Origin of the sequence: Kitasatospora sp. NPDC058243 (assembly GCF_042882025.1) — a bacterium.
Lineage (GTDB): Bacteria > Actinomycetota > Actinomycetes > Streptomycetales > Streptomycetaceae > Kitasatospora.
This window is the reverse complement of sequence record NZ_JBHVWW010000021.1, coordinates 3,386-61,056: the sequence shown is the minus strand read 5'-3', so window position 1 is coordinate 61,056 and position 57,671 is coordinate 3,386. Positions and strand designations below refer to the sequence as shown.

Annotated in this window: 45 protein-coding genes, 4 pseudogenes and 1 CRISPR repeat array; of the genes and pseudogenes, 26 read left to right on the top strand and 23 right to left on the bottom strand. The window is 69.8% G+C overall.

What is annotated here, in order from left to right; genetic code table 11:
• Positions 1-196 precede the first annotated feature (196 nt).
• Positions 197-485: direct repeats of the CRISPR family, unit length 28 nt; unit sequence GTTGGTACCCCTCGAAGGGGCGGTGAGG.
• A 313-nt stretch (positions 486-798) separates the two neighbouring features.
• From ACFVX9_RS16585 to ACFVX9_RS16560, 6 genes are all read left to right on the top strand, one after another.
• Positions 799-1,569 (top strand): hypothetical protein, encoded by a 771-nt coding sequence (locus ACFVX9_RS16585; protein WP_387982189.1) that lies wholly within the window; start codon positions 799-801, stop codon positions 1,567-1,569.
• Complete coding sequence (locus ACFVX9_RS16580; RefSeq protein ID WP_387982187.1) at positions 1,566-2,960, top strand: hypothetical protein; 1,395 nt, start codon at positions 1,566-1,568, stop codon at positions 2,958-2,960. The genes ACFVX9_RS16585 and ACFVX9_RS16580 overlap by 4 nt, the downstream gene beginning before the upstream one ends.
• Before the next feature lies 1 nt (position 2,961).
• Positions 2,962-3,999 carry a type I-B CRISPR-associated protein Cas7/Cst2/DevR gene (cas7i, locus tag ACFVX9_RS16575; protein WP_387982186.1) on the top strand — a complete coding sequence of 346 codons (1,038 nt, stop codon included), beginning with the start codon at positions 2,962-2,964 and terminating at the stop codon, positions 3,997-3,999.
• A gap of 79 nt (positions 4,000-4,078) precedes the next feature.
• Complete coding sequence (gene cas5, locus ACFVX9_RS16570; RefSeq protein ID WP_387982185.1) at positions 4,079-4,726, top strand: CRISPR-associated protein Cas5; 648 nt, start codon at positions 4,079-4,081, stop codon at positions 4,724-4,726.
• A 15-nt stretch (positions 4,727-4,741) separates the two neighbouring features.
• The gene (cas3, locus tag ACFVX9_RS16565) at positions 4,742-7,141 is read left to right on the top strand and encodes a CRISPR-associated helicase Cas3' (RefSeq protein WP_387982184.1); all 2,400 of its coding nucleotides are present in this window, start codon (positions 4,742-4,744) and stop codon (positions 7,139-7,141) included.
• 766 nt (positions 7,142-7,907) lie between these two features.
• Positions 7,908-8,402 (top strand): hypothetical protein, encoded by a 495-nt coding sequence (locus tag ACFVX9_RS16560; RefSeq protein WP_387982182.1) that lies wholly within the window; start codon positions 7,908-7,910, stop codon positions 8,400-8,402.
• A 213-nt stretch (positions 8,403-8,615) separates the two neighbouring features.
• Here ACFVX9_RS16560 and ACFVX9_RS16555 read toward each other — a convergent pair whose 3' ends face one another.
• Positions 8,616-9,047, bottom strand: coding sequence for an Imm1 family immunity protein (locus tag ACFVX9_RS16555; RefSeq protein WP_387982180.1), 432 nt, complete (start codon positions 9,045-9,047; stop codon positions 8,616-8,618).
• Positions 9,048-10,578: 1,531 nt separating this feature from the next.
• Between ACFVX9_RS16555 and ACFVX9_RS16550 the strand changes: the two genes are divergently transcribed.
• The 5 genes and pseudogenes from ACFVX9_RS16550 (at position 10,579) to ACFVX9_RS16530 (ending at position 14,362) form a co-directional block, all read left to right on the top strand.
• Positions 10,579-10,962 carry a hypothetical protein gene (locus tag ACFVX9_RS16550; RefSeq protein WP_380486867.1) on the top strand — a complete coding sequence of 128 codons (384 nt, stop codon included), beginning with the start codon at positions 10,579-10,581 and terminating at the stop codon, positions 10,960-10,962.
• A 642-nt stretch (positions 10,963-11,604) separates the two neighbouring features.
• On the top strand, positions 11,605-11,826 hold the full coding sequence (locus tag ACFVX9_RS16545) for a hypothetical protein (protein ID WP_387982179.1): 222 nt from the start codon (positions 11,605-11,607) through the stop codon (positions 11,824-11,826).
• A gap of 246 nt (positions 11,827-12,072) precedes the next feature.
• The gene (locus ACFVX9_RS16540) at positions 12,073-12,333 is read left to right on the top strand and encodes a hypothetical protein (RefSeq protein ID WP_380486871.1); all 261 of its coding nucleotides are present in this window, start codon (positions 12,073-12,075) and stop codon (positions 12,331-12,333) included.
• 594 nt (positions 12,334-12,927) lie between these two features.
• Positions 12,928-13,919, top strand: a pseudogene (locus ACFVX9_RS16535) (IS481 family transposase).
• A gap of 44 nt (positions 13,920-13,963) precedes the next feature.
• A complete protein-coding gene (locus ACFVX9_RS16530) occupies positions 13,964-14,362 on the top strand; it encodes a hypothetical protein (protein WP_380486876.1) in 399 nt (132 codons plus the stop codon).
• Between the two features lie 619 nt (positions 14,363-14,981).
• On the opposite strand, the pseudogene groEL reads toward ACFVX9_RS16530, so the two are convergent.
• Positions 14,982-15,401, bottom strand: a pseudogene (groEL, locus tag ACFVX9_RS16525) (chaperonin GroEL); the annotation flags it as partial.
• A gap of 574 nt (positions 15,402-15,975) precedes the next feature.
• A complete protein-coding gene (locus ACFVX9_RS16520; protein ID WP_380486878.1) occupies positions 15,976-16,566 on the bottom strand; it encodes an EF-Tu/IF-2/RF-3 family GTPase in 591 nt (196 codons plus the stop codon).
• Between the two features lie 398 nt (positions 16,567-16,964).
• Here ACFVX9_RS16520 and ACFVX9_RS16515 point away from each other — a divergent pair.
• Positions 16,965-17,498 (top strand): annotated as a pseudogene (locus ACFVX9_RS16515) (transposase); the annotation flags it as partial.
• Between the two features lie 75 nt (positions 17,499-17,573).
• Here ACFVX9_RS16515 and ACFVX9_RS16510 read toward each other — a convergent pair.
• The 10 genes from ACFVX9_RS16510 to ACFVX9_RS16465 form a co-directional block, all read right to left on the bottom strand.
• Positions 17,574-18,017 carry a DUF6262 family protein gene (locus ACFVX9_RS16510; protein ID WP_387982176.1) on the bottom strand — a complete coding sequence of 148 codons (444 nt, stop codon included), beginning with the start codon at positions 18,015-18,017 and terminating at the stop codon, positions 17,574-17,576.
• Positions 18,007-18,441 (bottom strand): hypothetical protein, encoded by a 435-nt coding sequence (locus ACFVX9_RS16505; protein ID WP_387982175.1) that lies wholly within the window; start codon positions 18,439-18,441, stop codon positions 18,007-18,009. Before ACFVX9_RS16505 ends, ACFVX9_RS16510 begins: the two co-directional genes overlap by 11 nt.
• A gap of 243 nt (positions 18,442-18,684) precedes the next feature.
• The gene (locus ACFVX9_RS16500) at positions 18,685-18,972 is read right to left on the bottom strand and encodes a hypothetical protein (protein WP_387982174.1); all 288 of its coding nucleotides are present in this window, start codon (positions 18,970-18,972) and stop codon (positions 18,685-18,687) included.
• A gap of 73 nt (positions 18,973-19,045) precedes the next feature.
• A complete protein-coding gene (locus tag ACFVX9_RS16495; protein ID WP_387982172.1) occupies positions 19,046-19,408 on the bottom strand; it encodes a hypothetical protein in 363 nt (120 codons plus the stop codon).
• 83 nt (positions 19,409-19,491) lie between these two features.
• The gene (locus tag ACFVX9_RS16490; protein ID WP_387982171.1) at positions 19,492-19,953 is read right to left on the bottom strand and encodes a hypothetical protein; all 462 of its coding nucleotides are present in this window, start codon (positions 19,951-19,953) and stop codon (positions 19,492-19,494) included.
• Entirely contained in the window at positions 19,950-22,151 is a 2,202-nt protein-coding gene (locus ACFVX9_RS16485; protein ID WP_387982169.1) for a site-specific integrase, read from the bottom strand. The genes ACFVX9_RS16490 and ACFVX9_RS16485 overlap by 4 nt, the downstream gene beginning before the upstream one ends.
• Entirely contained in the window at positions 22,148-23,866 is a 1,719-nt protein-coding gene (locus tag ACFVX9_RS16480; RefSeq protein WP_387982168.1) for a hypothetical protein, read from the bottom strand. Before ACFVX9_RS16480 ends, ACFVX9_RS16485 begins: the two co-directional genes overlap by 4 nt.
• Positions 23,866-25,338: a site-specific integrase gene (locus ACFVX9_RS16475; protein WP_387982166.1), complete on the bottom strand. Its 1,473-nt coding sequence runs from the start codon at positions 25,336-25,338 to the stop codon at positions 23,866-23,868. Before ACFVX9_RS16475 ends, ACFVX9_RS16480 begins: the two co-directional genes overlap by 1 nt.
• A 90-nt stretch (positions 25,339-25,428) precedes the next feature.
• Positions 25,429-27,183, bottom strand: a complete 1,755-nt coding sequence (locus ACFVX9_RS16470; protein ID WP_387982165.1) for a tyrosine-type recombinase/integrase — start codon at positions 27,181-27,183, stop codon at positions 25,429-25,431.
• Positions 27,180-28,298 (bottom strand): tyrosine-type recombinase/integrase, encoded by a 1,119-nt coding sequence (locus ACFVX9_RS16465; protein WP_387982164.1) that lies wholly within the window; start codon positions 28,296-28,298, stop codon positions 27,180-27,182. Before ACFVX9_RS16465 ends, ACFVX9_RS16470 begins: the two co-directional genes overlap by 4 nt.
• A gap of 137 nt (positions 28,299-28,435) precedes the next feature.
• Here ACFVX9_RS16465 and ACFVX9_RS16460 point away from each other — a divergent pair, with 137 nt between their 5' ends.
• The gene (locus ACFVX9_RS16460) at positions 28,436-28,624 is read left to right on the top strand and encodes a hypothetical protein (protein ID WP_387982247.1); all 189 of its coding nucleotides are present in this window, start codon (positions 28,436-28,438) and stop codon (positions 28,622-28,624) included.
• Here the strand turns inward: ACFVX9_RS16460 and ACFVX9_RS16455 are convergent.
• Positions 28,548-28,775, bottom strand: a complete 228-nt coding sequence (locus ACFVX9_RS16455) for a hypothetical protein (RefSeq protein WP_380486882.1) — start codon at positions 28,773-28,775, stop codon at positions 28,548-28,550. The genes ACFVX9_RS16460 and ACFVX9_RS16455 overlap by 77 nt on opposite strands.
• Here ACFVX9_RS16455 and ACFVX9_RS16450 point away from each other — a divergent pair.
• Positions 28,765-29,007: a hypothetical protein gene (locus ACFVX9_RS16450; protein WP_387982162.1), complete on the top strand. Its 243-nt coding sequence runs from the start codon at positions 28,765-28,767 to the stop codon at positions 29,005-29,007. The genes ACFVX9_RS16455 and ACFVX9_RS16450 overlap by 11 nt on opposite strands.
• A gap of 881 nt (positions 29,008-29,888) precedes the next feature.
• Here ACFVX9_RS16450 and ACFVX9_RS16445 read toward each other — a convergent pair.
• The 4 genes from ACFVX9_RS16445 to ACFVX9_RS16430 form a co-directional block, all read right to left on the bottom strand.
• A complete protein-coding gene (locus ACFVX9_RS16445) occupies positions 29,889-31,679 on the bottom strand; it encodes a trypsin-like serine protease (RefSeq protein ID WP_387982160.1) in 1,791 nt (596 codons plus the stop codon).
• A 151-nt stretch (positions 31,680-31,830) separates the two neighbouring features.
• Positions 31,831-32,349 (bottom strand): trypsin-like serine protease, encoded by a 519-nt coding sequence (locus tag ACFVX9_RS16440; RefSeq protein WP_387982158.1) that lies wholly within the window; start codon positions 32,347-32,349, stop codon positions 31,831-31,833.
• 414 nt (positions 32,350-32,763) lie between these two features.
• A complete protein-coding gene (locus ACFVX9_RS16435; RefSeq protein WP_387982156.1) occupies positions 32,764-34,518 on the bottom strand; it encodes a trypsin-like serine protease in 1,755 nt (584 codons plus the stop codon).
• Between the two features lie 58 nt (positions 34,519-34,576).
• Complete coding sequence (locus tag ACFVX9_RS16430) at positions 34,577-34,948, bottom strand: hypothetical protein (protein ID WP_380486892.1); 372 nt, start codon at positions 34,946-34,948, stop codon at positions 34,577-34,579.
• Between the two features lie 454 nt (positions 34,949-35,402).
• On the opposite strand from ACFVX9_RS16430, the gene ACFVX9_RS16425 reads away from it, so the two are divergent.
• The 4 genes from ACFVX9_RS16425 (at position 35,403) to ACFVX9_RS16410 (ending at position 40,688) form a co-directional block, all read left to right on the top strand.
• Positions 35,403-38,960 carry an ALF repeat-containing protein gene (locus tag ACFVX9_RS16425; RefSeq protein WP_380486894.1) on the top strand — a complete coding sequence of 1,186 codons (3,558 nt, stop codon included), beginning with the start codon at positions 35,403-35,405 and terminating at the stop codon, positions 38,958-38,960.
• Positions 38,961-39,001: 41 nt separating this feature from the next.
• Entirely contained in the window at positions 39,002-39,385 is a 384-nt protein-coding gene (locus tag ACFVX9_RS16420; protein ID WP_387982153.1) for a hypothetical protein, read from the top strand.
• Positions 39,386-40,251: 866 nt separating this feature from the next.
• Entirely contained in the window at positions 40,252-40,470 is a 219-nt protein-coding gene (locus tag ACFVX9_RS16415) for a hypothetical protein (RefSeq protein WP_380486898.1), read from the top strand.
• Between the two features lie 95 nt (positions 40,471-40,565).
• Complete coding sequence (locus ACFVX9_RS16410; RefSeq protein ID WP_380486900.1) at positions 40,566-40,688, top strand: hypothetical protein; 123 nt, start codon at positions 40,566-40,568, stop codon at positions 40,686-40,688.
• 433 nt (positions 40,689-41,121) lie between these two features.
• Here the strand turns inward: ACFVX9_RS16410 and ACFVX9_RS16405 are convergent, their stop codons facing one another.
• Entirely contained in the window at positions 41,122-41,913 is a 792-nt protein-coding gene (locus ACFVX9_RS16405) for a PIG-L deacetylase family protein (protein ID WP_387982246.1), read from the bottom strand.
• 474 nt (positions 41,914-42,387) lie between these two features.
• Here ACFVX9_RS16405 and ACFVX9_RS16400 point away from each other — a divergent pair.
• Positions 42,388-42,648 (top strand): annotated as a pseudogene (locus tag ACFVX9_RS16400) (RidA family protein); the annotation flags it as partial.
• A gap of 1,299 nt (positions 42,649-43,947) precedes the next feature.
• Positions 43,948-44,400 carry a hypothetical protein gene (locus ACFVX9_RS16395; protein WP_380380312.1) on the top strand — a complete coding sequence of 151 codons (453 nt, stop codon included), beginning with the start codon at positions 43,948-43,950 and terminating at the stop codon, positions 44,398-44,400.
• A 634-nt stretch (positions 44,401-45,034) separates the two neighbouring features.
• On the opposite strand, the gene ACFVX9_RS16390 is transcribed toward ACFVX9_RS16395, so the two are convergent.
• Complete coding sequence (locus tag ACFVX9_RS16390) at positions 45,035-45,457, bottom strand: hypothetical protein (protein ID WP_387982152.1); 423 nt, start codon at positions 45,455-45,457, stop codon at positions 45,035-45,037.
• A 499-nt stretch (positions 45,458-45,956) separates the two neighbouring features.
• On the opposite strand from ACFVX9_RS16390, the gene ACFVX9_RS16385 reads away from it, so the two are divergent.
• Together ACFVX9_RS16385 and ACFVX9_RS16380 are read left to right on the top strand one after the other, a co-directional pair.
• Entirely contained in the window at positions 45,957-46,868 is a 912-nt protein-coding gene (locus ACFVX9_RS16385) for an aminoglycoside phosphotransferase family protein (RefSeq protein ID WP_387982151.1), read from the top strand.
• A 221-nt stretch (positions 46,869-47,089) separates the two neighbouring features.
• Complete coding sequence (locus tag ACFVX9_RS16380; protein ID WP_387982150.1) at positions 47,090-47,386, top strand: DUF6980 family protein; 297 nt, start codon at positions 47,090-47,092, stop codon at positions 47,384-47,386.
• 248 nt (positions 47,387-47,634) lie between these two features.
• On the opposite strand, the gene ACFVX9_RS16375 is transcribed toward ACFVX9_RS16380, so the two are convergent.
• Entirely contained in the window at positions 47,635-48,252 is a 618-nt protein-coding gene (locus tag ACFVX9_RS16375; RefSeq protein ID WP_387982148.1) for a TetR/AcrR family transcriptional regulator C-terminal domain-containing protein, read from the bottom strand.
• Positions 48,253-48,318: 66 nt separating this feature from the next.
• Between ACFVX9_RS16375 and ACFVX9_RS16370 the strand changes: the two genes are divergently transcribed.
• The gene (locus ACFVX9_RS16370; RefSeq protein ID WP_387982146.1) at positions 48,319-49,581 is read left to right on the top strand and encodes a beta-ketoacyl-[acyl-carrier-protein] synthase family protein; all 1,263 of its coding nucleotides are present in this window, start codon (positions 48,319-48,321) and stop codon (positions 49,579-49,581) included.
• Between the two features lie 668 nt (positions 49,582-50,249).
• On the opposite strand, the gene ACFVX9_RS16365 is transcribed toward ACFVX9_RS16370, so the two are convergent.
• On the bottom strand, positions 50,250-50,828 hold the full coding sequence (locus ACFVX9_RS16365; protein ID WP_380342249.1) for a TetR/AcrR family transcriptional regulator: 579 nt from the start codon (positions 50,826-50,828) through the stop codon (positions 50,250-50,252).
• 1,339 nt (positions 50,829-52,167) lie between these two features.
• Between ACFVX9_RS16365 and ACFVX9_RS16360 the strand changes: the two genes are divergently transcribed.
• Positions 52,168-52,608, top strand: coding sequence for a hypothetical protein (locus ACFVX9_RS16360; RefSeq protein ID WP_380378929.1), 441 nt, complete (start codon positions 52,168-52,170; stop codon positions 52,606-52,608).
• Between the two features lie 315 nt (positions 52,609-52,923).
• Here ACFVX9_RS16360 and ACFVX9_RS16355 read toward each other — a convergent pair whose 3' ends face one another.
• Positions 52,924-53,118, bottom strand: coding sequence for a hypothetical protein (locus ACFVX9_RS16355; protein WP_387982145.1), 195 nt, complete (start codon positions 53,116-53,118; stop codon positions 52,924-52,926).
• Between the two features lie 321 nt (positions 53,119-53,439).
• On the opposite strand from ACFVX9_RS16355, the gene ACFVX9_RS16350 reads away from it, so the two are divergent.
• A complete protein-coding gene (locus tag ACFVX9_RS16350) occupies positions 53,440-53,922 on the top strand; it encodes a hypothetical protein (protein WP_387982143.1) in 483 nt (160 codons plus the stop codon).
• Between the two features lie 44 nt (positions 53,923-53,966).
• Positions 53,967-57,617, top strand: a complete 3,651-nt coding sequence (gene fxsT / locus ACFVX9_RS16345; protein WP_387982141.1) for an FxSxx-COOH system tetratricopeptide repeat protein — start codon at positions 53,967-53,969, stop codon at positions 57,615-57,617.
• Positions 57,618-57,671 lie beyond the last annotated feature (54 nt).

Genomic DNA, 57,671 nt, shown 5'->3' with positions numbered 1-57,671 from the left:
CGCTGAAACACCTCGGCGACTCCTGCCGACCAGGCCGAAGGACATCAACGAGGACAGGCTCCTCGGCACCCCGTCGGGGCGTGCTGTTCCAATGTCAAAGAGCGTACCCATCGTGCCACGCCCCACCGACAACACCGCCCCTCGAAGGAACGATGAGGACCCTGCTCGGCGCCCGCACAGGCGCGGTCGAACTGGCGTTGGTACCCCTCGAAGGGGCGGTGAGGACGCGGGCCGAGGCCGGGCCGGAGGCGTACATCCCGCTGTTGGTACCCCTCGAAGGGGCGGTGAGGACCTCGCGTCATGGTCTACCGCTACGAGCACGCCGTGTTGGTACCCCTCGAAGGGGCGGTGAGGACGCCTGTCGATGAACCTGCGCAACGCCGTCTCCCACATGTTGGTACCCCTCGAAGGGGCGATGAGGGGGCCCGCGGGCCGATGACATGGCCGATACGTTCAAGTTGCTACCCCTCGAAGGGGCGGTGGGAGTGGCGGTCTCAGCAGTGCTTAATCGGACCGCGACACAGTTGCGACCTCTCGCAGAGGCCGCCAACTGTACTTCAGTGGAAGCGCTTTGGGCATGCGCCATGGCCCGTCGTGTGTAGCGGTTCGATTTGCGCTCTGTCCGACGGGCTGGGTAGTGTCCCGGGCCATCAACCACTTCAAGTGATCGCTTGACTACCTGAAGTGGTGGACGGGGTGGTGGTGATCCGGGGGTCACGTTGCCATCCGCCACTGACAACGGCGCCGTTGAGTGCCGTGGAGACTGATCAAGGGGGGGCACCGTCCGTGCGCCTGCGTTTGACGATTCACACCGCCGCCCGCCGGATCCCGCGGGGTGAAGTCCTGGCCCCGGGACGCGGGCTGGTGTACGACCTGCTCGGCAGGGCGGCACCCGAGCTCGGCCAGGCCCTGCACACCGACGGCTGGGGCCGGTTCGGGATGGTGCCGTTCGGCTACTCGGGCCCGGCCTTCCCGGCCGCCGGCCGGCCCGGCCCCGCCGGGCTGCCGTCGACGGGCCCGGGCATCCTCGAGATCGGATCCCCGCTGCCCGCGGTCGCGGAGGGCATCCGGGCGGGCCTTGACCGGCTGCCCGTCATCGCCTGGGGGGCCACCGCGTTCCACGTGACCGGCGTGGAGGAAGTACCGGCACCGGACTTCGCGGACGGCGTCGCGCTGCTGCGGACCGTGACGCCGGCGGTCATGAAGGGCGGCGGGTTCAACGCCACGAAGAACCGCGCGGCCCGGGCCACCCCGGGGGAGCCGCGGCAGGGCTGGCTGCTGCCTGGCGAGGTCAGCTGGGACGCCTACACGGCGCAGAACCTGGTCCGTAAGGCGCGGACACTGGATCTGCCCGAGGGGGTGCGGCTCGAGGCGGTCACGTGGGTGGGGCCGCGGGCGTCGTTCGTCACCGGCGGGGGCGGGAACCGCGGTGGCAAGCCGGGGGCGCACGTGGAGGTGCGGGTCGCGGGTGATCCGGTGACGCTGCGGGCGCTGTGGGCGTGGGGGATCGGGCAGGCGAACTCCAGCGGGTTCGGCTGGGTCCGGGCTGTTGAGGAGGCCCGCGGATGACCGGTGTGGCCGTGCCCGACCTCGGACAGAAGAGCCTGGTTCTGACGCCGCATCCGTTGCAGCGCATCGGGGCGTTCGCGGTTGCCGCCCTGGCGGGGGCGCGTACCCCGGACCGGGTGACGCCGGCGGGCTTCGACGGGGTCGTCGACCGGATGGTCGAGGACCTGACCGCCGCGGCGCGGGTTCCGAAGGGCGAGCCGGGCTGGTACCTGCTGGGGGTCTCGTACCTGTTGTGGCCGAACTCGGCGGTCAACCACCCGTCGAACCGCAAGCGGGAGCCCGAGGAGATCCGGGAGCGGATCAGGGCGTGGCGCTCCCCGAAGCCCTTCGAGCAGCGGCCGCAGGCGCCGTGCAGCCTGTGCGGGCGTCCCTCGGCCGGCTGGTACGGCAAGCTGGACATCCCGCTGGGGGCGTCGGTCGACCAGCGCAACACCACGGTCGCCGGGCACCAGGGCACGCCGCTGTGCTTCCCGTGCGTCACGTGCTTCCACGCCCTGCCGTACGCGTGCGCGGCCGGCGGCGGCCTGCTGTCCGGTGTCTTCAGCTGGGACGACAACTTCCTGGCCCGGGCCACCGGCCGGGAGGTGCAGCGCAACCAGGGGGCCATCGCGAGCGCCGGCGGCCTCGCCCGCAGCGGCGGGTCGTTCGCCCCCGAGTTCGGGGCGCTGCGGGCGTTGCGGCACTGGCCGTACCGGGTGACGGACGGCGTCGAGGTGTTGGCGTTCAGCAACAACAACCAGGATCAGAAGATCCGTTCGGACAGGGCCGAGCAGCCGCTCGCGGAGTGGCTGCGTACGACGTTGCGCGACGGCGGGAGGCGTGCGGGGTTTCGGCACCTGTCGCGGGCGCAGGCGACGGCGAAGGTCGGCGGGCTGCGGATGCTGGCCTGGCGGGCTTTCAACCATCCCGAGCGTGTCGCGTCGGCGGGCGTGGCGTGGCTCAAGGACCGCAGTGAGGACGGGGTCCTGCCGGCCGCGACCCGTGAGCTGGTCCCGCTCATCCGTTCCTACATCACGGAGGTGCTCCTCACCATGCATGAGAAGGACGTCGGCCATGTCAGCAGCGTGGCCGGGCGCATCGCCACCGTTGTGGCCGATGGGGGGACTCTCAAGTCCTTCCAGGTGGCCACCCGCAAGCCCGGTGATCTGAGGGCGTGGCTGAAGAAGGAGGCGACCGCCTGGACGCTGGACAAGCAGCGGCAGGGCGCGTTCGTGTCCACCACGGAGTGGCGGGTGCTGTTCGACCAGGGCCAGACGAGCTGGTCGGCACGGGACCTGCTGTACATCTGCGTCCTCGAGTACCTCGCCGCGCGGGACACCGTGATCGCGGTGGGCGAGGACGAGGAGTTCGAAGACGCCGACTTCACCACTCTCGACCAGGAGGAGAACTGACATGACCTACCTCAGCGGCAGGATCGCCCTGGACATCCAGGCCGGTGCGCCGAACAACGGCCGTGCGACGGCGGACCAGGGGAACATCTCGCCGGTCAAGCAGATGCGGGGGCCTGGCGGTGTCTACCCGTACATTTCCGCGCAGGCCCTGCGGCGGTGGCAGCGGGACAGTCTGCCGTCCTCGGAGACCCCGTCGCCGGTGATCCGTACGGGTAAGGACAAGGGCGCCAACCAGCAGGCCTACACCTCGGGTCGGCCTGACCTGTACTTGGACGACGACGCGTTCGGTTACATGGCCGCGGTGAAGTCGGCGACGTTCATGCGCGAGACGGTGCTGGCGACCGGCACGCTGGTGTCCGTCCTGCCGACCCGGCCGACCCACGACTTCGGCACCATGAGCCGCGGGTTCGAGACCGGTGCGAATCCGCTCATTCACGAGCACGAGTTCTACACGGGTGTCCTGGCGGGCGACCTGAGTCTGGACCTTGCCCGGCTCGGATATTTCGAGCAGACCGGGGTTCGCCAGCGCTCCCTGCCCGAGGAGGCCGAAGCCGGGCTGGTGGCCGGCGGCGCGGTCCGGCACAGTCTGCGGGGCACCACCGGGATCCTGCTGGCCATCGAGGAGCGCCGCCGCCGGACCGCGGTGCTGCTGCGTACGATCGCGGCGACGCAGGGCGGTGCGAAGAACGCCTCCCACTACGGGGACCGCACCCCGGCGCTGATCCTGCTCGCTCCTCTCAGGGGCGGCAACCAGCCGTTCAGCCGGATCCTCGCCGCCGTCGACGGACAGGTCCGCTTCGACGCCGACACCATGCGGGAGGAACTCGGCGCCTGGGCCGACGAGATCGACGGCACGGTGACGCTCGGTTGGGCGCCGGGGTTCCTCGGGGACCAACGCGACCAGGCCGGCGACCAGCTGAAGGACCTCGTTGAGGCCGGCAAGCTGGTCATCGGGCACCCGCGCACCGTCATCGGCGCCCTCGCCGACGCGATCCAGGACGGCGGCCACGACGACTGGTTCGGCGACCCCCGCGGCTGAACCACCGCCGGCCCGGCCGGCCGGCTACCACCGCCCCTGGGAGGGGTACGAACAGCCCCACCGCATCCTTGAGGACACCATGGCCGTCGAAGCACTCGAGATCACCGTCACCGCGTCCGTCGCCAGCTTCCGCAACCCCCTCTACCACGGGGTCCAGGTCGGACTTCCCTGCCCGCCCCCGAGCACCGTCGGCGGCCTGCTGGCCTCCGCGGCGGGCGGCTGGGACCGCGTCCCCGTCCGCACCCGCTTCGCCATGGCCTTCCACGCCGCAGGGCACGGCACGGACCTCGAGACGTACCACCCCATCGTCCCCGGCACGGCCCAGCCGCCCGCCACCATCAAGGAGCGCGACTTCCTCGCGTTCACCACCCTCACCCTCTGGCTCACCGAGGACCTCGACCTGTGGGAGAACGCGATCCGCCGGCCCGTATGGCGCCTGCGCCTCGGGCGCAGCCAGGACCTGGCCGCCGCCCGCACCGAACGGACCGCCCTCTCCGAACGGCCCGGCACCCAAGGGCGTGCCGTCGTTCCCGCCGACCAGGCCGGATCCGGCGTACTCCTGCAACTGCCCACCGCCCTGTCCGCCGACCGGGAACGGACCGTCTGGGACACCTACCGCTACGCCGCCAACGGCAGCCCCGCCACCTTGGAGACCGGCCTGCGCAGCGACGACGGCCAGGCCGTCGTCCTGCTGCCCCCGGTCCACCCCGCGCAGTTCGCGGCCTGAAAGGAGCGCGGTCCCGTGAACAGAGCCCACGACCACGACGGCCCTGACCTGCCCCGGATCTGGGCCAAGAGCCCCCGCCGGTCAGGAGAGCCCGGCGAAGCCCTGACCACCCACTCGTCCAAGACCCTTGAGGGCGGTGCGGCCCTGGAGCAGCGGGTGGGTCGCATCCCCGGTACTTCCGACGCGTTCTGGTGGGCGGTCAAACTCGCCTGCCTGCTGCACGACGCCGGGAAGGTGTGCGGCGGAGCGCAGCGGATGTTCGGCAACGGGCCGGGCGGGGCGCGGCCCTGGGGTGAGCGGCACGAGGTCTACTCGCTCGGGTTCGTCGCCGCGCTTCTCGACGGCCTTCCGCGGGAGGATGTGCTGGCTGTCGCCGCGGGTGTCGCCACGCACCACCGCTCGATCACCGAGCCCGGTGGGGCGAAGCGGCCGTCGCTCATCGCCTTGTACGGGTTGGAGAAGGACTCTGCGCGTTTCGCCGCGCGTTTCGAGCCTGTCGATCCGGGCGACGTCCGGGACCTGCTGGCCTGGTACCACCGCACCGCCATCGCCGCAGGCCTCCTCAAGCCCGGTCCCGTACCGGAGGGGGACCCGGGGCGCCTGGCCGCGGGCGCGCACCGCTTGCTCGACGGCCTGTTCGAGCAGTGGGAGTGGCCGGAGGAGGACACCGGCCTGGGACGCTCCGCCGTCCTCCTCCAAGGTGCCGTCACCCTCGCCGACCACCTCTCCTCCGCCGGGCGTTTCCTGCACCGCAGGCACCCTCTCACCGCGGCGTTCCGTCACGACCTCGAGCAGCGGCTCGCCCAGCAGGGTTTTGAGCTGCGGCCCCATCAGATCGAGGCCGGGGCGACCAGTGGCCACATGCTGCTGCGCGCCTGGACCGGCGCCGGCAAGACGGAGGCGGCGCTGCTCTGGGCGCTGGAGCAGCTGCGCGAGATGACGGCCGCGGATCGGGGCATCCCCCGTGTCTTCTACACGCTGCCCTATCTGGCGTCGATCAACGCGATGGTCCAGCGCCTGCAGCGGGACCTGAAGGCCCCTGGCCGGATCGGCGTCGCCCACTCGAGGGCCGCTTCCTTCCACCTGGCCCAGGCTCTGCAGGACTCCTGCGCCACCGCCGGCGGCGGTACGGACACGGTTGCCGAGGCCCGCAAGGCGGTCAGCCGCTCCGAAGCCACCAAACTCTTCAGGGAGCTGTTGCGCGTCGGCACGCCTTACCAGTTGCTGCGCGGGGCCCTGGCGGGTCCGGCGAACGCCGGTGTGCTGGTCGACGCCTGCAACAGCGTGTTCATCCTCGACGAACTCCACGCGTACGACATCCGCCGCGTCGGGATGATCCTCGCCATGATGACGTGGTGGGAGCAGGCCGGCGGCCGGATCGCGATCCTGTCCGCCACCCTGCCCGCCGCTCTCGAACAGGCCGTCACCAACGCGCTGCGGCAACCGGTGAAACCCGTCCAACCGCCCGCCGGCACGGTGTTCCCCGTGCGGCACCGCATCGGCGTCCGGCAGAACGACCTGCTCGCCGACGAGTCCATCGAGGAGATCAAGGAGCGGCTCAGGGCGGGCGAAGCCGTCCTCGTCGTGGCCAACAACGTCAAAACGGCCCGCACCGCCTACCGCGAACTGGGCCCGCTCGCGCGCGAACTCCACGGCCCCCGGGGCGCCCTGCTGCTGCACTCCCGCTTCCGCCGCAGCGACCGCAACACCATCGAACAGCACATCGCCGCCCGCTACCGAACCGGCACCACACCCCGCGTCGGCGGGCTTCTGGTGGCAACCCAGACGGTCGAGGTCAGCCTCGACGTCGACTTCACCAGCATCCACACCGCCTGCGCACCCCTGGACGCGCTCCTGCAGCGGTTCGGCCGGGTCAACCGGGTCGCCGCCCGCGAACCCGCCGACGTCGTCGTCCACCGCCCCGTCTACCAGCCCCGCGAAAGCCCCCAGGGGCGAGCCTTCTACGCCGACGGCGTCTACGAGAAGGCTCCCACGGCCGCGGCCTGGGACATCCTCCTGCGGCACGACGGGCAGGAGATCGACGAGGCGGAACTGACCGGCTGGCTCGACGAGATCTACGACAGCCCCTGGGGACAGCGGTGGCGCGAGCAGGTCGAACAGGCCCGCGCGGCCTTCACCGAGGCCTTCCTCACCTTCAACGCTCCGTTCGACGACCGCAGCGCGCTCGCGGACGAGTTCGACAGGCAGTTCGACGGCAAAGAGGCGGTCTGGGTAGCCGACCTCGTCGAATACGAGAGGCGTCTCACCGACGGAGACAGCAAGGCCGCAGGCCGGCTCCTCGCCGAGGACCTCCTCATCCCCCTCCCGGGCGGCTACCGCACCGAGTACGACGACAGACTCAAGGTCCACATCGCGGCAGGGCCCTACAGCCCGGAACACGGCCTGTCGGAATGACAACCCGCCGACAGCGGAACGCCACACCGGAACGGCTGACCCACGCACGCGGGGGAAGGCCCGCTCGGCTCCTCACGGGCCTCGCTGGTCTGCGACCGGCCCTCGCCTTCGTGGGTTGTGGATCTCACCCCGTGACAATTTCCTCATCTACACGCTGCCGCACGGAGCGGAACCGCAGAGGATCGAACTCGGCGCCGTGAAGCCCGCTCCCACCGATATCCTCTGACTCCGACAGACAGGAACCGTCGGAGCGATTTCAGCGCCACGCCGGACTTCACAGCACTACCGGAGGTCCGCTGAAAAATCAGGCTCCCAGCCTGGTTCTATCCGGCCAGCCACCTGCGGCTTTACCGTGGGGTCCTCATCGCCCCTTCGAGAGGTACCAACTAGACGAGCTGGATGCGCAACGAGCCGCCCGGTCCCCGTCCTCATCGCCCCTTCGAGGGGTACCAACACGGCGAACCCCGCCTTCTCCATGGCCTCAATGGTGCGCCCCTTCGAGGGGTACCAACGTCACGCCCCGCAGGGCACTCGTGCTCCGAGCCTCGTCCTCATCGCCCCTTCGAGGGGTACCAACTGGATCACGTGCTCGATCGGCCGGGGGCGGGGGTGGTCCTCATCGCCCCTTCGAGGGGTACCAACCGTGTGTGGAGATCCGCGCAGCTGAGCCTGGAGCGTCCTCATCGCCCCTTCGAGGGGTGGCAACCCGAGCGTCAGGTCCAGGCCGATCGCGATCCCGGGCGCGGTTCCCGGTCTGATCGCCGACGTGTACGACGCCGCCTGGGACCCGGCCCAGATGAACTCCGACGACGTACAGCGCCTGGCCAGGGAACAGGCCCAAGCCGCGGCCGCCGACATGGCGATGATCCCGCCACCGGACCGGGTCAAGGACCTGTACCCGCTGACGTCCGCCCTGGACCCGGACCTCGCCGTGACCCGCCTGGGAGGTGAGTCGAAGCGCATCCTGCCCGTCTGGCCCGACGGCGACGGCTGGATCTTCATCACCGCCGACGGCCCGGCCAAACTGCCCCACCACCCGGACAAGGACGACGTCCGCACCGTCATCCTCTCCACCGTCCAGGTCCGGTCGACCTGGCTCACCGGCGCCGGAGCGGAAACCCATCCGCCGGCCCCGTGGCAGGACATCCCCGCACTACGCGACATCGCCCTGATCCCCCATCACCGGGAGACCGACGGATGGCGTGCCCCCGACGGACGGACGATCCGTCTGGACCCCCTGGACGGCATCATCCGGGAATGACCTTCGAGAGGATCTCGTGCTGGGACGTTGTGGATCCGCAGCCCCTCCCCGTGCGCGTCGGACCGACCGCTTTCCAGCACGTTTGTGTGGCAGGTGCGGATTCGGCGCCCGGCCGAGGGGAGAAGAAAGCCTCCGCCCATTGGGCGGAGGCTGGTCGGTCAGTCATGTCGTTGGTTCGACGTCATGCTCGACCGGTCACCGGTTCAGGATCTTCTATCGGCCGGACTGCCATTCAATGCATTCGGGCCGTTGTCCTCCAGAGGTGAAGAACTCCTTCAGCGCCTGGCGAACGAGCGGGATCGGGATCTCCGAGTGATCTGCAAATGTGGTCATATGGCCCACCATGTGGTAGAAGGGCTCAACGCGAGTCCCCGGCGACCCGACGGACGTCACATTCCCGCGCTCGTCTGCGTACGACACGAGTCCCATTTCGAGATCCCTGTTCACACAGACGATGAAGTGGTGGTCGGGAAACCCTGAAGGCATCAGCTCCCGGTCCAGCGAGTACACCTCGGCCATGGTGCAGTAGGAGTCACCGCCTGCAAGCAAGTCGTCGACAACGACGTCCAGTCCATCCATCGTCGTGACGATGGGTGGGTTCTCGCTGTGTCCGGACCTGTATCGAACCTCAGCGCCGTTACCCATTTCCATATCTCCTCGTTCGCCCCGTACGCCTTCTCGACCCAGCCTTCGACAGGGTCCGGTCAATGTACTAGCAGTGACTTGTCGCCGAACAGGTACTCAACGTGAAGGGCTTGGCGGTCCCCGGTTGCCGGGCTGACGTGAGTCCGCGGCGGCGCGCGGTCACCCGGATTTCTATTCCCTTATGCGGGAATCCAATGTGGCCACCATCGGGGGATATTGCTAGGAGGGCAGAGGCCTGTGTCGCTGACCGTTCCGGGGATGGTTCCGATCCATGCGAATTGACACCATGCCATAACGAGCAAGGCGGCTGCGGCCACTAATAGGGGCAGCAGCGAATGGACCGTCCGACTTTTTGATCCGCGTACGACAAGCAGCGTGAGACCGTGGGCGGTCAGTGCGACGAGGAGGCCTGCCGTGATCAAGAGCGGTAGCTCGTAGTGCCAGATGCTGCCCCAGTTGCTGTACTCCTCCTGGTATGAGCCGCAGTACTTGCGGGCCGAGTCTGCGAGCGCCCACGAGCCTCCTCCTCCGGCGATCCCGAGGAGGGCCGTCAGGCAGCCCGGAGCGGAACTTGTTCCTGAAGGCTTGTCCACCTTCCGAAGGACGTGCAGGGATGCGTTGCGGTTTTACCTGACCATGACTGAGCTACCCGCAACCCAGGTCGCCCTGAGCATCCGACGCGATCGGGAGCCGTCCGTGCGGCCTCCTGCCGGATCCTGCGAGACAACAACCGGACCCGGCGGCCCCCGTCACTCTCCCCTGGTCGGGTGGCTGGGCGTGTGTTCCGCCCCTGCACCCGTGGCCAGCGCCCAGGCGGCGCTGGACCTGCCCCTGCCGCCTGCCCTGCGCCGCCGGTCCGCCGTCAGGACCGCGGCCGGCCCGGCCCTCGGCCCGTCACCGCACCGGCCGGACCGTGGACGGTCCGGCACTGCGGGCAATGTCTCCAGCGGTCGGTCACAGAGGAGTACGGGCACCGGTTTCCGGTCGAATACTCCTCACCCCCCGGACGAGCGCTCGGCCCGCTGGCCTGCTGCTCGCCAGATCCTGCGTGCTCCCGATCTTCCACTTCGTTTCAACCCTTCTGGCAAAACGGGGGCGTTCCGTCGCGGGGACCACCGGTTGTCCTGCGGGTTCGTGGCCTGTCCCACTGGACCTGGTGGTATCTCACCCGTCTCAGGTGCAGGTCCGCCGATTCGCGGTGCGCGTGGCTGACAATCCCGTCGCGGGCGACGTTCTACCGCTTCGCATGGGGTTCCTCCTTCCTCATCCGGGTGTTGGCCTGTCAACCTGGGGCACGGGGACGGGCACGGTACCAGGACAGCTCGAAGACGCCTGCCCACAGCCTCTGGGCAACCGCTTCCGCTGGGTGCCCATCGGGCACGGCCCGTCGGAAGCAGGCGTCTTGCAGGTTCCGGTCTCCGATGACGAGACAGGTCCGGCCAACGGCCGGGCCACGACGGGCAATCCGGTGCGGCGGGTGCCGTCGTGCCGGCGAAGCGCACTACTCGCGCCAGACACCGAGGAGCAACGTATGAGGATCAAGGTGGGACGCCGCATCGGAACAGTCGCGGCGGCCTTGGCAATCAGCGCTGGTGTGGTGATTTCGGGGGCAGACAGCGCCGCTGCCTCCGCTTGGGTCCGAACAACCACCAGCAACTGGGTCGGTATCTACAACAACCCCAACACCTCGGGCAAGACCGGCGCGGCGGATCTGCCCCCGGGCTCCGAGATCTGGGCCGACTGCTGGCAGGTCGGCGAGAGCATCGGTAACTGGGGAGACACCTGGTACCGCGTCACCTACGTCTGGTACCCGGGCGCTTCGAACTACGTGTACTCGCCGGGTTGGACGTTCGCCGGATACGTCGACAACAACGCGAACACCGTCGATCGGAACCCCAACATCCCTCGGTGTTAATGAACTTGATGCCAAACCGGGCCCCGACTCCGGCTACTGCATCAGCGTCGTGCACCGCCTGCATGAGGGCATATCGGCGATCTTGGTGACCTGGATCACCGCCGTGACCTCACTCTGCATCAGCACAGGTCAAACGACGGCCGGGCACTCCAGAGGAGGAGCCCGGCCGTCGTCATGTCAGCAACCGGCTCGGTCCGGACCCTCCCCTTCGCTCTCCCTCTCCCGGGACCCCCGCCTGCCCCGCCAACCAGGCCGGGACCGGGCGGCAACGGCAGAACCGCCGCGGACTGCAGCCGAGTGGATGGCCAGGCGCGGCGTGCTCCCCCCCCGCACCCGTGGCCAGCGCCCGGCGGCGCTGGACCCGCCTACCAGCGGGGGGGCTCCTCCCCCCCGCACCCCCCACCAGCCCTGCGCGGGCTGGACATGCGCTGCCGGCTGCCCTGCGCGGCCGGTCCGCCGTCAGGGCCGAGGCCGGCCCCGCCGTCGGCCCGTCGCCGCACCGGCCGGACCGTGGACGGTCCGGCATTGGGCTTCCCTATCAAGTCACCATGTTGAAGTTCGGAAAAGTGGTACCGGGCCGCGAGGAGAACCTCATCGGGCTCTTCACGGACGGGCGGACACCCGCCCGTCATCACCCACGACATGCTGCACACCGTGCTGCGACGCCGGACAGCGGGCGAGTCCGTCGAGAAGATCCGCTCAGACCTGATCACCCCCACCGGCAAGCGCAAGGGCCAGGGCCCGGGCCTGACCAGCATCTACCGGGCGCTGGCTGAGCACGAGAAGCGCCAGGCGTACCCGGAAGCCGTCGAGCAAGCCCACGCCGGCTTCGTCACCCTCACCCAGCATCTTCACCAGAAGTGACAGTCAGTCACTCTCTGATACCTGTCAGGTGGCGGCAGCCATACGAGAACACGGCCGTCCGGGGCGGGGCCATCGCCGAACGTCGGGCCCGCGCCGACCGGGCGACGCGCACTGCGGCGGTCCCGTTGCGCCCGGTCCGGCCGTCGATGGCCTGCACCGGTGCCGCGTGAGCGGGATCGGCCCGCGGGCCGCTCGCCGACCGCCACCGTCGACCTGCAGCCCCACCTCTTGGACGGAGCAACCCTGATGAGCCCTCAGTCGGAACCGGCCCCGGAGCCACCGCCGCCGCCGATCACCGCGAGCGTCACCGTGTCCGGGGTGGAGGCGCAGATCCTGCGGGACCTGGCCGCCGTGCTAGGCCGCACCCCGGAGGAGCTGGCGACCGAGCACGCCGCCGGCCTTCTGCCGATCCCCGCCAAGCCACTGGTCGACCGGGCGTTGTTCGACGGGCCGCCGGACCTGGCCGCCGGCGCCGACGAGTGGATGCACGAAGGCACCGGCCGGTGACCGCCACCGCATCGCTGGGCGTCGCGGTCGCCGACACCTCCGTCCTGCTCGCCGCGTTCAACCGCAAGGACCACCTCCACGCCCAGGGCGTCGACCACCTCCTGGCCCGCCGGGCCGACGAAGCCAAGGCCGTCAACACCATCACGCGACTGGGCCTCGCCGGGCAGGGCTTCGTCATCCTGCCGCCTGCCGCCTGCCGACCGGCGCCTCTACGCCGATGCCGAGCAACTGCTACGCCAGTACCAAGACCACGCCCTCGGCCTGGCCGACGCCGTCAACGCCGTCCTCGCCTGGTGGCTCCAGCGCCCGGCGGTCCTCTCCTTCGACCACCACTACCGCGCCGTCCTCGCCCCAGCCCGGGGGGCCCGCGGATCGAGGTCTGCCCGACGGCACCACGGCGTTAGGACGGCCGCCGAGAAGCAGCTGTCCCTCCTCGCCGGGTGCCCTCTTGGAACGGGCTCTGGCCGCGATTCCGTGAACAATCTCCGGTCCGGCGGAGCGGTCCGACCGCCGCAGGTCCCCGCAGGCACGCAGAGCTATAAAGCTGCCGGACGTTGGTGACACATGGATCTCCGACTACGACGGAGTCCTGTCATGCCCCCTTCGCAGCAACAGCGGCAGGACCGCCAGGCCCAGCGGCGCCTGGCGGTCCTGAGACACGCCGAGGAGGTCACCGGGAACGTCTCGCAGACCTGCCGGTACTACGGGATCAGCCGCAACTGCTTCTACAGGTGGCAGCAGCGCTACCGTGAGGAGGGCATCGAGGGCCTGCGCGACCGCTCCAGCGCGCCGCACCACAGCCCGAATGCCACCGACGCCGACATCGTGAACAAGATCGTCTACCTGCGGCAGAACTACCACTTCGGCCCGATGAAGATCCAGATGTACCTCAAGCGGTACCACGACATCGACATCGCCTGCTCCGCCGTCTACCGCATCCTCAAACGGCTGGGCCTGAACCGGCTGCCTCGTCCCAGCGCTACAAGCGCCACGACCAGCGCCACACCCGCTACGAGAAGCAGCTGCCCGGCAACCGCGTCCAGATCGACGTCAAGTTCATCGAACTGATCGGCATCCCGGCCCCAACCGCGCCCCAGGGCCCGGCCCCGGTCACCGGCAAGCCCCCCAAGACCCGACGCCGGGCCAAGTACTACCAGTTCACCGTGATCGACGACTGCACCCGGCTGCGTGTCCTGCGGATCTACCCGCGGTGCGACCAGAAGACAGCCGTCCAGTTCCTGGACCACGTCCTGGAGCGGCTGCCGTTCCGCGTCGAGGTCATCCAGACGGACAACGGCGCGGAGTTCCAGTCCGCCTTCCACTGGCACGTGCTCGACAAGGGCATCGCCCACACGTACATCAAGCCGGCCTCCCCGCACCTCAACGGCAAGGTCGAACGCTCACACCGCATCGACGCCGAGGAGTTCTACCGCATGCTCGCCGGTGTCGTCACCGACGACACCGGCGTCCTCAACGACAAACTCCGAGAATGGGAGGACTACTACAACTTCCATCGCCCACATGGCGCTCTCGGCGGCCAGACGCCCTACGAACGCCTCAAGCAGAAGACCGAGACCCACGTGTAACCGAGCTCCGGCAGATGCACACCTAGCGCTGACATGCTGAGCAGGTGCCGAAGAAGCGAAAGCGTGCCGAAACCCTCTCCGAGGTAGTGGCTGCCATGGGACCGCAGCCCGATGTCGAGTCCGCTGGTTCTTGCCTTCCCTCGCCCTTGATGGCCCGTGGCTTCACTGACGCTGACGGACGCCACTGGCGGCTTGCCCGAGGGCCGCTGGACCCCCGTCGGGCCAAGCGGCTGGCCGTCGGTGCCGACATGATGTCGATGGGCGACTACTACGAGGACCGGGCCGAGGGGTGGCTGCCTCGATTCCTCTCGGAAGCCGAACGCCCGGCGGCGTGGCTCAAAGCGCGGGCCAGGTTCGGCGCGGCCGATCTGCCGATTCACGAGGCGTACGAGTTCACCACCGAAGACGGCCTCGTTCTCCTCTACATCGAGACGTACTGCTGAACATGCCGAGCGCCACGGGCCGGCGGTCAGATTCACCTGTCAATCGGTCAAGATCGCCTGTCAGAGGACATCCGGCCTGGGCGCGGGCGGAATACCACACCGGGTCGGCAGGACCGGTGTGGCGCCTTCGTCGCGCGGCCGGCACGCCATCCTGCCTGTCGTCGGGGTGCCGGCCGCGGTGGGCCCGGCCCCGAGGGCGGCGGGAGTGCAGTCCGGGACGGCTGCCGTGCCGCCGCCGGCGCCCCGCGGCCCAAACTGGGACAGCGCCCGGGGCATGGCTGTCTCAGGCTGTTTTCTCAGGTGGAGACGTTTTGCGCCCGGTCTGGGACATGCCTGGGACGCCGCGTACTGCAGCTCTGTGTGGTGAAGTCGGCCCGGGGCGCGGTTCCGGTCTTTCGACCGGCCTGTTTCCCCGGAGCTGTTTCCCGAACCGGGCATGCGACTTGGCACCGCACCCGGCTCTCCACAAGCCCCGCGCGGGCGAGCACAGGCCGTGAACCCTGCGGGCAGGTGTTCAGGAAGCGTCGTCGAGGGGCTCCTTGGCGATGACGAGACCGCCAGAGGCGACCTCGCCTGTCGTCTCTACCAGCGGGGGGACGCTCTCGGCGGGAATCGGCTTGTCGGAGATGATGGTCTTGTCCTTGGTCGCCACGACGTGTTGGGCGGTGCCCAGGTCATCAAGGGTGACCTTCGCCAGGTCCGTGTCTTTCGCGATGACCTTCCCACCGGTGAGAACGGCGATCTCCTGCAGCAGCTTCTTCCGGCTATCCGCGGAGCCCGGGACGTTCACGGCGGCCACCTTCACGATGCCGCGCGCGTTGTTGACGACCAGGGTGGCAAGCGCTTCCGAGTCCACGGCCTCAGCGATGATCAGCAGGGGCTTGCCCGACTTGGCGACAGCTTCCAGGCATGGGACCAGGTCGCGGATGTTGCTGATCTTGCCCTCGACCAGCAAGACGCGGGAGTCCTCGAACTCGACCGTGTTCGTTTCGGTGTTGTTGATGAAGTACGGCGACGCGTAGCCAAAGTCGAACTCCACAGAAGGGTTCCTCTCAAAGAGCCGGCCCGGGCTGCGTCAGCGAGCTCCGCGATGCTGTCACAGCCACTGGGCCTGAGGTGCGCGAGCGACGGCTGTCGCCCGCATACAGATCCTTGTAGCGCCCCTTGAGCGTCCAGAAGTAGATCTTCAGCCGTCTCAAAGGCTTAGGAACTGCGAACACCGCCAGGGCGGCTGGTGACACCTACCGCGTTCCGGCACGGGCCGTTGTCGGCGCGCAGAGCTCGATCATGGGGATGTGAAGTGCTGTGATGCGTCGCGTAGGTGTCCGTGACGTGGGGCCGCTGGCAATGGGCGGGGAGTCGCCAGGTGCGCGAAGCCCTCCTCGGCCCTGTCCTCGGGTGGCTACGGCAGAGAGCCAAGTAGCTCTGTGTAGCCGATGTGAGGGAGTGCGGTCGCGGGCCTGCTGATGGTTAAGGTGAGTGCCACCCGCCAGTAGGGGTGCGCCAACAACGACCCAGCTTCAGAAACCCGCCGGTGGTGGATCCTTGACGACTTGTGCGCTGCGCCCTGCTTCGGCCTGCCCATCGGCGACATCGCGCACGCGGCCCTGCACCTACGAGATGACCTCGGTAACGGCTCCATTCGCCACGATGCCCGGGCCGTGCAGGAGAGAGAAGCGCAGGCCCTTCACCAGGACAATCTCGTGTTCCAGAGTGACAGTCAGGTCGGTACTCTCGCTGGGCGTTGCCCTGTCAATCCCGTCCGGCAGCTTGATGGATCCGTCGATGATCTTTTCGCGAATGAGGAACTTGGGTCGATAGCCCGCGGTGATGGAGACGTCGCGGCCGGCTTCGTCCGCGCTCAGCACGTAGACGTTGGCCTTGAAGGTGGTGCGTGCGGTGAAGCTGCCCGGCTTGGCCAGGACCTGGCCCGCTTCGATGTCCTTGGCGGCCACACCACGCAGCAGCACGGCCACGGCCTGCCCGTCCTGCTCTCCCTTTGCCGTACGGTTCACCTCGACCCCTGCGCATTTGACCACGAGGGACTTGCCATCGCCGATGATCTCGACGTCGTCCTCCGCCTTGACGCTGCCGAGTTCGATGCGGCCCCGTACAACGCTTCCGCCCCCCGAGGGAGAGTGGACGTCCACGATGGACATCAGGAACGGCTCGTCGACTGCTGCCTCTGCTGTCTCTTCTGACATAGGTGACTTCCCCTCGCGTGGGTGGTCTGTGCAGACTTCCAACGGAATGGACGGCAGCACCTGGCCGCAGGAGCTGCGGAACGCATGCTCACTCCCTCGCCTGTTCCGACGGTTCGTCAGATTACGCAACCTGCCCCACAGTAGTGCCTTGCGGTAGACCAGGCCGACCGGCACGACGACCGACAATCGTGCGTAGACACAGATAAGCGGCAACCGAATCCGAGACACTCGGCGGCAAACCCGCCTGAGCGACAACGGGCTGTGAGACCAGGCAAGCTGACTAGCCGTTGCTCTATCGAGCTTGGTGATTGTGAGTTCGATCCTGCCGACTCGGTCGGGTGATCTTCTGGTCGGCTGGGCATGAAAGTGGGGCCTCCCGCACAGCTCGCGGGTGTCGAATCCAGCCGAGCAACAGGAGGCCCCTGGTGCTGCAGTCTTCTGTGTCTGCGCCGTTGACGTCCAACTCGGCCGCCCTGTCGTGTGATTGCCTCGCACGCCGGTTCGGGAACGCCGGGGAACGGCCGCACAGGCGTCCGAGGTACCCCTCCGATACGAGCGACGCGGAGTGGGCGGTCGTGTGTGACGCGATGCCCGTGCCCGCCTGGCTGGAGGGGAAGGGCGGGCAGCTGGAGGGCTACTGCCACCGGCAGATGGTCGACGCGGTGCGCTACCTGGTCGCGGGCGGCATCGCCTGGAGGGCGGTGCCTGCGGACTTCCTCGCGTGGGACCGCGTCTACGCCTTCTTCCGACGCTGGTGGGACAAGGGCCTGGTCGCCGAGTTCCACGACCGGCTGCGCGATCGGGTCCGCCAGGCCGCGGGCCGCGATCCGGTGCCGACCGCCGGGATCATCGACTCCCAGTTGGTGAAGGGGGCCGCGTCAGTGCCGGCCGCGGGCCGGGGCTTCGACGCAGGGAAGAGGGTGAACGGCCGTTATCTTGAGCTCGCCTTACTCGCAGGCTGCTGACCTGGTGCGCTGTGTGGTGGACGGTGTTCATGACGCACTCGGTCAGCAGGGTCCGATGGCGACGGAAGTTCTCTTCTTCGGCGTGTCGCGGGGGCGGCCTGGCAGGTCGGCGGTGCGTCGTTCCCCGAGTGCGAGGGTGAGGGCCTCCCGCAACTCCCTATTCTCAGACTCCAGTTGGCGGTTGCGTTCGATGGCGGCCTCCAGACGCCGCAGCAGCGAGGCGTCGGAGGCCCGTTGTCGGTCGGGAACCGGCCGGGCCGCGGGGGCGGGACGGTGCCGGGCTCGGAGACGTTCGATCTCGGTTCTCAGGTCCGGCTGGTTGTAGAGCCAGGACCGGGAGACGCCCGCCTCGCGGGCGACTGCCTCGAAGGTGATCACAGTGCCGGTCGCGTCCATCCGCCGCAGGGCCGAGGTCGCGCGTCGGCGGGTCGACGCGGCCCGTCGGCGGGCTGCGTCGACGATCAGGTGGGAGTTGTCAGCCGGCATCTGCGGTCTCCTTGTGTTCGGCCTGGCCGTCTTCCAGCTCGCGGATCATGTGGTCGAGGTTGTCGGTGACCTGCTGGTTCATCTCGGCGACGCGGGTGTGGCCGCAGCTCTTCGCGTGGTCGATCAGCGTCAATGTGCGGGTCCGCTGTTCGCGGAGCTCGGGCAGGAACTCGGGCCCGGTGAGGAAGACTGGGCATGTCAAGCAGGCGTTGGCATGCGGGCAGGTCTTCTGGACGGGCAGCCCGCAGTAGCCGTTGGGCAGCGTCTGGGTGGCGATGCCGTAACGGGTTTTGGCCCACTGGGCCTGGCCGAGCGGCCCGTCGGGGTCGAGGGCCACGCGTTCGCCCTTGATGTTGACCTTGGCTGCCTGCTCCCAGTGTCGCCGCACGGTCTTGTCGGTGATCTTGGCGTAGTGCGAGGTCATCTTGTGCGAGTCGTGGTCCAGGAGGACCCGGACGACCTCTTGCGGGACGTCCCGGTTGATGAGTCGGCAGGCGAACGTGTGGCTTGTGTCCGCAGAGGCCGTGTGCGGATCAGTCCGTGTTGGTTTTGAGCTGGCGGGACTCGGAGGTGGCGTTCGCCGTGCTCGTTTCGGGTCGTGTGTCATTGCGGACGCATTGGTGTGACGCAGACCACGCTTCTGAGTGGTGGCCTTGAACCGCTCCGGTCATGCCTCCTCGATGCGCTCGACGAATCGCTGATGTTCCTTCAACTCGGTGGTCCGGGCGGCACTGGTGAATACGATCTCCTTCGCTGGCCCAAGGGATGCCGGTCCTGCGCCGAGCAACTCGCGGGTGACGACGATGGAGTCGATGACGCTGGCCTCCTGATCGCGCAGAAAGCGTTGGACAGCCTCCATGCCCTCCTCCTGGTCGAGCATGGGACGGCTCTGCTCGACCAGAGGGGTAAGGCGGGCGGCTCGTTCAGGGGTGAGGCCGTGAATGTCGTCGAACATGCGATCTCCCCAGGAGGCGGCCGATTCAGAACTCTGGTGACCTAAGTTCGCCGATGCGGATCGGCGATGCGCGTCAGCTTGCTTCACTGTCACGTTCCTTGGCTTCGAGTAGGCGGTTGAGGCGTCGGATCTCGGCGATCAGCCGAGGAACGTCGTGGCGGGCGCTGGCAATGAACCGGGCGTTCTCGTCCCAGCGTTCGTCTGCGACGTCGACGTAGCGCGGCTGCTGGATGAGCGTGGCGGCCACGATCTCGTGATGGTCGAAGGCAGGCCAGCGTTCGCCGAGCCTGGTGTCGGGAACGGTGCTGATCGCGACGAGGTTCATAGCGAAGTCGTCGTCGAGGTGACGGATGTGCCAGGGACCGGGAGTCGCGCCCTCGGCGAGTTCCTCGATTTCGGCGAGTTCTTCGTCGGTCAGCGGTTCGGGTGTGTTCATCAGGTTCCTCGCGTTCGCTGGCCCCGGCCATTCCACTGATCATCGCATCCGCTGCTGGCGGTGCTGGAAGGTCGGGCGGTTGCCTAACTGCAGGATCCGATCGTGGTGGTCCGGGGCATCGGAAGGCGGGTCACTCGGCTGGCGGCCGCTGCCGATCCGCGGAGGTGCAGGATCTCTTCGTGTTGGGCGGCGAGCCGGGCCAGGGCCTGCGAGCGGAACTCGCCGAGCTCCTCAATCACGTCTTCGGCGCGGGACAGCCGCTCCTTGAGAGCGGCGATCTCGGCTTTGAGTCGTTCGATCTGGGCAGCGCGCGGGTCGGGGATCTGTCCTGCTTCCTGAAGGTTCTGCAGGCGGCGCTCGAACTCTTCGCGGAGGTGGGCATAGGGGCGGGTGCCGTAGAAGGCGGTGCGGTCGACGGCGGCTTCTCGGGCGAGGGTCTTGATGTCGCAGGTGCCGCCGGGCGGGATCTCGCCGCGCAGGAGGCGGTCGATTGCGGCTCGGATGCGGTTCTCGTTCTCGGTCCGTTGGGCTGCGGTGATCCTCATGCGGAGTCCTTGTCGGATGGGTTCGTGGCGGCTGCGTCGATCTCGGCGACGACCCGAAGGGCCCGGGTGTAGTCGTGCTGCAGGCGGGCGTGTTCGGTCTTGCGGGTCTTGCCCAGGTCGCCGAGGAACGTCCTGGTGCGTTCGGCGTGTTCGGCCCAGACGGGCCGGTGGCGGGGGTGGTGGGTGGCCTGCGGGCAGCGGGCGGAGTCACACATCCCGACCAGTGGCCGGTCGGCGGTGGGGGTGCCGGCGAGTTTGAGGCAGAGTGCGCGGGAGGGGTCGGTGAACCAGCAGAAGTTCGCCGGGCCGATGTGCAGGGTCTGGGCGCGCTTGGTCAGCAGGTTCAGCACGTCCCTGTCACTGCGCTGGGTCCTGGGCGCCGGTGCTGCGGCGGGTTCGAGCTTCGCGTCGACGCTGGCGAAGAACTCGGTGAGGCTGCGGGCGCCGGGGCCGGCGGGCAGGATGCCCTGCTGGTAGTTGCGGAACTCGGCCAGGACCAGGTCCAGGTTGCGTTCGCTCTCGTACTTGTTGACCTCGGCCAGCAGTTCGGCCTGGGCCCCGCCGGGGCGCGAGGCATACCCCTCCGTTGTGGCTACTGCGATGTGCTTGAGGTGGATCTTGGTCGCGAGGACGCCGCCGGGCCGATAGGCCATCTCCAGGGCCAGAGACCGCCTCAGCATCCTCAGGTTCACCGGCCCCGCGGGGATCGGTGCGAGTCCGAGCCGCTGCCCGGCCTGCGAGTTGACCCAGTTGCGGAACCAGCGGTAGCGGACGCTGAAGGCGAACCGGCCGAAGAGCAGGACTCCGTCTCCTGGGTCCTCGTGGAGACGTTCGGCGAGTTCGACGGCGCGATGGACCGGCTCGATGACGACCCATTCGTCGTCGGTCCCGCCGAGCGGCTGGCCTTTGATCACCTTGCTGGCGATCCGGTAGCGGGTGAACCCGGGGACGGGCTCTTCGAGTGGAAGGCGGCAGCCGATCCGCAGTTCCATCAGCTCGCTCGCCCGCATTCCGGAGGCGGCGGCCAGCACGATCATCGCAGCGGTGCGGACGATGCCGACCAGGGCGACGGCCTGGAGGCGGTGCAGGGGCAAGGTCCAGGCCAGCACGGACGAGGAGTCCGCCGCGGTGATCTCGGCGGCGTCCCGGGCGAAGACCTCCTTCACCCCGACCGACGCCAGCGCGTCTTCCAGCGGACCTCGCAGGTGGGGCATCCACGCGCTCCAGAACTGGGTGACTCCGGCCTGGCGGGCCAGGACGCCCGTGGCCACCGCCAGGAGCGGGTCATCGGCGGACCAGCCGTCGGCAAGCCGGTCGGCGACGTGATGGTCGGCGAGCATCGGCAATGCCGTGCGCGTATCCGTGTACTGGCTCAGCACCTCGGCGAACTCAGTCACCGGGACGGTGCTGACCGGCCGCAGGCCCTGAGCCTTGCGAGCGGACAGCTGGTCGGCTTCCCGGATGTGCGAGGCGAGCCTGACGGTATGCGGTCCCAGGGAGGACAGCAGGAACAGGGCGGCGGCGAGCATCGGCTGCATGACCGCAGCCTCGACGGGCTGGGTCTTGTTCTCGCTCCGGCCGCTGGGCATCTCGGCGATGGCGGAGGCGGTGGCCCCGCCCCAGGGCCGCAGGTCGGCCGGGACGCGGTCGGCGGTGAACAACTCGCGGTAATTGACCAGGTCGACAACGACCTGCGCGGCCGAGCGGCGGGTTCCCGGGCTCTGCTCGCCGACTACCGCGCCGTGCTCGTCCAGGACGTAGCGGCGGTGGGCCATGTAGGCGTCGCAGACTCGGGTGTCGATCTGCGCGAGGCTCGACACCCCGTGCCCGGACAGCCACCGGCAGAACCGGGTCAGCTCGTCCAGCCGACCCGAGCAGCTGGTCAGGTGCAGGGTGGTGCGATGCGCCCGGGGCAGCGGAGCGACGGCCGGGTGGCGCGGGGCGAGCATCGCCAGGACCAGTTCCTTGGCGACCAGACGCCACCGCGGGTCGGTGATGGCAGTGAAGACGAAGCGGCGGATGGACAGTGCCATCGCGACGGGCAGGCCGACGACGTCGGTGAAGTCCCAGACATCGTCCTCGAAGCACGGGCGGAGGGATCCCTCGGGGAGCGAGAGGCCGGCTTCGCGGCAGACATCGGCGCCGGCGAAGACCGCGGACCGGCCGTCGAACGCCGAGGTGGCGAGGGCGGTGGTCATGCGGTCATCTCCTCGGGTCGCAGGGGCAGTTCGTGGTCCTGGTCCTCGACGTGGCGGGCTGCCGCGGCCAGGACGGCGGGCTCGAAGCGGTCCAGGACCTGTTGGATCCGGGCGGCGTAGGGGCCGAAGACAGCCATGAACTGCGCGGCTGGCATCTGCTGCCATTGCCGGGAGAAGAACGCCTTAAGCCGCAGCAGGTTGACCGCGTGCCGCGGGGCGAAGACGGCCAGCGGACACAGAAGGCAGACCCAGGGGCGCGCCGGGCAGGGCTTGCCCGCAGGGCCGTGCAGCCCCGACAGCTGGTCGCCGCAGGCCGCCGTGAACACATCCCGCTGCCCGCCGACCAGCTCGGCGATCGCCGAGTCGTCCAAGTCCATGGCCGCGACCAGCTGCGGATAGCCGGCGGCCAGCACGGCGGCGTCCTCCTCGGTGATCACGGTGGGCGGGTGCGCGCGTCGGAGCACGTCGTGCTGGGCGTCCTCGATGACGGCCTCGACGGCGTGCTGCTGAGCCTCGGTGGTGACGGTGAGGTAGTGGTCGCCCTCGACGGCCGGGGAATGGTTCGGGTCGATGGTGGCGCGGCCGCTGCCGGTCCAACCGGCCTTGTCGCGCATGGCGAGGTGGGTGGTGCGGATCCGCGAGCGGTGGATCTTCAGCGGGCTGCCGTCCTGCGCGAGGACCCCGTGGCGCACGGTCCAGCGCTGGACGGCCGCGCGGGCCCCGGAGCCGGTGACGACGGTGAACTGTCCCGGGTGGCTCTGGGCCAGCCACAGGTTCTCCCGCCGTCCGGGCCCGGCGAAGCTCCGCAGCAGCGCGGAGTGCGCGAGCCACTGCTCCAGCAGCCGCACGGCCCGGCGTGGCAGGTTCGTGCTCTCGGCCGCGGTGCGGCCCTTGATGTAGGAGAGCAGGACCGTGGAGTCCCCGGCCCAGTCGATGTCACCGGTCACCAGGTCGTCGATGCCATCGGGCACGATGCCGGAGTAGATGCCGAACAGCAGCCGGTAGGCGATCAGCATGTTGTGGGTAGGGAAGAGATCGGCGCTGGCCTGCAGGAACCCGCCGCGCTGCCAGAGCGCGGCCTCCGTGATGCCCAGCTCCGCGGCAAAACGCGGCGCGGAAAGCGGGCCGAGCCGGGCCAGCAGCCACCGCTGGTTCTCCACGCTCCAGTCCCCCTTTCGGGGGCGCCGCCCTCGGGGCAACGCGGCCAGGGCCCACCGGTGTGCGGCGTAGGACTCGTCGGCCAGCGTGCGGCAGACCTCGGCGAGGCGGGCCCATTCCCCCTCCGCGTAGGGCGGCAGCTGACGGTGGTTCGGCTGCAGGTTGTAGGGCCGTCCCGTCGCCAGGTTCAGCACCCCGTCTGCGAGGACACCACCGACCTGGGCGAATGCCCGCACCATTGCGCGGCTGGTCGCCTCCCGTGGCCCGGTGCTGCCCATCCAGTACTCGGCCAGCTGGCCCCGCCGCAACTGGGCGGCTCCGCCGGTGAAGCCCCGTTCGGCCAGGACGTGCACCATCTGCCGCAGGGACTGGATGTAGTGGTTGACCGTGCCCCTCGAGTCCGCGGTGCCGTGCGGATGGATCAAGTCGACCAGAGCCGTGGCCAGGTCCCGGGCCAGACGCGGGTTCGCCAGACCGTCCAGGGAGAACTCCGCCCGGGTGCCGTCGCTGAACACGCAGGAGATGCCGAGCGGTTCGTCGGTGAGCCTGGTCGGCATCAGGCTTCTCCTGCCTCAATGTCGTCGTCGAACTCCTCCGCGGCCTCGCGTTCGGAGACGTCCTCGCAGGTCAGCCCCACGGCGGCCCCGGCGCCGTCGTAGGCGTCCCGGTAGATGCGGGTCGTGTCCAGGCGCCGGAGGTACTTTTCCGTCGTCAGAACAGTTGAGTGACCCAACAAGTCGCGCAGCACCAGCAGCGGGTCGGCCTTGCAGAGGTAGAGGACCAGCGCGGCGTCCGCGTCGGTCTCCCGCACGAGCTTCGCGGCCTGCCGGTAGTGCCCGGTGACCAGGTATTCCAACGTCCTCATCGAGAAAGTGTGGCGACATCGGTGGGGCCACACATGCGGGAACCGGGGCTCGAAGCGGGCCCGGATCCGGTCCGAGGTCCGCTCGAAGACCGTGGCCCACGCGGTGAACGGACCACCACCGGCCTTCACTGCCAGCAGGCACGAGCCGCCCTCGGGGGCGACCAGGCGGCGGCGTTCGGCCGGGGTGAGCGAGTCCCACGAGCGGCGCACTCCGTTGACCCGCCCGCCCCGGTGATCGGGTTCGGTCACCATGAGCGGTTCACCCCACCGCCGCGGCGGCCTCCAAGGCGAACCCTCGGCCGTGGCCGCGCGGTCCAGGGCGAGGTAGTCGTGCAACCCGGCCAGGGCCTCGTAGGAGGTCCAGGTGGTTCGGTACTTCTTCCCCTTGGTGATCCCGGCCGGAACCGGGAACGGGATCGGCACTGCGGTCGGCTCCGGCGGCAGCGCAGGTATCTCCCACGGCAGCAGGTGAGTGAACTCCTGCAGCCGCAGGCCTGTGGCCAGTGCGAGGTCGCCGATCGCGGCGTTGCGGACAAGTTCCCGGCCGTGGAAGCCGGTGTCCTGCGAGCCGTCCGGCGCCAGCCCGCGCAGGCCCTTGCGGAACAGCTCGGTGAAGTCCGGCTCCAGGTACTTGATCGTCACATGCGGCTTCGGCGTGCGCCGGACCGCCAGGTTCACCCGCACCTCCCGGCCTGTCCCCGCGAAGAGCGCCCGGGCGGAGCGGTAGGTGAACGGCTCGGCCGGTGCGCAGTCCTCGGCCATCGCCCACCGGTAGAACAACGCGAGGATGCTCATGTGCTGGCCCCACGTCGTCGCCGCGAACCGCACCTCGGCCGGCCCGGTCGCCCGGTGCTCGGCATACCGGCTCAACCCCGCCTTCAGCCGCTCACGCGAGTCGAACAGCCCCACCCCGTGCTCGGCCAGGAACTCCGTCCACGCCTTGAGCACCCTCGCGTAGTTCTCCCACGAGCTCGGCGCCGGCGCCCCGCTCACCGGCAGCTCGCGTAACCAGCGGTTCACCACCGCCGCCGGGCGCGGTGCGGCCGGGCCGTCCTCGAAGCGCAGGTCGTCGTCGACGAGCACGGGCATCCCCTCAGGGATCAACGGCCGGTGCTCGACGTCCCAGGACTGCCAGCCATGGGACGAGAAGAAAGTCAGGATCACGAGCGCTGACAGTAGAAACACCACACCGCCCGAGGCAACTCACAAACCCCAAGGCCACATGCCTACTTGGGGTCAATCGCCACACGGGAACTAAGCAGAGACAATGTGGCGCCACTGATGTGGCGTCAGATGCACTGGCCGGCCGTGTTCGTCCCGGACCTCGCAGGTCGCCAGCCAGCGGCCGAGCATCCGCCGGTAAGTACCGTCCGCCAGCGGGAGATTGCCCGAGACGTTGGCGCGTTGGCGGGGCAACAGGCAGGGTGTCCCGTCCGGCCAGCGGCCCAGCACCCGGCGTTGCTGGTCGCGGACGGCTGCTTCGAGTTCCTCGTCGATCGGCACGGCGGCCTCGCGCCTCATCTTGGTGTTGAAGTAGCGCAGGTAGGGGGCGCCCTGGCCGTCGTGGATGAGGCAGTCGAAGTCCAGGGCCAGAGCGCTGGAGATCCGCAGTCCGCAACCGGTGAGGATGAGCGTGACGAGTCGGCCGGCCGCGTCGGGCCAACGGTCCAGGTTGCCGGGCGATTCGACCTGGGTCATGACGTACTCGGCGAGGCGGCGGTCGACCTGCTCGGGGACCGGAGGGACGTCGCCAACGTAGAAGGCCGCGGTGCCGGGCAGCGTGTGCTCCCAGCCGTACTGCCGGATGTTCTGGAAGAACAGGTTGAGCGCGCCGATCCGCGTCTTCTTCATGCCGTGCCCGCCGGGCTGTGACATCACGTGGGCGAGGTAGCGCTCCAGCAGCGGCCGGTCGACCTGCGCGAGCGCGTCGATGCCGACGAACGTGAGGAAGCCGCCGAAGCAGATGAGCGCGTCGACCCCGGCTCGGGCGGCGCCGATGCTCAGCCCGGATGTCAGCCGCAGCCTGGTCCACCGTTTGCCCAGCTCACGCAGCCAGGGCTGGGTGATGCGGTCGAACCTCAGCCGGGCGCGCGGGCAGGGACGCCCGACCGGGGTGGTGATGCCGGGCAGCTTGTCCAGCCGCCACACATCCCTGGAGTACTCGATCTCCCAGCCGATCCCGTCCCGCAGGGCCTCTAGCGCGTCACGGGCGTCGAGGAGGAACAGGAGCGACTCGTCGGCCTGGGCCCCGACTTGTCGGCGCCACTGCTGTTCCGACAGGTCCAGCAGCGACGTGATCCCGAGTGCCGTGACGCGCCGGACGGCCGGCATGACCATGCGAGGGGCGGCGGTCCGGGAGCGGGCGTCATGCCGACACTGCAGTGCGTACTGGATCTCCAGCCTCAACTGCGGGGCCAGATCCCGCAGATCGATGCTGGCGGTTCCGACCAGTTCGCAGTCGGCGATGAAGCGGTCGGGGTCGGGCCGGCCGTGACGGTGCCACCGGTCTTCGTGGCCTGCGCAGAAGAGTTTCGTGGGATTGGCGACCCAGAGGTCGCAGAACGGCAGACGGCACTCGGAGGTCGCGCTGTCGCCCGGGGCCAGGTCCGGGGCATCCCAGCTGGCCAGGTCGGGCCGGCCGGCCCGACCCCACCGGTCGCGGTGCTTGGCGCACAGGCCGTTCTTGGCGCCGCGTCCGTAGCGGCAGCCGGCGACGACGCAGGCAGCCAGGGATCTGCGGCCCCTCACCGGCGGGCCGGGAACGGCCAGGAAGTCCGCCATCGGCGGGCAGCCATGCTTGCGGAACCGGATCGCATGGGCGTTGCAGAGTCCGCGCCTGATCGACGCTGCTGTCCGGTCGCAGTCCGCGACCGCGCACTCGTCGGCCGCGAACACGGGGTCGTCCGAGGCGGGGACGTAGATCTCGGTGCGGAACTCGGGCCGGACGACGGCCATCAGCCGCTCAAGCAGCCTCGTTCGTCCCGGCGCCTTCTCAGCAGGGAAGGTCACAGCCGGACCTCCCGGCCGGTGAACCAGCCCGCAGCCTCCAGCGTCCGGCGGGCGTCCTCGACGGTCAGGTGACCGTACGTGTCGATCGTCGTGGTGATCGATGCGTGCCCGAGGCACTCCTTCACCGTCTCCATCCCGGCGCCCCGACGAAGCAACCAGGTGGCGTAGGTGTGGCGGTATTGGTGGGGTTCGAAGGCGATCCCCGTGGTCTTCCGAAGCCGTTGGACCAGGTCGTAGACAGCCGGATAGCGCCAGGGGCGGCCGTGCGGTTCGGCGAAGAGATTCACGAAGACGTAGTCGGAGTCCAGGACGCCGTACTCGCGGTGCAGGTAGTCCGAGTAGAGCCGCATCAGCTCCGCGCTCGCCGGGATCGTGCGGGAGCGGCCCGCCTTCGCCCGGGCCCGGTTGTCATTCTGCCGCGGCACCACGGTCACCTGGCGTTCGGCGATGGCGATGTCGTCGTGCCGCAGGCCGAGGGCCTCGCCGATGCGGACCCCGGTGTCCAGCAAGAGGGCGAACAGCAGCCGGTCCCGCAGGTGTTCGCAGGCGTCCAGGATCTTCTGGACCTGGGCGGCGGTCAGGACGCGCGGGTGCGTCCGTCCGGTCTTGAGCTTGATGGTCCGGGTCCGCTCAGGTTTCCCGGAGGCGATGTGCTGCAGGAACGGCTTGTAGGAGGTGGCCGCGGACCGGTGCGGTCCGGCCGGGCGCATCGTCACCAGCAGGCCGGCAACCTCGACACCACCTCGGGCGTGAAACTCGTAGAACGTGCTGACGGCGGCGAGCTTGCGGTTCACGCTGGACGCCGTGCAGTGGTGCTCGACCGTCGGCAGCACCGCCACCGCCCCGTTCCGGACCGGCGGCGGCAGCCGCAACCAGGCGACGAAGCCTGCCAAATCCTCCAGATCCACTGACTTCCAGTCCAGACCCTGGCCGCCGAGGTAGGTCCACCAGTCCTTCAGATCGTGGGCGTACGCCTTGACGGTGTTCGGCGACCGCTCGATCGCAGACAGGTACGCGAGGAACGACTCCACCGGACCGACCGGCCGCAGATCCTCCCCCAGCAGGGTCCACGACTCCGTCGTGGACCCTGGCATCAGCACCCTGTGTACGCGCATCGCGCCTCCAACTCCTCCGTGATGGACAGCGGCAGATAACCGCATCCACCAAGCAAGTTGGGGGACTTCCAGCGCGCTTCACCTACATGAAGGACACCTCAGTACTGGCTCAAGATAACGGCCGCAAGAGGCACATCGTGGTGGACACCCTCGGCCTGCTGCTGGTCGTGATGGCTACTGCGGCATCCGTCACCGACCGTGAGAGCGGCCGGACGCTGCTGGCACGGCCGCGCGAACGGCACTGGCCCATCACGCTGGTCTGGGCCGACGGCGGCACACCGGGCGCCTGGTCGACCTTGCCCGCGATGTCCTGCGGATCGCCCTGACCGTGGTCAAACGCGGCGACGACACCGCGGGCTTCGTGGTCACCGTGGCGATGCCGTTGTAGGTCTTGCCGTAGCGGCCCGGCCACTGACGTCCCACGTGGGAGGTGGCGGTGCCGGCCTTGCGGTCACCGGAGTCGTCGATGACCAGCATGCCCTGGTCGTGCGGGGTGGTGGTTGGGTCGGCCAGCAGCAGTTCGATGCGCCGGTCGTTGATTCTGTTTCCAGGTGGACTCGGACAGGAAGAACTGCAGCCGCTGGACGGCCGAGTTCTGGCCTCCGGCTACCGGTTCGGCATCAGCCCGGCAGGCCAGTGTCTTGTTCCGGTCCTGTGGTGCCAGCAGTCCGGTCAGGTACTCGCGGAAGCCGCGCCGTTGGGCGGATGAGGTCAACAGGTCATCGAACCGGGCTGCGTATTCCTCCAGCGGCCCCGGCGCGGGCGGACACGGACGCCGTGCCGTCATCGGAACCCCCTACAGCCTGCCAAAATCCCAACTACAGGCGTATCGCCGACCTGACCAACCGTCAACCCATCTTACTTTCCGGTCCAACAACCCACCGGTAAAGGGGCGTCTGGCCGAGCTCACCGACCTGACGCCGAGCGCCTGACCGACGCCCGCGCCGAGAACGGCGGGCAGCTGGGTCCCGACCGGAACGGCGAGGTCGTCGCCATCGACGAGCTGCGCGAACGCCCGGACGTCCCGGCCACCGAGCTGACAGTCACCAGCCGGCCAGACGGATACGAGGCCGAGGAATGGCGCCGCTACGCTTTCTGCCGTTCCCTGCCTGTCCGGGCTGGGCGGGGTTGGCCACGAGCCCGCGATCTTGCCGGGCCGCTGCGGGCGCCTCGCGGCTGGCCCTACGGGTAGGGTGAGCCGCTACCGCCGGTGATAGTGCTTTGGCCCTGGCCGGTAGGGCCACAACCGAAGCCGACCGCGCACCTGGGTGAACACGGGCGTTGGCCCTATCTGCAGGGCCAACGAAGACGGCCCGGGCGGTTGCCCGGGCCGTCGCAGATCTCGTCCGCTATGCACTGATGCCGAGGTTGGCGAGTTGGCCTTCGTAGTGCTGCCGCGGCCACTCGCTGAGCCGTTCAGGGTTGAGGGAGTCGATCTTGGGCACCGATGCCAGGCCGGCCCACATCTTCCCGCCGGTCAGCAGCGGGTGAATCTGGTAGACGCCCGGCTCCAGGAGCCAGGCCAGGCCCTTGTCCGCCAGTTTGCTGCTTCGTTGGACGGCGCTGGCGAGGGCGCCCAGGTGGGCGCTGTCAGCCGGTGATGGCGAAGGTCCAGCCGGGCATGCTTTCCCAGGTGAGCCAGTTGTTGTCCTTGTAGGTGGCGCGGGACATGGTGCCGTTGGTGCCGGTGGCGAAGAGTTCGAGGGTGTTGATGTAGGCGTTGTAGGTGGCGGAGGGGGTGCCGGAGAACTTCCAGTCGCTGATGGTGCTCCAGTCGGCCCAGGTCTTGGTCCTGTTGTCCCAGTAGTTGTGGCCGAGTTCGCCGGTGTTGCGGACGGCGAAGAGTTCGACGGAGTTGGCGGCGGGGTTGTAGACGGCGGTGGGGGTGCCGTTGAACTGCCAGCCGCCCATGGTGGTGATGTCGGACCAGCGGGCGCCGTTGAGGCTGTAGCTGTGGGCCATCGTGTTGTTGGTGGTGGTGATGAAGACCTCGGCGCTGTTGTTGGCCGGGTTCACGACGGCGGTGGGGCTGCCGGTCACCGCCTGGCCGTCGATGGTGCCCCAGTCGCTCCAGGTCTTGGCCTTGTTGTCCCAGTAGAGGTGGCCGAGTTCGTTGCGGTTGCTGGTGGCGAAGAGTTCGACGGCGTCGGTGGCGGGGTTGTAGAGGGTGGTGGGGGTGCCGGTGAACTGCCAGGTGCCCAGGCCCCGGACGTCGTCCCAGCGTCCGCCGTTGGTGCTGTACGAGTGGGTCATGTAGCCGTTCGTGTCCAAGGTGAACACCTCGGCGGTCTGGCTTGAGGGGTTGAACACGGCGACCGGGTTGGCCTTGAGCTTGAGGGCGCTGGGAATGACGCTCCAGCCGGCCCACTTCCTGGTGCCCGGGTCCCAGTAGTTGTGGCCGAGTTCGCCGGTCTTGCCGATGGCGAACAGTTCGATGGCCTTGGTGGCGGGGTTGTAGATCGTGGCGGGGATACCCGTGAACTGCCAGTTCTCCAGGGTCGACCAGGAGCTCCAGCCCTTGCCCTCGGTGTTGGAGGCGTGGGCGAGGACGCCGTCGGTGCCCAGGGCGAAGATCTCGGCGGTCTTGGAGTCCGGGTTGTACACGGAGTTGACGACTGCGGAGGAGTAGTCGACCTTGGTGCCCCACGTGGAGACGGTCTGCTGGACCCAGCCGGCGAGGTCGTCGACGCGGCTGTTGGTGGCGCCGGTGCGGGTCTCGGTCTCGCCGAGGCAGCCGCCCTGCCAGGAACGGGAGGCCACGGCGACGAGTTCGGCCTTGCCGTTCTTCTCGCGGATCGCGGGGGCGCCGGTGTCGCCCTTGCAGATCGCCGCGCCGCCGGTACCGGTGGTGCCGATGGCGGTTGCGGCGACCGTGTCGAGGGTGAAGGCCCCCGAGTGGAGCTTGTTCGGTATCCACTCGTCCTTGGTGCGGCCGTAGCCGGGAACCCGAAGGTTCTCGCCGGCGGTCGGCGCGGTGGTCGCGACGGGGAGCGTCGCGACGCCGGTGACAGGGGTGGCGAGGCGCGCCATGACGAGGTCGCGGTCCTGACGGGTCACGAGTTCGGCGACGTCGACCGTCTTGTCACCGACGGTCGCGGTGGTCTTCCACTTGGGGGCGCCTGCGGCCAGGGCCTGCGGCTGCGCGGGGTCGTCGGCGAAGCAGGACGCGGCGGTGATCACCCAGTACCGGTCGACCAGCGCGCCGGTGCAGGCGCGCACATTGTCGCCGATCGCCAGGCGGGCGGTGTAGGCGTACGTGCCACCGGCGGCAAGGTCGCCGGGGACGGCGCCGGCCGGGGCAAAGGTGCTGAGGGTACCGGCGGTCGCGGCTGCGACCAGTACGCCGAGCTTCCGGGAACGGGACGGAGTCTTACGGGGCATGGGGTTGATCCTTCGGGTGAGTGCATGGGAGTCCGCAGGGCGGCCGACCTCGTGCCGACGACCCCGTGGGGGAACCCTGTGCGGGGTCGATTCAGCCGGTGGTGGCGGTGATGCTCTGGATGGCTCTGCTGGCAACGGGGTAGACGGTGGTTCAGCTGCCGTAGGCCTTCCTGTCGGCGGTCCAGATGTTGTTGGCGCTGCCGATGGCGAACAGGCGCGTGGTGTCGCCGATCGTCGCCGCCGCGACCAGCTGCGGGGTGATGCCGTCGACCGGGGTGGTGAGGCGGGACATGACGAGGTCGCGGCTTGGACGCGGAACCGGCTCGGCGATGTCGACGGTCTTGCCGGCGTCCGTGGTGAGGTCGGCGCGGCCGATGGTGGTGGTGTTCCACTTCGGCGCGCCCGCGGGGAGGGCCGGTGCCTGGGCGGGGTCGTCGGCGAAGCAAGAGGCGGCGGTGATCACCCCGCACCGGTCGACCAGTGCGCCGGTGCAGGCGCGGACGCTGTCGCCGATTGCCAGGCGGGTGGTGTAGGCGTAGGAGCCGTCTGCGGCGGGATCGCCGGCCACGGCGCCGGCCGGAGGAGCGGAGAAGGTCAGCGTGCCGACGGCCACTGTCGCTATCAATACGCCCGCCCGCCACGCGCGGGACACGGTGGTGGCACGAGACATGAACGAGGTTCCCAACAGGTGAGAGGTGGATGAGGGACCGTCGACTTCACCGCGGACCGGAGAAGACCCGGGTCTATGGCGGCCCGCGCGTCACCAACGGGCAGCAGGTCACCATGACCGCGTCCTCCCGCGACAGCGTCTCCACCAGGACCTGGCTCGAGGACCACCCCCGCAAGCACGTCTTCATCCAGGTCGGGGCCTGCTGGCTCAAGCTCCAGGAAGGCTGGCGGCGCACATTCCGCAAGGCCGCACTCGCCGACAAGTCGTTCGCCGACCCCGACGAGATCGACAAGGCCACCCGCTTCGCAACCGCCCAGCTCAACGCGCGCGCCAAGCCCTGGATCTGGGGCAGAAAACCCCCACCAACCCGCCTACTCCGACGCCAATTTGTGTACCTCCTTAAGGAATCCAGCGCTAAGGGAGCTTGGTCCAGGGGCTCCAGGCGGTGGTTCCGGTGGTGTACCAGGCGTGGTACACCCGCTGGTCGTCACCGACCGCGACGGTCTCGATGGTGTTCTTGTCAGCGTGATAGAGGGTGCTGGGAGCGGTGGTGAACTTGCCGGGGGCCACGAGGGTCCATGTGCTCCAGGAGGTCGCGCCGGTGGTGTACCAGGCGTGCTGGATCTGTCGGTTGTCGTCGAGTGCGATGATCTCGATGGTGTTCTTGTCGGCCTGATACGCGGTGCTCAGCGCCGTGAAGGTGCCGGGGTCGACGAGCTGGAAGTTGCTCCAGGTCCAGGTGGCGTCGCTGTACCAGGAGTGGTAGATCTTGCGGTCCTCGCCGAGTGCGGCGACCTCGATGGTCTTCTTGTCGGCGTGGTAGACGCTGCTGAGCGCGGTGTACCGGCCGGGGGCGAGGAGCTGCCACGGGGTCCAGCCGGTGGTGCCGGTGGTGTAGTAGGACTGGTAGATCTGCCCGTCGTCGCCGATGGCGTAGATCTGGTTGGTGCGGCGGTCGCCGATGTAGTTGGCGTTCACCGCGGTGAACTTGCCGGGGGCCACGAGGGCCCACGTGCTCCAGGAGGTCGCGCCGGTGGTGTACCAGGCGTGGTAGACCTGCTGATCGTCTCCGAGGGCGATGACCTCGATGGTGTTCTTGTCGGCGTGGTAGACGGCCTGGAGCGGTCCGGTGACCTTGCCAGGCGCGAGGAGCTGCCAGTCGGCCCAGGTGCTCGAACCGGGGTTGTGCCAGGAGTGGTAGACCTGCCGGTCGGTGCCGACCGCGAAGACCTCGGTGGTGTTCTTGTCGGCGTGGTAGACGGCGGTGGGGCCGCTGACGAACTCGCGGGGGGCCAGCAACTGCCACGCACTCCAGCCCGCACTGCCGGTCTTGAAGGACGATCCATAGATCTGCCGGTCGGTCCCGAGCCGGAAGACCTCGGACGTCTGCGCGGCCGGTTCGTAGACCGTGGTTGTACGGTTCTCCGGTGTCAGCGAGCGAGTCTGCTGGATCCAGGCGCCTAGGTCGTCGACGCGGCTGGAGGAGGCGCCGGTGCGGGTTTCGGTCTCGCCGAGGCAGCCGCCCTGCCAGGAGTGGGAGGCTACCGCGACGAGTTCGGCCTTGCCGTTCTTCTCGCGGATCGCGGGGGCGCCGGTGTCGCCCTTGCAGATCGCGGCGCCGCCGGTACCGGTGGTGCCGATCGCGGTCGCGGCGACCGTGTTGAGGGTGAAGGCGCCCGAATGGAGTTTGTTCGGTATCCACTCGTCCTTGGTGCGGCCGTAGCCGGGTACGCGCAGGTTCTCGCCCGTCGTGGGCGCGGCGGTCGCGACGGGCAGCGTCGCGACGCCGATGACGGGGGTCGCGAGGCGCGCCATGACCAGGTCGCGGTCCTGACGGGTCACGAGTTCGGCCACGACAGCGGTCTCATCACCGATGGTCGCGGTGGTCTTCCACTTGGGGGCGCCTGCGGCCAGGGCCTGCGGCTGCGTGGGGTCGTCGGCGAAGCAGGACGCGGCGGTGATCACCCAGTACCGGTCGACCAGCGCGCCGGTGCAGGCGCGCACGTTGTCGCCGATCGCCAGGCGGGCGGTGTAGGCGTAGGAGCCGTTGGCGGCAAGATCGCCAGGAACGGCACTGGCCGGGACGGGGAGGGTAGCGAGGGCGCCGGCGGTGACGGCGGTGGTGAGGAGTGTGGCCTTCCAGGAGGCACGCGCAGTGATGCCAGACAAGAGTTCAGTCCTTGGGGGGTACGGAGAAGAAGGCGGTGCGCGGGCTGGCTGCGGTTGCTCAGCCGGTGACGCGCAACTCGACGAGGGTTGCCTTCTTGCCTCCGGAGGGGATGTCGGCTTCGCCGACGGTCGTCACGTCGTCCTTGGCCACATCGATGGTCTTGGTCTTCCCGTCACTGGTGAGAGTGGCGCGCAGGTTGTGGTCGTCATTCCAGAGGCCGAAGGTGCCGGGCACCTCCAGCGCCAGGTAGCCGGTTCCACCGGAGACGTTGAAGCAGTACTCGGTGAAGCTGTTGTTCTTGCTTGCCTGAACCTTGATGCTCCATTGGCTGCCGCACTCGGCCAGCATGATGTGCCCGTCGCCAGAGATCAGCTTGAGGCCCTTGTCCTTGAGAACCCGGCCCGCCCCCGGGTAGGAGAAGTCCTCCACCGCTGGCGGGGGAGTGGTGCTCGGGGCCGGGGAAGTGGTTCCAGCGGCCGTGGCGAGGGCGGTGGCTCCGAGAGCCACTGCGGCAGTGCTGAAGCCGACGACCAGCGCAGCGCGTGTACGAGATATCACGGTTCCCTCTCTGATTGGTGCACGGAGGATCAGACGCCGTGCGTAAAGAGATATTAAATCATGTGTATAGAATCTGTCACCACGAGAAAACACCCCATCAGGCCCTGTTGATGCCCCGGGATGGAGGGGGGGGTCGCCTGAAAATGATCATGGCGTGAGGGTGTTTTTGATTGGATGGCACCTGCGTGATTGATCATGTAAAGCCGGATGGCGCCCTGTGGCGCCTTCGTGTTCGGCCTGCCGCGCCACCTGCCTTCTCCCGGCCTGCTCGGTGTGGCGGCCTGATCGGGTGGGGGAGTTTCAATTCCTGAGAGAGAGTCAGTTTATGAAGAATGAAGGCCGCTCTAAAAGTGTGGGGGAGATCTGGCCGCGTGGAATGCGTTCTGCGTGTGCGCGGCTGGTGCCGCTGACGTTGGCAGCGGGGATCATGGGGGCGAGTCCCGCAGCGGCGGCGACGCAGGACGGCGGGGAGGCCGAGAGCGCCGCTACGGTGACCGACCGGGGGCGTGCGGTCGAGTTCTGGAAGGAGGGGGGAACCTCCGTGAAGGCAGCGGCGGAGGCCGCCCTTACCGGAAGTGACGTGGACGTCAGGCGCTTCCTGGACAGCGGGAGGGAGTCGGCCGGAGCGCTGGACGACCGGCTTGAGGTGATGCGGATCCTCTCCATAGGCGGTGGCAACGTCCGGGAGACGGCGAAGAAGGCATTGGGAGGCTCCCCGCAGGAACTGCGCAGCTTCGTGAAGGACGGTTGGGAGAAGCCGCTGGAACTGGACCAGCGGATCAGGGCGGGCCAGATCGTCAGCACCGGCGGTCCAGCGGTCCGTGACGCGGGCAAGACCGCCCTCGCCGGGTCGATCGACGACGTGCGTGAGTTCCTGCGTGCCGGCCAGTATGCATCACGGGAGCTGGACGAGCGGGTTCGGGCCATGCAGATCCTCAGTACGGCGGGTCCGGCGACCAGGCAAGCGGCCAAGCTTGCCGTCAGCGGCTCTCCCGATGACATCCGTGAGTTCCTTGAGGTGGGCCAGCATGTGGCTCGCGCCAGAGATCAGGAACGGTCGACGGTCGAGCAGTTGGCACAACAGGCGAAAGAAGCGGGAGACCAGGCCAAGCGGGAGAAGGACGCAGCCAAGGAGGCCTCCGACCGCGCGGTTGACGCTTCTCAGCTGGCCAAGGAGGTGGCGCAGACGGCCGCGCAGGAAACAGAGGCGGCCCGTACGGACGCCGGGCGTGCGGCAGGTGCGGCTGGGCTCGCGGCGGAGGCCGCCGGCGGCGCCACGCGGGCCGCGCAGCAAGCCATAGGTGCCGCCCGCGCGGCGAGTGCTTCGGCCCGGGTCGCGGCGAACGCTGCTTCGCAGGCGGCGGCGGCGGCCTCTGGAGCGGCGCAGGCTGCAACACGGGCCCGTGGCGCAGCGGCGGGCGCGGCCAGGGACGCTTCCAACGCCTCCGCTGCGCGTAAGGCGGCGGAAGACGCCCGCAATGCCGCTGCAGGGGCAGACGAGGCTGCGAAGGCGGCGGAATCGGCTGGAACGGCCGCCGAGCAAGCCGGGCGCGCGGCGCAGGCCGCGGCCAGCGCTGGTGCCAATGCCAACGCCGCGGCCGATTCCGCCTCTCGGGCCGGCAGCCTTGCGCAGTCCGCCGGGGCGAGTTCGGCGAAGGCCAACGCGGCAGCGGAGCAGGCCAGGCGCCAAGCAGGTGAGGCGATCCGCGCGGCTAACGCGGCATCCGCTCTCGCAGGCGAGTCGGCGCGCGCGGCGAACGAGGCCCGTGCGCTGGCTGTATCCGCCGCAGAACACGCCAGGAAGGCCGCCGATGCGGCAGAGAGCGCCGCGAAGAACGCGGGCGACGCCTCGACGGCGGCGGCCCAGTCCAAGGTGCACGCCGCTGCCGCGAAGGAGGCAGCCGACACCGCCAGCGCCGCAGTGGACAAGGCGGGGGCAACTCGGGATCTGGCGCGCAGGACGGAGGAGGAGGAACGCAAGACCCGTGCGACGATGGCGATAGAACAGGCCAGGGAGTTCAAGAGCGCGGAGGACGAGAGCAAGGCCGAGCAGGAGCGTGTAACGCGGGAGGCGAAGGACGAAGAGGCCCAGGTGGCCAAACTGGCCGCAGACGCCTCGGCCCCCGGTGCAGATCCGCAGCAGACCGTGTTGACGGGGCGCAAGGTGGCCCTGTCCGCGTTGAAGACACAGGGGCCGTGGAGCCAGACGGCCGCCGAGGCCGCCCTGGGCGGCTCCGACCAGGCGGTACGCGAGTACGTGGTGAACGGACGGCAGAAGGCCGTTGAGCAGGACCAGTATGCCCGAGTCGACTACGTCGCATCCGACGGTCTTTCCGGCGCGGTCCGCGAGGCTGCGCAGAAGGCCCTCAGCGGTGACGTCAACACCATCTCGGACTTCCTGCGCACAGGGCAGTACCAGGCGGCACTGGGCGAGTACACGCTCAGGACGCTCCAGGTGAAGAGCGTGGGTGGCCCGGCTGTGCAGGAGGCCTCCAAGGCGGCGTTGCAGGACGGTTCCCCCGACAAGCTCCGCGAGTTCCTGAGCACGGGCCAGTACAGCGCACGCGAGCTCGACGAGCGCGTGCGAGCCGCCCAGCTGACCAGCAGTGGGGGGCCGGAGGTGAAGCAGGGGGCCAAGGCCGCTCTTGAGGGGCCGGCCGTACTGCTGCACGAGTTCATCGGCTCTGGCCAGTACATGGCGGAACGTAAGGACAAGCTTGCCGCGACTCACGCGGCCCAGGTGGACCGCTTGATCGCAGGGGCGGCCGGCATCGCGGCCACCGCGCAGCAGGACGCCGCCACCGCTCTCGAAGCCGCTGCCCGGGCCGAGGACGCCTCGGCGAACGCCGACCTGTACGCCGCTCAGGCCAAGGCCTCCGCGCAGAAGGCGGGCGAATACACGAAGCAGGCTCAGGGGGCGGCCAAGAGCGCCGAAGACTCTGCGGGCCAGGCCGTTCGCGCCGCTAAGACCGCTGCTACGGCAGTGACTGCCGCTCGCCGGGACGCCGACAAGGCGTCCTACTCCGCGTCGCAGGCTCGGGTCTCGACCGCGTACGCCAAGGCCTCGGCGTCCTCTGCCTATGCTGCGGCGGGCAGGGCGCGGGGCTCGGCCGAGGCCGCAGGTAAGGACTCGGCGGCTGCGGCTGTGGCTCAGAGGGAGGCTTTCGCCATCCACATCGCCAAACAGCGCGCCGAGGACCTCCTGCGTCTCGCGGAGGACGAGAAGCGCAGGGGTCAGGAGGCGCAGGTCGACGAGGAAGCCCGGATGCAGCTCCAGTGGATGCGGGAGGTGCTGGCACGGGCACAGGTGGAACCGGCGGGAAAGGGTTCCAAGCCGGGTGCGCTGAAGCTGGGCTTCCAGTGGCTTTTCGGGACGGGCGACAAGACGGTCAACTACACGGCTGGAGACGAGTTCACCGAGCAGCTCCGTAAGGACCACTCCATGGATGTCGTCCGCCAGGAAATCCTTAAATCGATCAAGGAAGGAAACCAGAGCGGTAAGGGCGGCTACTCGGTTCTGGGCAAGGAGGGCGTCGGCCGACTCCTGAGCGATGCGGCCTCATTGCAGACGTTTGGGCTCACCGCCTGGATCGACAAGACCATGACCGACGGGAAGTATGGCAGCTCGACGTCCATTTTCGTGGGATCATATAATTATGATTTCAAGATCCTTTCCAGGGATGATCAAGGAGGAGGGGTGGAGGTGGAGATCCACGTGAAGAACGACACGACGTTCAACTCGCTCGTACACCCGCCGTTCCTGCGTGATGCGTGGGACTCGTGGGTCGGTGGGCCGATCAACTCGTTTGCGGACTGGGTTGGCGGTCCCATGTCGACGAAGACGCAGAACGCGACCTGGTCCGAGACACTGAGTGCTCGATGAAAAGAAAAGCAATCGCCCTGATTTCTGTGCCGTGCGCCATCGTGGCCCTGGTCGTCTGGATCCTCACGACCGCCGCCCCGTCCGGCGGTTCGGCGAAGGAGAGCGATCTCGTCGGCATCTGGCACGGCCGCCAGGGGGCGGAGCTGACGTTGCGTGCGGATGGCACGCTGGCGACGGCGAACTTCCCCACCTCCTTCGCGTCCGACGACGAGACCCCCGTCGAGTTCTTCACCGGGAACGGGACATGGACGCTGGAGAAGAAGGACAGCGGGGAGGACCAGGACATCAAGCTCAGTCTGGGCGAGACGGCTGGTTCCAAGCAGGGTGCCTGGCTGCGTGTCGCGGGTAAGAACGCCGGAGGCGGGATCTACGTCCCGATCTCCGTCGATCGCCCCAAGAAGTTCGTCTTCAGCAAGCCTTCATAGGGTTGGTCCTCAAACGACCCGGCGAGCCGACGGCGGTGTCGGCGAAAGTGACTGATCGACTGCGGTAGGTGACGTCGGTCTCCGAGACTGGTTTCGGAGACCGACGTTTGCTGTTGCGGGGGTTCGCGGTACCGGGCGAGGGCGACCAGGCCGCGGTCGAACACACTCACCTTCCCGCCGCCAGTCTTCGTCGCCGCCGCGCCCTTCGCTGGGCCTGCCCCGGTTCCGGCCGGGGCCGCCAGCGGCTCCACCCCGAGTGCGGCCAGCCGCCTCTGTTGCTTGTCCATGAGCCTGTGCCACACGATGTGCTGAGGCTGCCGCTCCAGCCACCGCCCCACGTCCAGCCCATGCAGGGTCACCCCGAGCAGCAGGTCAGTCGGCTGCGTCCCGAAACCACCGCGGCCCCTGCCGGGCACGTCGCTCGACGGAAGCCGCGGTGCGGCTACTCGGTTGGCTGGGGTGTCGGGTCGGCCGGTGGCCCCGGGTCGTCGAAGCGATCCTCACCTGCGGGGATGAGTCGCGCACGCTCACGGCAGCGCGCCGGGGTCCGGCGTGGCGCCGGACCCCGTGGAACAGCGGCGCACGGTTCCGGGGCGGATCGGCACCTGCACGCGGGACGCGGGGAGCGGAGCAGGAGACGTGGAGGCGTAGCGGACACGCCCGACAGGACGCTTCCGTCCGCCTGCCGGGGCCCTCCGGGTCCTGACGGTCCGTTCCTGGTCGAATCCGGCTCGAATGCCCGCTATCGAAGTGCCCCGGGGCGCAGGCTGCTTCTGTGACCGCGTCAGCACGGACGCGCCGCGACCGGAAGGACGAACACGACGAGCAAGCGCGGCCGCACCGCTGCTCTGCCGGGCGCCGTCGCGGTGGCCGCCGGGACCACCCTGGCCGAGCTGCCGGACGTGCCGGTGCTGCTGCTCGGCGGCGACCGGGACCTGGCCATGCCGTACGAAATGCTTTACCAGAAGGCCGAGTTGGCGCACGACCCGCAGATCTTGATCGTGCCCGGGGTGGCGCACTCGGTGCGGAACCGGGTGGCGAACCCGGCCGGACGGCAGGCGGTGTACGACCTCCTGCTGAAGTAGCGGGAGCCGTCGGCGGGCCGTTCCGCACGGGAGACGGAACGGCCTGCCGCCTCGCCGGGGACCTCAAGAACGAGTGGCCACTTGACTTTCCGGCAATGTCTCAGCTGGTGGCCGTCGGAGCGGGCGAAGCCGCGCCGGTGGGCGAGGCCTGGCATGGCAGGGTGACGATGACGCCGATGCCCTGGCCGGGCTTCGCCCTGCCCGCCGCAACGGTGTAATGGTCGGGTTTGCGGGGGCCGGGGCGGACTCGGTGGCCGAACCGGACTCGGCAAAGGTGATCTTGAAGCCCTCGCCCGCGAGCTCCTCCCGCAGTGCCGGGAGCACCTCGGGGCGCTGGTCGTCCGTGGCTTCGAACCGGGTCGCTGCGCTGGGCTGGTACGGCTCGCTCTGGTTGGCGATACCCGTGCCCTGCCCCGGGCGTCTGTGGTAGGCGACGAGCGTGGTCCACAGGTCCGCGTACGGGCCGTCAGTTCGTGTACGTGGTCTTGGACCTGTTCCGCCGGGGTGTGGTCCGCGGTGACGAGCCGGCCTTCTGGCAGCGGGATTCATGGCGGGCCTTGCCTGCTCAGAGCGCGGGCACCGCCCGTACCGGCGTCAGTCTGCCGCTGCCGGCTCGGTGTCGTCCGGCTGGCGGGACGGCGGTTACCGGCATCAGGGGTTGAGTGATGGTGTCTGTCGGTTCGTCGGGCCGGTCCCGTCGGGAACCGGGGAGTGCCGAGGTGGCGCGGTGAGTGACGTGTAGTGCTCGGTTCCGAGGATCCGGTACCTGACGTCCTCGGGCAGGCGGGCCAGGATTCCGGGGAGCGGGCGCTCTGCCTCGACTTGGCTGCGGTGGGCTGTGATCGCGGCCCATTTATGGTCCAGCCACTGGCGTACGTCGCATGTCATGTCGGCCCGGGTGTCCGGGACGCTCAGCACGGATTTGCCGACCCGGTTCAGGAGGGGCCCGAGGTCGGCGATCGCCGAGTGGGGGTGGGTGGCCAGGTGGACGGCGGCGGGCTGCCAGGGTTCCCCGGCGTCCGGGTAGAGGTGTTCGAGTCCGGAGGCGGCGATGGCCAGCAGGGTCGCCCGGTGGGTCTGCCGGTGGTCCGGGTGGCCGGTCAGTTGCCCGTAGGCGTCGTGGGTCAGCACGATGTCGGGCCGAACCGCTCGGATGTGCCGCACGATGTCCTCGACCACGCGGTCGACGGGAGCGTCGCACAGCCGCGGCCGGCCGGGAGCGGACTGCGGGACGCGGGCGTCGGCGTAGCCGAGCATCCTCGGTCCGCCGGCGCCCAGGATGTCCAGGGCCTCGGCGAGTTCGGCGGCGCGGTGGCTGTCCTCGGCCCAGGTAGCGGTGACGACGGCCGTCCGGGCCCCGGACGCGGCGTGCTGGGCGAGGGCGCCGCCGACGAGCAGCGATTCGTCGTCCGGGTGCGCGAGCACGGCGAGCAGGGACGGCAGGGGTGGCACGGCAGGCCCTCCTTGTTCGGCGGGGGCCGGGCGAGCGGCTGGTGACGGCTGCCCGGGGCGGAGGCGGGCGGCGAGGGCGGCCATGTCGGTGGTGAAGCGGCCTGCGAGGTCGACACCGGTCTCCTGGGCGATGACCATGAGCGAGAACAGGCAGTCGGACAGTTCGTGGCCGATCGCCCCGGCACTCGCGGCCACGTCGGCGCGGTGGCCCTGGTGGGCCATGACCAGCTTCGCGAGGTCGCCGACGTCGCCGGTGAAACCGAGGACGAAGTCCGATAGGCCCCAGGTGCGGCCCAGCTTGCGCCGGTTGATCTCGTCGTAGAGGTCGCGGACTTCGCCTGCGGCGGCGCACATCTCGTCCCAGGTGGGCATCGGCTGCTCCGTCTCGAGTGCGTGGTCGGGCGGGATGGGCGGCGGGTGTGGTCGTGTTCCGCTGGTAGGGGGTCGGGGCCGCGCATCGATGAGCAGGCGGAGCTCGCCCTCGCCAACCTGCGCACCGCGCTCGCCGGGGTCGGCCTCGGCTTCGAGCACGTGGTCCGGCTCGGCTCGTACGTCGTCGACCACGACCCGCAGAAGCTGGCCGTCCTCGGCAAGGCCCTGGCCGGGGCCTGGGGCGACCGGCTGCCCGCGCAGACGCTCAGCGGGGTCGCCTCGCTCGCCCTGCCGGGGATGCTCTTCGAGATCGATGCGGTCGCCGTCCGGCCGACGGCGGGGGCAGCGGGCTGACCCACCCACGCGCAGGGGTCCCACCGGCCGGTGGGACCCCTCGCCGTACCGCCGCCGTCCGAGCCGGCACGGACCGCCCACACGGCCCGGGCCGCCGCGCACAGCCGTCGTCCCACGGCGCCGGGGCCGTCGCCGAGGAACAGCACCCGCAGGAACGGGCCCTCGCCGGCGGCAGCCGCGTCGATGACGTATTCGACCAGGCCTCGTCCGTGGGGGGAGCGAGAGTCTGCGCCACTCGCCGGCGTCGCCGCGTGCGGTGCTGGCTTCGAGCCAGGGGCTCTCGATGACGGCGACGGCGACCGCTTCTCCCGCGGCGTCGCCCAGTCCTCCTCCTACTCCACCGGTTCCTCGGTGCGTCGCTCCCTCGTCCGACCAGCAGCAGTAGCTCGTGAAGCAGGCGGTCCGTGAGGGACCAGAAGGTGGGTTTTCGGTGGTGCCGGCCAGGGTGGCCGACGGACCGGTGCCCGTCCGTGTTCTCCTCTCGTCATATCTCGATCTGTCGTTTCCACCAGGGAAGGTCACCTGGTGCGAACGGGTCGTTGACTGTCCGGGCGAGGATGCGTTCGTCGAGAGGCCCGAGTTCTCTGCGCAGTTCTCGGCGGGCCCGGGTCCGCAGGGCCCGGACGGCCCGTTCCAGCAGGGTTCTGACGTGGTAGTACCCGCTCGGCAGGTCCGTATCGTCGTATCCGTACCACGGCGCCAGGTCGCGACGCGGGCGCCGGCCGGTTCGGGCCCAGCTCCCGAATGCGTGGGCGACAGTGCCAGGGTGTAGTCCGTAGACCTGCTCGAACCGGGCGATCTGGCGATTGGCGCCGGCCGAAAGCCCTCGGATGACAGGAGGCCGGCGGACGACTGCGGGTCGGTCGCGGGGGAAGCGCTGCGGCAGGTGGGACCTTATCTCGCCCGGTGACCTGCGAGGCATGAAGACTTTTTTCGGAGATCCAGTTCGTGAGATGACGCGTGGCGACGCTAACGGCATGTCGGTGGCAGGGTCAAGGGCGTGGTGGTGTTCCGTCCCCTCGGAGCTCCCGTGTGGCCGGTGTTCGTCGTCACCCGGTGCCGGGTCCGCCGCCGGGCGGCCTGGTTCACCCTGCAGGCCATCGACACCGGTGCTGCGCGGTGTTCAGACGGGCCTGCTGGTGTGCGAGTGCTGGCGGGACAGGCGGCCGGACACCGTCCGGTCGGCCTCGGCTGGCCGGTCATCCATCACCGCGCAGCCGCGGAACGAAGTCCGTCCGGCTAGACGGGGGCTGGGTACTCCTCGACTCACCGTTGTGACGGCGCGTAGCGTGGCAGACCATGAGATCGTTGATCCGCCGCGCGTGGTTCCTCCCGTTGACCGGTGTCCTGGCGGCACTGCTGGCGCTGGTTCTCAGCACGGTCGCGGCACTGTCGCAATGGCGGACGGCGAGCCGCATCGACGCCGCACCGCTACGGGTGGACGCGACCATCACCGCTGCTGTGGCCATGAAGGGCGGAACGAGGTACACGCTCACCTACCGGGTTGCCGACCGCGACTACAGCACCGACTCCCTCACGCTGCACGGCGTCAGGTCGTCGGGCATCGGTGCGACGGTCCCGCTGGAGGTCGCAGCCGACGACCCCGAGGCCTCACGCGTCACCGGCAGCCATTACCCCGACGACGCCCTCCAGCCCACGATGATCCTCGTGGCCACCGCCGCCGTTGCCGGCCTCGCCATCTCCCTGCGCTTCCTCCACACGGCCACCAGACGCAACCGCCCGAGCCCCTGAACCAACCCCGTTCTGGCTGTTCCGCGGTTGCTGCGTGGCCTGTCCCGGCTGTCTTTGTCCCTTGGGGCGGGGGGCTTGCTGGTCTGGTCTGCCATCGGTGACGGCCCTGGCTGCCGTGGGCCGGCCCGGTGGGGACGAGGGACAGTCGTGCGCGGGTGGATGGCCTCATGATCACCTGTCCCCGGGGTCGCCGGTACCGGTGGGCATCACGCCCCGTCAGCGCCGCCGGACCGGAAATTCTTCGGCGTGCTCTCATCCGGGTGACCCTTGGAAGCTATCCACTACAGGAGGATTTCCCGTTTCGCGCCATCGGGGCTGCCCGGTGCCGCGTGGCCTGCCCGGCTGCGCCCCGTCCGACCGGGCCTTGTTCCCGCAGCCCATCCATGGTTCCCGGCCGTGCCCCATGCCCTGTTCTGCTGCGCCTCGGTGGTGATGTCGTCTCAGTCGCTGCTCTCTTTGGCGTCGGTGTCGCTTGTGGTCTGTTGTCCGGGTCCTGTTGTCGGCTGCCCGCCGCTGCCTCGCTTCGCCGTCTGTCGTCGGGGTCGCGTCCTCGCCGCCTCGTTTCCTCGCGGGCCGGGTTGATGGTCCGTTGTCGGGTTGTCGGTCCGTCTGGCGGCTGGTCTGGCTGGTGTGGTCAGGGGTTTGGGGAAGCGGGGTCCCGTCGGGGTGGTGGGCTGGGGCGGCCTTGGGGTGCGGTGTCGGTGAGGTGGCGGTGGGCGGTGTGGAGGTGTTCGGCGGCCTGGCGAAGGTGGTGGCAGGCCATGGAGGGAGAGGCCGCGTTGTAGGGGCGGAGCCAGCGTTCGGCGGCGTGGACGCGGGCGAGTGCGGCGGTCAGGGCGTGGTGGGCCGGCCGCATCGAGGGGATGTCGGCGACTTCGTGCACGGTCCGGGCGAGGAGGACGGCGAGGTCTTCGGTGTCGGGCCATGCTCCGTCGGTGAAGTCGTGGCCCCACAAGGAGAGTCGGGCGGCGCATATCCCGACCCAGGTCTCCAGCCGGTCCTCCCAGGAGGGGGGCCTGGCGGGCGGGGACGGGGGCGGGTTCGGGATGATCGGCACCCGAACATGATCCGCCCACGGGCCACGGTCGCGTGGCCGTTTCACGGAAACCTGTTGACGACCTGTTGCACAACCCCGCCCGGCGGCTGCCCGCCCGGGCTGTGGGACGGTCGGGGACTGTTTCCCGGGTGTAGGGGGGCAGGGACGGCCAGGGGGTGCTTCCCGGCGGCCGCCCGTCCGGGCCACAGAACGGTCGGTGTCAGGTGTTCTGTCCCGTGAGGTCGTGGATGCGGCTTACGGGTGGCGCAGTGCCTCTGCGCAGGTGCACCCGTCCTGAATCCGTACGGGGTTCTCCGGCACTCGCCGTGAACTGCCAGGACACGCAAGGGCATCCGGGGAGCCGCTGCGTAGGATCTCCTGTCGGCTCGACCGCCCCTGCGGACGCGCCGCACCCGTGCCGCACCGCAATGCACTGCAACCGCGTCGAGGGATCGGCTAGGGACAGTGCGACGACGAGGCCTGGAACCAGGCCGTAGCGGAGACGCTGTATGGAGACGCTGTGACTTCTGGGAGTCCGCAACAACACAGCCTGACGCAGGTACCCGAGTCCCTTCGGGCCTTCGGCCGCTGGCAGCACGAGGGCGAGGCGGGCCGCCGGTGGCTGACGGCCCTGCCGGACACCGTCGCCCAATGGTGCGAGCGCTGGGACCTGACGGCCGACGGGCCGCCCATGCACGGCTACAACAGCCTCGTCGTGCCGGTCGGCCGGGTCGGCGAGCCGCTGGCACTGAAAGTGACGTGGCCCGACCGGCAGATGCAGGAACAGGTACTCGCGCTGCGCCTGTGGGACGGCCGCGGCGCGGTCCGCCTGCTCGACGCCGACACCGCGGCGGGCGTCATGCTGCTGCAACGCCTCGACCACACCCGCCCGCTCCGGGACGTACCACTGACACAGGCGGTCCCCGTGATCGGGACACTGCTGCGGCGGCTGGCCATCGAGCCACCCCACGGCCTGCGCACGACCGCAGACATCGCCGCGGGCCACCGGCGGGAACTCCCCGCCCAGTGGGAAGAACTCGGCCGCCCGATACCCCGACACACACTCGACCGCGCACTGGACCTGGCCGAGGAACTGTCCCACGACGACTACACCGTCCTGGTCAACAACGACCTCCACTACGACCAGGTCCTGCGCACCCTCGACGGGCACTGGTCCGTCGTCGACCCGCTGATCGTGCGCGGCGTCCTCGAATACCAGGTCGCACCCCTGCTGTGGAGCCGGTTCGACGAACTCGGCTCCTCCCGCGTCCAGTGGGGCATCGACGCCCTGGCCGACGCCGCGGACCTCGACCCCGACCGCGCCCGCAAATGGGCACTGCTGCGAGCCGCCGAGTACTGGATGTGGGGCCTGCGCGCCGGCTTCACCGAGGACCCGGCGCGCTGCGCCCAGATCGTGGAGGTGCTCATCTGACCCCCGCCCCCGCCTCGCCGCGCGGAACGGTAACGGTCAGCGTCAGTCGAGACCGGGCGCCGTGAACCGGCAAGCCTGGCGGACGGGTCCGCGGGAGCCCGGGTGCGGTGGTTTGCGCAGGCGGATCGGGGTGAGAAGAGGACCGGGCGGCCGCCCGCGCCCTGCCTCCGCCCCGCCCGTGCCCCGGCCCGTCCCGACTGCTGTGAGGCGGTGGCGAGCCGGTGGACTGGCATGGCGGCCGGCACGGCGGCCCCTTCGGCTGCCCGGACGCACTGATTCGGTTCAGCGCCGGATTCCACGAGTGCGGGTTGATCATCCGTGACGATGGCGCATCGGGCATCGTGGTCGGCTTCTGCCCTTGGTGCGGGCAGGGCCTTCCCGAGCCGCGGCGGGATCGCCGGTTAGGCGAACTGGAGCGTCGCGGGATCGACCCGTGGGAGGAGGAGGCTCCTGCCGGGTTCCAGGACGGGGGCTGGCTCGCTTCGCTTCGCTACGCCAGGCTGGACGACGGCCGTTGATCCACTTCTGAAACAGGCCTGGCTGTTGCCGGCGAGCAGGTTCTCGACGCCTTGCTCCGGCCGCGACGGGGTTCGTCGGTGACGGCGAGCATGCCGGCCGCGAACATGCCGACGGCGAACATGCCGGCCGTGACGGGGCCGCCTTCGCGTGACGGGGCCGCCTTCGCGTGACGGGGCCGCCTTCGCGTGACGATTCCGCCTTGGCGCGGGAGCCGCGTACGTCGTCGCCGCAGGCCCGTTCAACCGTCCTAGCTGTGTTCGGGTTCGTCGTGGATGGTCAGTGCTCCGGCGAGGTCGAGGTCGGCGACGGTGCCGTGTGCTCCGGCGCGGACGAGCAGCACTGCGCCGAGCGCGGTGCTCCAGAACGTCCTGGCCTCCACGTCGAGCGGTCGGCGGACCTTCCAGCCGCGACGGTCGATGAGCTGGCTCACGAAGCGCTCGGACTGCCGGAACAGCAGCTGGAGGTGCCGGTCGACGACGGGGGCGAGTTCGGGTTTGGAGATCCCGGCGGCGAGTGCCCGTGCGACCGGTGGGAGCGAGGGCATGGCCAGTACGGCGCGGGCGATGTTGCGCCGAAATGCCGCCGCATCGGGGGCCTGGCGGCCGATGCGCTCGATCCGTCGGGCGTCGTGCAGCAGGCCGAGAAAGGCGGCGTGCACGAGCAGGGAGTCCTTGGAGCCGAAGTGGTAGGTGACCTGGTTGGGGAAGGCGCCTGCCGCGTTCGCGATCTCCGCGACGCTCACCTCGGCGCCGGGCCGCTCCTTGCAGAGCCGTGCAGTCGCCTCGATCAGCTGGCGTCTGGTCGCGCGACCGCGGTCACGCGACCGGGCCGGTGTTGGTCGGGCTTCGGTTCGCTTCTTCTCCACACCCGAATTGTATGTGATACAACTAGGCCCGTTCGCTTGTATCGCATACAAGAAAGGTTGAGTGGCATGCACAGGACCGAAGTCGTCGTCACCGGGCTCGGCGCGATCACACCACTGGGCGCAGACGTGGAGTCCACCTGGCAAGCCCTGCTCGCGGGGCGGTCGGGCATCCGCGGCGGCGCCCTGCGCGGCCACGAGGACGCCGGCCTTCCCGACACCGCCGCAGGCACGATGGCGATCGACCCCGCCCAGTCGCTGCCGCCGGCGCAGGCCAGGCGGCTCGACCGCTCACAGCAGGCGGCCTTCACCGCAGCGGCGGAAGCCTGGGCCGACGCCGGCGCCCCGCAGGTGGACCCGCACCGGCTCGCGTCAGCGATCGGCACGGGCATCGGGGGCGTACGGACACTGCTGAAGGAAGACGACGTACTGGAGACGGCCGGGACACGGCGCGTCTCGCCACGCACGGTACCGATGCTCATGCCCAACGCGGCAGCGGCGCTGATCAGCATCGAATACGGCGCACGGGCCGGGGCCTACACCCCTGTCTCGGCATGCTCCTCCGGCGCCGAGGCGATCGCCCTGGGGGCCAGGCTCATCCGTGCCGGCGAGGCGGACGTGGTCATCGCGGGCGGGACCGAGGCCGCGATCACCCCGATCACCGTCGCCGGCTTCGCCCAGGCGCAAGCACTGTCGCGGTACACCGCCGAACCCGCCTCAGCGTCCCGCCCCTTCGCCGGGGACCGCAGCGGATTCGTCCTCAGCGAAGGCGCCGCCGTCCTGGTACTCGAAAGCGCCGAGCATGCCGGCCGCCGGCGCGCACACGTCCACGCGGTGCTCGCGGGAGCCGGCATCGCCGCCGACGCCCACCACATCACGGCGCCCGCTCCCGACGGCTCCGGCCAGGTCGCCGCCATGCGCAAGGCCCTCGCCCAAGCCGGTTTGACTCCCGAGCAGATCAGCCACATCAACGCCCACGCCACCGGAACCCCGGCCGGCGACACCGCGGAGGCGCACGCGATCAGACAGGTCTTCGGTCGCGCCACCGTCACTGCCCCCAAAGCGGCACTCGGCCACCTCTTCGGCGCGGCCGGCGCAATAGAGGCGCTCATCGCCGTCCTCAGCGTGGAACACGGCGTCATCCCGCCGACCCGCAACCTCACCGCAGCCGGCATCGCACCCGACATCGATCTCGATGTCGCCACAGCGCGACGAGACGCCCCCCAGAAGGCCGTGCTCAGCAACTCATTCGGCTTCGGCGGACAGAACGTCTCACTCATCGTCACCCGCGCACAACACCACACCTCCCGCAGCGCCCCGACGGCACCGTGACCCACGTAAAACGCGCCACTGTCCCCAGAAGGCCGCCACCGGTGGATCGAACATGGCAAGACCCGTCCGATCACGCACGTCACCGCGGAAGTGGGGACTTTCCGAGCAACGGCGCCGAGGCGGGCGAACCGGCACCCGCCGCACAGCGAACCCGGGTTGACCGATCGAAGCTCGACGCCACACCCTCAGCCGGGCGCGACACCGGCCGACGCGGTCACACACGTTGAGGAGATGCGCCGCGCCCGCACGTGGCCGGCCACCCGCAACGCCCACGAGCCCGCCGCCGACGGACACCGTGACCGCCGGGCCGCCCGTGCCTCGCGGGGCCCGTTGCGCCCGTTCGTCGTCGTCGAGGCCGGCCAGGAGGGTGCGGGCTTTCGGCACGCAGGGGCGGGCAGGTCCCTGTCGAAGCGGCGCTGGAGGTATCCGGCCTGGCGGCAGGCCGCGCTGCCGTGCACGGCCGGAGGGCCGGTCGCCGCCGTGGCCCGGCGCCGCCGGCCTGCCATCCACCACTGCCCCGGCCTGCTCGGCCGGGCGCCGCGTGGCCGACGTGCCGGGGCGGGTCCGACCAGCCGGTGGTCGTGGTGGTCGCGGGCGCCTGCCCGGCGCGCCGGGGAACTCGGTGTCGGAGGGGTGTCGGCGGGGTGCCGGGGGCGCTGATCGGGGTGTTACGGGTAGACCGCGGCGAGCAGGCCGCGGACGAAGCGGTCCAGGTTGTCGAGGCCGGCGGCGGCCAGGGTGTCGGGGCCGGCGCCGAGCAGGTGTGGGATGGCGCCGTGCAGGGCGAGGGTGACGGCGGCGGATCGTTGCGGGGTGACGGGCAGGCCGGCCGCGCGCTGGGCGTGTTCGAAGGCGGTGAAGTCGGCGGCGGAGATCGGGTCCAGGATCGCTGACAGCCAGGTGCGGCGGGTGGCCTCGGTCTGGAGTTCGAGGTAGGCGAGCATTCTGGGGCGGCCCGGTCCGGCGACGTTCTCCAGCAGGCCTGCGAGCATGGCCACCAGGCCCTCGCGGTCGCTGGGCCCTGGACCGGAGGCCGCGATGTGTTCGGCGACCATGCGGTACTGCTCGGCGCACCGTTCGGCGACCGCGCCCAGCAGGGCGTCCCGCGTGGGGAAGTAGTTCTTGGTGGTGCCCGACGGCACCCCGGCGGCCGTGTCGACGGCCCGGTGTGTCAGCCCGCGCCCGCCCGCCTCGGCCAGCACATCGATGGCTGTATCACGCAGCAGGTCCCGTCGATCATGATTCACCGTCAATTTTCCTTTCCTGGCCGCGACTTGACTATATCACCACGGACGGGGTACCACACCTGTGGTGGACTTCCCGGAGGGAAGCCGCACGGCGGATCAAGGTCGGTGACGACCGCAGAAAACGCCCGCCGCGACGTGAGACGCAAGGAGTAAGGGGAAAAAGCGATGGCCAAGTTCCGCGGACACTGTGGTGAGTGCGGATTCAAGACCGAATGGACCACCGAGGCCACGACGGAGCAGGACCTGCTCGATCACTACGCCAGGCTGCACCCGCACGTCGAGCCAGGCTGCACCCGCACCTCGAGCCGGGCGGTGCCTCGCAGATCGCGCCCGGCAACCCGGACGGGCTGGGGTGCCTCGGCTGGATCGCCATCGTGATCGTCGCATTCTTCGTCCTCGCCATGTGCTCGCGCAGCGGCGGCTGAGCATCGGCGCGCTGCGCTCTCCGGACCGGGCGGCCGGATCGTCCGCCTGTCCATCGGGCGGGACGGGGATCGGCCGCTGGCGGACAAGCCGAACCACCTCAACCGACACGTCCGTACGTCTGGAGAGCGCACACTGAAGCGGCCGGCGCCCCGGGACCTCACAGCCGGGGTGCCGGCCTCCGTCATCTCAGGCGCTGCCGGCATCCCGAATTCCGAGCTCCGCGCGTCGTACAGGACGGCACCGATGCCGAGCGCGAGCGGGCCGCCGCCGAAGTCGCGGCCGCCGAGGAGAAGCGGCACGGCTCATAACCCCGTCTCACCCCGGCGTAGGCCGCTGACCTGCGCTGGGGGGTTTCGCCCGGGGCGTTGGTGAGTTCCGGGCACCGGCCGGTGAGTTCCGGCTGTTGGCGCAGGTCAGCGGCCGGTGAGTACGTCCGTAGATGGGCCGTCCGGGCGGTGGCCAGGTTCAGCTGGAGTTGCTGGCCGGGCACGGGCCGTTCGGGCCGGTGTGGTGGCGCTACGGCCGCCCCGGTCGGCACTACCTCACCGAGGCGCTCGACAACCCGGACAACCGCGCCGCCTACGACCGGCGCCAGGCCGCCCCGGACGGTGGTGAGCAGCTCGGCGGTGGCCGGGTTCTCCTCGGCGGCCGGTCGCGGGTCTGCCGCCGCGCCGCGCATCCCGGCGGCCCCCTTGCCGACCGGGACCGCTGGCAGCCGCGGGAGGGAGCGCCGGTGCCGTCGCCGTGCCCGTCTTCTCGGGACCGCCGCGCACAGTACCGGCCGCCAACGGCACTGCGGACCGGCAGGTCAGGACTGGCGTTGGCGCCTGCTCTGGCCAGGTCCGGCAGGCGGTCCGACCAGGCATTTATGTCAGATTGACGATAATGGATCTGGCGGGCTAGCGTGCCGGGCATGCGAGTGATCCTGACGCGCGACAGCGTGCACCCGGGAGACGACCCACCACACCACTGGGACTTCACCGTCGACCCAGCGACCACCCTGGGCGACCTCATTGACCAGGCAGCCAACTACCCATACCGGGTGGACGGCTCCAACTGGTCGATAGCCCTCACAGGCACCCCCGCGGGCGAGGCCCCGATCGCCACGGTGTCCATGCACTGGGCGAAGCCACGCTTCACGAACGAGGCGGACCGGCAGCTGCGCCTGGACTCGGTTGGCACTACTCCGGGCGAGCTCAGGCTGTACTTCCGGTGGCACCCCGGAACCATCCCCGAAGCGGAGAGGTCCTACTCCGGCCCGGTCTCGCTGTTCCCGTTCTCACTCGTGGACCGGCTGGCCGAAGCGACCCTGGAGTTCTGCCGGCGGTGGCGCAGACTGCCCGGAAAGGGCTGACAGGTACGGACACCGGAAGCAGCAACGCCGCCGCCCGGCTGACCGGCCGGACGTCGACGCCGCGGACCGCGCCCTTGCCCACGGCGACCTCAAAGGTTCCCTCGCCCAGCTGAAGCGCGAGGTCCAGGCCACCGACGGCGACCTGACATCCCTACGCCTGACAGGCTCTCCCGGCGAGCTGCACACGAGAACGGACCTGGCCTGGCGGACCGTCAGCATGGCGGCTGCCTTGTACGCACAGCGCTCCCAGCCACCGCACTGAGCCGGGCGGCAGCGGGCAGGGACCGAGTTCCGCCAAGGCCGCCCGGGCCTCCGCTACGCCGCACCAGCCGCGACCGGCTCGTCGTCGATGTGCTGAAGCCGGCCGCGGGCAGCGACCCGGTCCTCGCCGGACAGCTCGGCCCAGTACCCGTCGGCCCAGACGGCGTGGGCAGCCTGTTGCTCGGCCTCCTCCAGACGGGCGGACTCGGCCAGGTGCTCCTCACCCAGCCCCTGCCGGGCGGCCTCCACATCGCCTCGGCCTTCATCGCGTAGCGGGCGAGCAGGTGACATAGGACGAGAAGCCGCTCCTCGTCCGGTCGGACCTGCGCCAACACCGGTTGCGACCAGTCGCATCCGATGCTGCAGGCCGAAGATATCCGGCAGGTCGGCACCGCGCTCGTCCAGCTCGGACAGCGCGCGCAGGTAGACGCCGGTGAGCGGGTTGCCCGCCGGGACACGGCCGCGGCGCGGACGGCGGCGGGACGGCGGTCTTCTTTCGATGGAGCCATTGGAGTTGAATGTCGGTCAGTTCTGCAAGGAGCACCACCGAGGGATAGAGGGTAGCCGGGAATGCTGTCGGAGACGTTGAGCGCACTGGCTGCGGCCGGGGGCACCGGGATCGTCCAGGCCGCCGGAACGGACGTGTGGACGGCCACCCGGGAACGGATCGCCCGCCTGCTAGGCCGCGGGCGGACCGAGGACGAACGCCTCGCCCAGGCACGCCTCGACCGGACCAGTCAGGAACTGGAAGCCGCAGCCCCGCAGGAACGGGCAGCCCTCGCACAGCGACAGGAACACACCTGGCAGACCCGGCTGGCCGACTTCCTGGAAGGACTGGAACCGGCCGAACAGGACCAGGCCGCCGAGCAACTGCGCGCCCTGCTGGTCCCCGCCCCCGCCGACCCCGCTCCCCAGGTCCACGCCGACAACAGTGGAGTCACCGCCGGCCGGGACATCGACAACCAGGGCGGCGCGATCGGCCGGGACTTCAGCGGCTCGGTCACCATCGGCGCACCCGACCGCCCTACCCCGCCGGGAACGGACCCGCGCTGACCGTCCCCGGAGCCGAGCACGGCCCCGCCGGTCCGCGAACCGGCGTGCGCAGCCAGCACGACCTCGTCAACTCCGGCGGCGTGGTGGCCGGGAGCGTCCGCGGCGACATCCACCTCCACAGTCCCACCACCCCACCGGCCCTCACCTGGCCGATGCAGATCGGCACCGTCCCCACGGTCGCGGACTGCTACCACCACCGCCCCTGCGTCGACCGCGCCCTGCACACGGGCACCGCCACGGTACTGAGCGGACCGCAAGGCACCGGCAAGACCCAGGCCGCCGCCCACCGCGCCCAGTCCGCCCTGCGGGAAGGCACCGTGGACCTGCTCCTGTGGACCGACGCATCGAGCCGGACCGCCGTACGGGACAGTTACGCCCGGGCGGCCGCTCACCTCGGGCTGGCCCAAGGACCCGACGCCGCAACAGCCTTCCTCGCGTGGCTGCACACCACGAACCGCCGGTGGCTGCTGATCCTCGACGCGTTGGCCGACCGCAGAGACATCCATGACCTGTGGCCGGACCCGGCCCCCAGCAGCGAACTCGTGGTGACCACCCGCAGCACGGACCGGCAACTGCGCACCCGACGGCGCGCGACGCTCCCCGTGCGCCACTTCACCACGCGGGAGTCCGTCGGCTACCTGGCCGACCGCCTCGCCGTCCACGACCTCGGCGCCCCGGAGTCCGAACTGACCGCAGCCGCCGACGCGGCAGGCGGCCGACCGGGCGAGCTGTGCGCCGCCGCCGACCAACTGATCGAGGCCGGCTCCGGCCCGCCACCACACCCGCACGGCCTGCACCGCGGATCCGTACAGCTGCGCCGGCACGTGCCCTGCCCGCTGTGCGCCCCACCGGCCCCGGCCACCGGCATCGCCCTACGTCACGCCCCGGAGGACGAGGTCTGGGCCCGGTGGATCGAGGCCGTCCTGACCGCGGCAGGACTCGGCCCACTTCGCGAGGAAGCCGACGCGGACCGCACGATCGTGCTGCTGTCCACCGCCTACCTACGCTCGCCGCGCTGTGCCGACCCCGTCGAGCACGCCCTGGTGACGGCACGTATCGACGCCGCGTCGCCGCCGGCCTCCCACCCCTCGGGCCCGACCGTCGAGCTGACCGGCCACCGCCCCGAACAGGCCGCCGCCGCCCTGTTCGCCGCACTCGGCGGCGCACCGCGACCACCCGACCTCACCGGCCTGCGTTACCCCGGTACAGGCCCGGCCCACTTCAAGGCCCCGCCCCGCCACCTGTCGTTCACCGGCCGCAGCACGGTCCTGGAACACCTACACCGGCAGCTCGGCGGCGCAATGGCGGCCGTCCTGCCCAGCTCCCAGACCCTCTACGGCCTCGGCGGGATCGGCAAGACACAGATCGCGTTGGAGTACGCGCACCGGTTCGCAGCCGAGTACGACCTGGTCTGGTGGATCGACGCCGAACAGCCCGAGCTGATCGGCCCCACGCTCGCCGACCTGGCACGCGAACTCGGCCTGCCGGTCGGCGACTCGGTCGCCGAGGCCGCCAACTCCGCCCTGACCGCCCTGCGGCGGGGCACCCCGGCCGCCCGCTGGCTGCTGATCTTCGACAACGCCGACGACCCCGCCGAGATCCTCCCGTTCCTACCGGGAGGCTCGGGCCACATCCTGGTCACCTCCCGCAACCCGGAGTGGAACCGGGTGGCCGAGGCCCTCGCCGTGGACGTCTTCACCCGCCGCGAGAGCATCGAGCACCTGCGCCGCCGCGTCGCAGGCCTGACCGAACCGAACGCCGACGCGGTGGCCCACGAACTCGGCGACCTCCCCCTGGCGATCGAGGTGGCCGCCGCCTGGCTGGACGCCACCGGCATGCCCGTCGACTCCTACCTGGCCCAACTACGCAGAGCGGCCGCCCAGGTACTCTCAATGGGCCGACCAGTGGACTACCCCGCCACGGTGGCAGCCGCCTGGAACGTCTCGATCACCCGGCTGCGCACCGAGGCCCCCGCGGCCGCCCGCCTGCTGCAGCTGTGCGCGTTCTTCGCCCCCGAGCCCATCTCCACCCGGCTCGTCTACGACAACGAGCAGATACTCCACGCGCTCTACGGAGAGCGGGCCGACGGACCAGCCACCCAGATCAACCTCGGCGCAGCTATCAAGAAGATCGGACGCTACTCCCTCGCCCGGGTCGACAGCACCGGCATCCAACTGCACCGGCTCGTCCAGGCGGTCATCCGCAGCACAATGACCGCAGAGGAGCAGCGCGGGGCCGCCCACGACGTCCACCTCATCCTGGCCGCCGCACGCCCCGCCGACCACGACATCGACAATCCGGCCAGCTGGCCCGCGCTGGAGGAGATCTGGCCGCACCTGACCGCCTGCGCCACCCACCAATGCGACGCCCCACAGCCCCGGCAACTGCTCATCGACCGCGTCCGCTACCTGTGGAAGCGCGCTGAACTGCACAGCGCCGACCGCCTGAGCGAAACCCTCATCCCGGTATGGACCGACAAACTCGGCCCGGACGACCCACAGAACCTGCGGCTGCGCTTCCACCACGCCAACATCCGTCGCTCACTGGGACGTTACACCGAAGCGCTGACGCTGGACGAAGACGTCCTGGAACGCCAGCGGACCACCCTCGGCGAACACCACCCGGACGCCCTGATGACCGCCGGGTCACTGGCCGCCGACCTACGGGGCCTGGGCCGCTTCCAACCCGCGCTCGCGCTCGACCTCGACACCTACGCCCGCCTCACCACACTCTTCGGCGCCGACAACCCGCGCACCCTGGCCATGGCCAACAACCTGGCGATCGACTACCGGCTGGTCGGGGACAGCCAGGCCGCCCGCGACCTGGACCAGGAGACCCTGCAACGACGAGAGGCCGTGCTGGGCCTGCGACACCCGGCCACCCTCTCGACGAAGTACTGCCTCGCCCGCGACCTGCGCGACCTCGGCTACTTTCCGGCCTCGATCGCCCTGCTGAGCGAGGTCGCCGTCGGCTTCGCCGCAGTCCTCGACCCCGACCTGCCGGAGCGGCTGCGCAACGACACCTCGCTGGCCGTCTCGCTGCGCCGGGCAGGCCGGCTAGAGGAGGCCCGTACGAAGAACGCCACCGCCTACGAGCGCTACCGGGAACGCTACGGCGGGGACACACCGGACGCTCTGATCTGCGCGGCCAACCTGGCCGCAGACCACAGCGCCGCCAGCGACCACGGCCTCGCCCGAGACCTGACCATCCAGATCCACGCCACGTACGAGCGACTGCTCGGCGCAGACCACCCGTTCACCCTCGCCTGCGCCGCCAACCTCGCCCTCTACCTGAGGACCAGCGGTGACGCCGAGGCTGCCATCGTGCGCGGCGAGGCGGCGGCGGAGGCGCTGGGCCGATCCGTGGGCCCGACGCATCCGTTCACCCTCAAGACGGTGATCAACCTCGCCAACGCCTACACCGACACCGGCCGCCCTGGCACGGCGCTGCCCCTCCTGCAACAGGCCCTGGCCGACCTGGGTGCCCGCTACGGCACGCAGCACCCGGACGCACTGGCCTGTGCCGCCAACCTCGCCCGCACCCTACGCGTCCTTGGCCGACCGGTCGAGGCCGCCGAACACCACGCCCACGCCCTCGACGGCCTCACCCGCCGTTTGGGCGTCGACCATCCCGACACCCGGGCGGCCCGCGACGGGTGCGCGATCGACCTCGACCTCGAACTCCAGTCGGTCTGAGTCCCGGGGGACCCGGGAAGGGGGGGCAGGAAGCCAAAAGGGGGGTGCGGCCGT

Excerpts from the sequence above, each read along its gene's own strand:
- ACFVX9_RS16520 (WP_380486878.1), bottom strand. The coding sequence starts at position 16,566 with ATGTCAGAAGAGACAGCAGAGGCAGCAGTCGACGAGCCGTTCCTGATG.
- ACFVX9_RS16580 (WP_387982187.1), top strand. The coding sequence starts at position 1,566 with ATGACCGGTGTGGCCGTGCCCGACCTCGGACAGAAGAGCCTGGTTCTG.
- cas5 (WP_387982185.1), top strand. The coding sequence starts at position 4,079 with ATGGCCGTCGAAGCACTCGAGATCACCGTCACCGCGTCCGTCGCCAGC.
- ACFVX9_RS16485 (WP_387982169.1), bottom strand. The coding sequence starts at position 22,151 with ATGACCACCGCCCTCGCCACCTCGGCGTTCGACGGCCGGTCCGCGGTC.
- ACFVX9_RS16425 (WP_380486894.1), top strand. The coding sequence starts at position 35,403 with ATGAAGAATGAAGGCCGCTCTAAAAGTGTGGGGGAGATCTGGCCGCGT.
- ACFVX9_RS16450 (WP_387982162.1), top strand. The coding sequence starts at position 28,765 with ATGACCAGCATGCCCTGGTCGTGCGGGGTGGTGGTTGGGTCGGCCAGC.
- ACFVX9_RS16480 (WP_387982168.1), bottom strand. The coding sequence starts at position 23,866 with ATGCCGACCAGGCTCACCGACGAACCGCTCGGCATCTCCTGCGTGTTC.
- ACFVX9_RS16395 (WP_380380312.1), top strand. The coding sequence starts at position 43,948 with ATGAGATCGTTGATCCGCCGCGCGTGGTTCCTCCCGTTGACCGGTGTC.
- ACFVX9_RS16370 (WP_387982146.1), top strand. The coding sequence starts at position 48,319 with ATGCACAGGACCGAAGTCGTCGTCACCGGGCTCGGCGCGATCACACCA.
- ACFVX9_RS16490 (WP_387982171.1), bottom strand. The coding sequence starts at position 19,953 with ATGAGGATCACCGCAGCCCAACGGACCGAGAACGAGAACCGCATCCGA.
- ACFVX9_RS16455 (WP_380486882.1), bottom strand. The coding sequence starts at position 28,775 with ATGCTGGTCATCGACGACTCCGGTGACCGCAAGGCCGGCACCGCCACC.
- ACFVX9_RS16500 (WP_387982174.1), bottom strand. The coding sequence starts at position 18,972 with ATGTTCGACGACATTCACGGCCTCACCCCTGAACGAGCCGCCCGCCTT.
- ACFVX9_RS16350 (WP_387982143.1), top strand. The coding sequence starts at position 53,440 with ATGCTGTCGGAGACGTTGAGCGCACTGGCTGCGGCCGGGGGCACCGGG.
- ACFVX9_RS16545 (WP_387982179.1), top strand. The coding sequence starts at position 11,605 with ATGCTGCACACCGTGCTGCGACGCCGGACAGCGGGCGAGTCCGTCGAG.
- ACFVX9_RS16555 (WP_387982180.1), bottom strand. The coding sequence starts at position 9,047 with ATGGGTAACGGCGCTGAGGTTCGATACAGGTCCGGACACAGCGAGAAC.
- ACFVX9_RS16410 (WP_380486900.1), top strand. The coding sequence starts at position 40,566 with ATGTCTCAGCTGGTGGCCGTCGGAGCGGGCGAAGCCGCGCCGGTGGGC.
- cas7i (WP_387982186.1), top strand. The coding sequence starts at position 2,962 with ATGACCTACCTCAGCGGCAGGATCGCCCTGGACATCCAGGCCGGTGCG.
- ACFVX9_RS16360 (WP_380378929.1), top strand. The coding sequence starts at position 52,168 with ATGCGAGTGATCCTGACGCGCGACAGCGTGCACCCGGGAGACGACCCA.
- ACFVX9_RS16440 (WP_387982158.1), bottom strand. The coding sequence starts at position 32,349 with ATGTCTCGTGCCACCACCGTGTCCCGCGCGTGGCGGGCGGGCGTATTG.
- ACFVX9_RS16550 (WP_380486867.1), top strand. The coding sequence starts at position 10,579 with ATGAGGATCAAGGTGGGACGCCGCATCGGAACAGTCGCGGCGGCCTTG.
- ACFVX9_RS16495 (WP_387982172.1), bottom strand. The coding sequence starts at position 19,408 with ATGAACACACCCGAACCGCTGACCGACGAAGAACTCGCCGAAATCGAG.
- ACFVX9_RS16445 (WP_387982160.1), bottom strand. The coding sequence starts at position 31,679 with ATGCCCCGTAAGACTCCGTCCCGTTCCCGGAAGCTCGGCGTACTGGTC.
- ACFVX9_RS16510 (WP_387982176.1), bottom strand. The coding sequence starts at position 18,017 with ATGCCGGCTGACAACTCCCACCTGATCGTCGACGCAGCCCGCCGACGG.
- ACFVX9_RS16505 (WP_387982175.1), bottom strand. The coding sequence starts at position 18,441 with ATGACCTCGCACTACGCCAAGATCACCGACAAGACCGTGCGGCGACAC.
- ACFVX9_RS16540 (WP_380486871.1), top strand. The coding sequence starts at position 12,073 with ATGAGCCCTCAGTCGGAACCGGCCCCGGAGCCACCGCCGCCGCCGATC.
- ACFVX9_RS16465 (WP_387982164.1), bottom strand. The coding sequence starts at position 28,298 with ATGCGCGTACACAGGGTGCTGATGCCAGGGTCCACGACGGAGTCGTGG.